This is a genomic window from Neorhizobium sp. SHOUNA12A, from assembly GCF_023006505.1.
GTDB lineage: Bacteria > Pseudomonadota > Alphaproteobacteria > Rhizobiales > Rhizobiaceae > Neorhizobium.
Genome location: NZ_JALBGV010000030.1, coordinates 1 through 54,396 on the forward strand (window position 1 = coordinate 1; position 54,396 = coordinate 54,396).

A 54,396-nucleotide genomic window follows, 5' to 3' on the forward strand; every position below is an offset into this window, starting at 1 on the left:
AACGAGGCCGTCGCGCTGGTCGAGACGACCGACGAGCTGTTCGACGTCACCGCGATCCTGGCGCGCTACCCGTCGCCGCCACCGGGCGAGGCCGGCATCGTTACCAATTCCGGCGCCATCCGCGGCCTCTGCTTCGATTTCTGCGAACGCGTCGGCCTGCCGATCGCGACGCTGTCGGACGAGGTGCACGCCGAGCTTGCAACGCAAGTGCCGCCTTACGTCCATGTCGACAACCCGTTCGACATCGGCACGACCGGCTTCTCCAATCCCGGTATTTTCGGCACGTCCACGGCATCCATGCTGAAGGATCCGAATGTGGGCATCGTCTTCCTGTCGCATGCAGGCGGCTCGCCGCCGATGCAGATCAAGAAGTCGGACGCCATCATCCCGGTCGCCGCAACCGCGACAAAGCCGGTCATCCTCAACATCGTCGGCGACGACTATCCGCTCGACCCGACCTTCATGAAGGCGGTGCGCGACAGCGGCATTCCGTTCTTCCGCTCGCCGGAACGCGCCATGCGCGCCATGGCAGTGGTGATGAACTACGCGGCCGCCCTCGCCGCCACCCAGGACCGGGCGCCGGAAGGCGAACGGATCGCCAAACTGCCACCCTCCGGCCTCGTGGTCGAGTATGAAGGCAAGCGGATCCTTACCGATCTCGGCATCCACATCCCGAAGGGCGCTTTGGCGAAGTCCGCCGACGAAGCCGCGACGATCGCGGCCGATGTCGGTTATCCGGTCGTCATGAAGGCGCAGGCGGCCGAACTCGCCCACAAGAGCGATGTCGGCGGCGTCATCGTCAATATCGCCGACGAGCCGGCGCTGCGGGCGGCACACGAAAAGATGTATGCCAGCATTGCCAGCCACAAGCCGGGCCTCAAGCTCGACGGCGTGCTGATCGAGGGCATGGCGCGCCAGGGCCTCGAAATGGTGGTCGGCGCCAAGCGCGATCTGCAATGGGGTCCGGTCGTGCTCGTCGGCCTCGGCGGCGTCTGGATCGAGGCTCTCGCCGATGCGCGCCTGCTGCCGGCCGATATCAGCCGTGAGCGGGCGATCACCGAAATCCGCAAGCTGAAGGCATCGAAGCTGCTCGGAGCCTTCCGCGGCCAGGCGGCGCGCGACGTCGAGGCGATTGCCGACGTGGTCGTCAAGCTCGGCGCGCTGATGCGCTCGGAGCCTCAGATCGTCGAGGTCGATATCAATCCGCTCGTTGTCTATGGCGAGGGGGACGGGGCTTTGGCTCTCGACGCGCTATTCGTGGTGCAGTGAGGGTAGGGGGAATTTCCCCCTCATCCGCCTGAATTGCCGCAATGTCTCAGATCCTCCTCTCCCCAGCGGGGAGAGGGTGGCCGAGCGAAGCGGAGGCCGGGTGAGGGGGGCTGCGCCCGCTATTTTATTTTGGCAGTCACGAGGGAGGAAACCGTGATGCAGACCCAATCCTATGGTGAATTGAAGCTGTTTGTGGATGGCGAGTGGCTCGGCGCCGAAGGCCGGGTGACGGAAGACGTCATCAATCCGGCAACCGGCGAGCCGATCGGCGCCCTGCCGCATGCAACCGCGGCGGATCTTGAGCGAGCCGTGGCAGCCGCCACCCGTGAATTCAAGGCATGGAAGGCCACGACCGCCTTCGATCGCGCCAAGATCATCCGCAAGGCAGCCGATATCCTGCGCGAGCGGGCGAACGAAATCGGCCGGCGCATGGTGCTCGACCAGGGCAAGCCGCTCGCCGAGGCGATACCGGAAGTCCATATCTCGGCCGACATTCTCGACTGGACCGCCGACGAGGGCCGCCGTTCCTATGGCCGCATCGTGCCGGCCCGCGTGCCCGGCGTTAAGTGGATGGTCACCAGGGAACCCGTCGGCCCCGTCGCCGGCTTCACGCCCTGGAATTTCCCCGGTGTCATCCCGGCCCGCAAGATCTCGGCCGCGCTTGCGACTGGCTGCACCATGGTCATCAAACCCTCAGAAGAGACGCCGGCGACCGTGCTCGAGATCGCCCGTGCGCTGCAGGATGCGGGCCTGCCGAACGGCGTGCTGAACGTCGTGCACGGCAAGCCGGCGGACGTTTCCGAACACCTGATCGCCGCAGACGGCATCCGCAAGATCACCTTCACCGGCTCGACCGCCGTCGGCCAGCATCTCGCCGTCCTCGCCGCGAAAGCCGGCGTCAAGCGCGCCACGATGGAACTCGGCGGCCATGCCCCCGTGCTGATCTTCGAGGACGCCGATATCGACCACGCCATCGGCGTCATGGTGCACGCGAAATACCGCAATGCCGGCCAGGTCTGCATCTCGCCGACCCGGTTCTACGTCCATGACAGCGTCCACGACAAGTTCGTCGACGGCTTTGCCAAGGCGGCTTCGGCCCTGAAGGTCGGCGACGGCCTCGACCCGTCGAGCCAGATGGGACCGCTCGCCAACAGCCGCCGTGTGCCGGCGATGGAGCGCATGGTCGCCGATGCCGTGCAGCGTGGCGCCACGGTGAAGGCCGGCGGCGAGCGCGGCAGCAATCGCGGCTACTTTTTCCAGCCGACGGTTCTCGCCGACGTGCCTCAGGACGCGATCATCATGAACGACGAGCCTTTCGGCCCGGTCGCCGTCACTGCCCGCTTCACCTCCTTCGACGAGGTGATCGAACAGGCCAACCGGCTGCCCTACGGCCTTGCCTCCTACGCCTTCACCCGGTCCAGCCAGACCGCGGCGATGGTCAGCGACGCACTCGAGGCCGGCATGGTCGGCATCAACAACAACTTCATCTCGATGGCCGAAACGCCGTTCGGCGGCGTCAAGCAGAGCGGTTACGGCTCCGAAGGCGGCACCGAGGGCATGGACGCCTATCTCGTCACCAAAATGACCAGCCTGTCATAAGGTCCCGGACCTTTTAGGAGAACATGATGACCATTGAAGCAAGCGATCTGGGCGGAGAGAACGTCAAGGTCGAATTCGAAGACGGCATTGCCTGGGTGAAACTGAACCGCCCGGACAAGCGCAACGCCATGAGCGTCGGCCTTGCCGAAGACATGATCCGGGTGCTCGACGCGCTTGAAATCGACGACCGCGCCGGCGTGATCATCCTCACCGGCGAGGGCGACGCCTTCTCAGCCGGCATGGACCTCAAGGACTTCTTCCGCGCCACCGACGGTGTGTCGGACGTCAAGCGGATGCGCGCCTATCGCTCCACCCGCGCCTGGCAATGGCGCCTGCTGATGCACTACGCCAAGCCGACCATCGCCATGGTCAACGGCTGGTGTTTTGGCGGGGCCTTCACGCCGCTGATCTGCTGCGATCTGGCGCTCGCCTCCGAAGATGCGGTGTTCGGCCTTTCGGAAATCAACTGGGGCGTCATCCCCGGCGGCGTCGTCTCCAAGGCGATCTCGACGCTGATGAACGACCGCAAGGCGATGTATTACGTCATGACCGGCGAAAAATTCGGCGGCAAGATGGCCGAACAGCTCGGCCTGGTGAACGAGGCGGTGCCGGCTGACAAGCTCCGCGAGCGCACCGTCGAGATCGCCCGCGTGCTCCTCGAAAAGAACCCGACCGTGCTCCGCCAGGCCCGCATGGCCTACAAGTATGTGCGCGAGATGACTTGGGAGGAGTCGGCCGAATACCTGACCGCCAAGGCCGACCAGACGACGTTCGTCGATCCTGAAAAGGGCCGCGAAAAGGGGCTGTCGCAGTTTCTCGATACGAAGACCTATCGCCCGGGGCATGGGGCGTATACGCGCGAGGAGTAGTCTACGCCTCTTTTGAGGGAAGCCCCCTCATCCGCCTGCCGGCACCTTCTCCCCGAGGGGAGAAGAGGGATTGCCGCAACGCCTCCGCTCTTCCTCTCCCCTTGGGGAGAGGGTGGCCGAGCGAAGCAGAGGCCGGGTGAGGGGACGGCACCCGCTGCCTCCAAGACTAAAACGCGAGACCCAGTCATGGACCTGAACTATTCGGACGAGCAGCTTCTGTTGAAGGAAAGCGCCGAGCGGTTCCTGAAGGATCGCTACGACTTCGAGAAGCGCAACAAGATCATCGCGTCGAAGACCGGCTTCGATGCCGGCTTCTGGTCCGAGATGGCCGATCTCGGCTGGCTGGCGCTGCCGTTTGCCGAAGAGAACGGCGGTCTCGGCGGCAGCGCGGTGGAAATCTCGCTGATCATGGAAGCGATCGGCCGCGCGCTGATGGTGGAGCCCTATCTTACATCCATCATTCTCGCCGGCGGGCTGGTCGAAAAGCTTGGCTCCGAAGAGCAAAAAGCCGAGATCCTCGGCGGCCTGATCGATGGCACATCGCGCCCGGCGCTGGCGCATATGGAGCGCCAGACCGGTTTCGACCTCGGCAATATTACCGCAACCGCCACGAAGAGTGCGGATGGCTACGCCATCTCCGGTGAGAAGCCGCTGGTTCCCGGCGGCCCTTTCGCGGATATCTTTCTGGTTTCGGCCAAGCTCGACGGGTCAGTAAAATTGTTCGTCGTACCTGCGGATGCCGCCGGCTTGACGCGGACCGAGGTGAGACTGGTCGATGACAGCCGCGCCAGCGATCTTGTCCTCGACAACGTCTCCGTGCCCGCTTCGGCGCTGCTCGATGCCGCAGCCGATACACTCTTCGAAATCGAGGCGGCCTATGACCGCGCCAATGCGGCACTCGCCTCGGAAGCGGTCGGCATCATGGATGCGCTGATGGATGCGACCGTTGCCTATACCAAGGAGCGCGTGCAGTTCGGCAAGCCGCTCGCCGCCTTCCAGGCCCTGCAGCACCGCATGGCTGAGATGGCGGTGAAATGCCAGGAGGCCCGCGGTTCCGCATTGCTCGCCACGCTTTCCGTCGACGCGCCGCGCGCGATGCGCATCCGCGGCGTTTCCGGCGCCCGTGCGAAAATCGGCAAGGTCTCCCGCTCCGTCGCGCAGGAGGCGATCCAGCTGCATGGCGCCATGGGCTTTTCGGAAGAGATGCCGATCGGCGCCTGGTTCCGCCGGCTCTACGCGATCGAAAACACGTTCGGCACCACCGCGGACCACCTGAAGCGCTACGGCGAGATCATCCGCGATCCCGCCATGCTCTCCGGCAGCCTGCTACGCGAACCCGTCTGAGGAGATGTCCATGGATCTGTTGATGACGGAAGAAGAGGTCAGGTTCCGCAACGAGGTTCGGACATTCCTCGACGCCCATCTGGACGAGGAACTCAAGCGCGCCGAGCGGCTAAACCCCAGCTTCCTCGCCGACCCCGCCGTCGGTCTCAAATGGCAGGCGAAGCTCAACGACAAGGGCTGGGTCGCCCCGTCCTGGCCGAAACAATATGGCGGCACCGGCTGGACGCTCGCCGAGCGCTACATTTTCGACCAGGAATGTGAACGCGCCGGCGAGCCACATTTCCGCGGCGCCTCGATCAAGATGATAGCCCCGGTGATCATGCGCTACGGCAACGAGGCGCAGAAGAGCTTCTATCTGCCGCGCATCCTGAACGGCAAGGATGTCTGGGCGCAGGGTTATTCCGAACCAGGCTCCGGCTCCGACCTCGCCTCGCTGAAGACCAGGGCGGTGCTCGAAGGCGACCACTATGTCGTCAACGGTTCGAAGATCTGGTCGACGCTGGCGCATCACGCCACGCGGATGTTCGCGCTGGTACGCACCGCCGACACGGGCAAGAAACAGGAAGGCATCACCTTCATCCTGATCGACCTCAAATCGCCCGGTGTCACCATCCGGCCGATCCGCTCGATCTGCGGCACGCATGAGTTCAATCAAGTCTTCTTCGATGACGTGAAAGTGCCGGTCTCCGACCGCATCGGCGACGAGGGCGAAGGCTGGGACATCGCAAAGTACCTGCTTGAATTCGAGCGGGGCGGCGCCTTTGCCGGCGGCGTGCTGCGCGCCATGCTGGCGCGCCTGCACCGGCTTGCCTCGGAACAACTGCCCGACGGGCGAAAGATGATCGACGATCCGCTGTTCATGGCGCGCTTTGCCGAGATTGCCACGGGTGTCGATGCCAACGACATGCTGGAGCTTTCGGCCATGTCCAAGGTCCAGGCGGGCGGCAATCCGGGGTCGGTGCCGTCCTCGACAATGAAGATCGAGCGCAGCCGCATCCGCCAGTCGATCGCCGAACTGGCCGCCTCGATCCTCGGTCCGGATGCGCTGCGCTTCGAAGAACACCGGCCGCTGCACGAACTGCCGGAAGAGGCGGAAATCGATGAAGAGCGCAAGGTCGCGTCCGCCGTCTATTTCAATTCCCGCTCCCAGAGCATTTTCGGCGGCAGCAACGAGATTCAGCTGGAGATCATCGCAAAGACGCTGCTGAGATGAGCGGCTTCTGAAACCATATCCCATTCAGCGCGTTACCGGCCGAACCCATCAACCCGGAGAACGCCCGTTGGATATCATCCGCATTCTGCTCGCCTTCATCCTGCCGCCGCTCGGCGTGTTCCTCCAGGTGGGCCTCGGCCTGCATTTCTGGCTGAACATCCTGCTCACCCTCTGCGGCTGGCTGCCCGGCATCGCGCATGCGTTGTGGGTGATCCTCCGCAAATAGCCGGATCGAGCGTGTATCGACGAGGATGAGGGCTAAAGCCTCTAAGCGGCGATATCGGCGATTTCGCCTGTCTGCCAGAGGATACGCGGATCGGACATGTCGCCGCTTTCCATATCGACCTGAACGGAATACGCCGCGACGCCGACGAAGCGGTCAGCCATGGCGCGGGCGATCTTCTCGGCCGAAGCAGCATTCGAAGCCACGCGCATCTCGCCAGGCGTCACGTTGCCCCGCACTTTCTTGAACGGCAGCACGATGAATTTTTCTGACCTGGACATGGCGGTTCCTTCTTCGGCGCCACTCTGTCGATATGCGCGCCGCGAAGTCAACAGCGGCTGCCGGAAATAGCCAGCAGCCCAAGTTGACACAGGTTTGCGGCGCCGGAATAGTGGCTCGGTTTCAACGGGTCCAGTTTATGAATATTCGCTTTTTCCAACCCGCCGACGCGGACGAGCTGGCCTGCCTCTTTGAGGAGATGCAGGCCTATTACGGTGTCTTCTGCCCGCCGCGCCAGGCGGTCGCGACCGGGATTCTCAACCGTCCTCCGCAGACCGAAATCCTGGTTGCCGAGACTGACCGCATCATCGCCGCGGCGGCCTTCGCCGCGATCTATCCCGGGCCTGGCCTGCAGCCCGGGTTTTTCCTCAAGGAGCTTTATGTCGCCGGGTCCGAGCGCGGCCGCGATATCGGCACCGCGCTGATGAAGCGGCTGGCAGGGCTGGCAGTCGAGCGCGGTTTCGGCCGCATCGACTGGACGGCGGCTCGGGCCAATGAGCGGCTGTTGAAATTCTATGACGAACTTGGCGGCGACCGGAAGGAGGACCGGATTTTCTACCGGCTCGAAGGCGAGAAGCTGAAGGCGCTGGCCGGCCTGGAATAGCTATCCCTTATGGCCCTGATATTGCGGCAGATCGTCGGTGATCTCGTACCAGGGCGCTTTCGAACCGACGAAGATATGGTGCGTCGGCCGGATTGTCGGGGCATCGACCAGCGTGCCCATCGCCACATGCACCCAGGCCGCCTCCCGCACCCGCGAATAGAGAAGCGAACCGCAGGTCTTGCAATGGGCGTCATGAGTGTCGGCATCCCCGAAGATCAGCAAACCATCTTCGCCCTTTACCACCGCAAACTTCTGCCGTTCGATGCCGGCGAAGGGCTTGAAGGCAGAGCCGGTGGTGCGGCGGCAATCCGAACAATGGCAATTGGCCGCATAAACGAAGGCGTCGTCCACCTCGTAGGCGACTGCGCCGCAAAAACATTTGCCGTTTAACCTCGTCATCACATGATCCCGCCCAGATACCCGTTGATAGGCGCACTCCCGGCGCCGTCGATGCAGCCGCGGCCGCCATGGCAGATTACGTGGAGTGGCTGCGGAATAAAGGCTTATCACCGAAAGTTGAAGGGAGGCACGCGGAGCGGAGTCGCCCTGCATCGGCGCTGTGTTACAGTTTTAACCAATCGATAACGCAGTGATTGGATTGCCAATGCTTACAACACTCGCGATGCTCATCAGCCTTTCCGCCGCTGCAACCGCTCCGATGGTCGCGCAGCAAAAGGGAGGCGAAGTCGATGTGGAGCTGGTTCTCGCGGTCGATACGTCCCGCTCCATGGATTACGAGGAAGTCAGCGTCCAGCGCGAGGGTTATGTCGAGGCGCTCAAGCACAAGGAATTCATCGAGGCGGTAAAGACCGGACTGAACGGCCGCATCGCTGTGAGCTATTTCGAATGGGCCGGCGATGTCGTACCGGAATCGGTCATCGACTGGACGATCATCGAAAACGAGCAGGACGCGATCAATTTCGCCGCCAAGCTCGAAGCCCGGCCGATCGTTACCCAGCGCCGCACCTCGATCTCTGCTGCGATCGCCCAAGGGGCAACGATGATCGTCGCCAATTCCTATCGCGGTGCTCGACAAGTGATCGACATTTCCGGCGACGGGCCGAACAATTCTGGCAATCCCGTCGTCCCGGCCCGCAACAAGGCCATGGAAGCCGGCATCATCATCAACGGACTGGCGATCATGCTGCGGCCCTCGGGCGCGCCTGGCGGGCTCGACAAATATTACGGCGACTGCGTCGTCGGCGGACCCGGCTCCTTCGTGCTGCCGGTTCACAAGATCGAGGATTTTGCCGTCGCGGTGCGCCGCAAGCTGGTCCTGGAAATCAGCGGGCTCATGCCGCCCGCAATCGTGCAGAAGGCCGCCAGCAGCCAACCTTCCAGCGACTGTCTGGTCGGCGAAAAACAGTGGCAGGACCTGTTCGACCGCTGAGCGCATTTATTGCGCCTCGATACCATCCCGTGTCGCGGGGGCGCATAGACAGCCAAAGGTGTCCAATTCGCCGGACTACTCCGGTACCGCCGAAATGTAGCGTCGCGCGATCATCCAGCACGCCAGCGCCCAGGTCGCGCCGGCGCACCAGCCGCCGAGGACGTCGGTCGGGTAATGGACGCCGAGATAGACCCGGCTGAAACCGATGATGAACGTCAGGAAGATCGCCGCACTGATCAGGAAGATGCGCGTCGAGCGGTAAGGCTGGGCGCGCGACAGCAGCGCTCCGAGCGTCAGGTAGGTGACGGCAGACAGCATTGCATGGCCGCTCGGAAAACTGAGGTCGCTGACTTCGACCAGATGCGGCACGATATCCGGCCGCGGACGCGCCACGCCGAGCTTCAGCAAGGAACTCAAAAGCCAGCCGCCGGCGATCGACAGGAACATGAAAAGAGCGATCGCCCTTTGCCGCGACAGGATGAGGAAGACGGTTCCCATCACCGTCATCAGGGTCAGCACCGTGACGCCGCCGAGCGCGGTGATATCCCCCATCGCGTGATTGAGCCAATAGGGGCCGAGTGGCGTCGCAAGATCAGTGGCGTCGCGCAAGGCGAGCAGGATCTTTTCGTCGAAGGCATGCGTTTCGCCCTCCAGCACCTCGTCGGTCAACCTGAAGAAGACGAAAAGCCCGCCTGCCAGAAAGGCGACCATCATCAGGCCGATCGGCTCGAAAGTCATGACCCTTTCGACCACTTTTCGTGTCACGCGCTGATGGAATGCCATCCAAGCTCCTTGTTCAATTTCAGTTCACGGCCGACTATACGATCCGATACCGGGCCTCGATCGATCCGTAGAGACGGAAGGCGAAAAGTCCGATTGCCGCCAGCCTGGTTCGTATCGACAGCGAAGGCGGGCATAGATGAAGAACCCGCCGACAATGAGGAAAATAGCACCCCGCGCCAGCAGTCCAGCGTGCAGATGCCATTGAGGACGTCCGGCGCAGGAATCCGCCTTCGAGATAGCGAAGTTATCAGCCGTTGATGCCCTTCACCGCCTGGGCGCAACCGGCGCAAGTCGCGGTTCCGGAAATGCCGGTGCGCAAGGTCGTCTCACGCGTCATCTCACGCTTGGAACAATTCGGTGACAAATCGTGTGCGGCCGCGTTGGATCATTCTTCCGCCACATGCGTTCTCCAACGCTGCCTGACCCGTTTGCATGAGTCTCAACAAGGGCGGCTGAAGAATTACAAGGAGTACAGGGATGAAGAAGATTGTTGCCGTGGCGCTCGCCGCTCTGCCGGTCGTAACCAGCGCCGGAGCCGCCTTTTCCGCCGATTTGATCACCCGCCGGGACCGCGTTCCGGTTTATGAAGAGCCGGATCAGCGCGGCGGGGTCCGCATCGGCTATCTCGATTGCTCGATCGGCGGCGGCGTCGGTTACGTGCTCGGCTCCGCCAAGGAAGCCGACTGCGTCTTTACAACGGCAATCGGCAGCGAACCCCTCGACCGCTATACCGGCACAGTGCGCAAGATGGGAGTCGATCTCGGCTTCACCACACGCTCGCGGCTGATCTGGGCGGTCTTTGCCCCGACCGCCGGTTATCACCACGGTTCGCTCGGTGGCCTCTACCAGGGCGCCACCGCCGAGGCCACCGTCGGTGCCGGCATCGGCGCCAACCTCCTCGTTGGCGGCACCGCCGGCTCCATCCATCTGCAGACGGTGAGCGTCACGGGCCAGCTCGGCCTCAACGTCGCCGCCACCGGCACCTCGGTGACGCTGACGCCGGCGGGCTGAGGTTTTAAAAGCGCATTCCCTTCCCCGGAAACGGGGGAGGGGCTAAAATGAGGTAGAGCATTTCGCGAGCATGAGTTCTCTCCGGCCTCTTGCTCCACGCCGTTCACATTCATACGTTAAAGAAACGGTATGGTTAGCCTTTGCAGACCCTTGCGGGGTTCCGGACCGCGTATTGCCTCATCAGGATTGGCATCATGGATCTCGAGAAAAGTTTACGGTCGGTCGTGGCCGTGCGTGCTTCAATCCCTGACAACGCCTTTACGGCCAACACTCTCGGCACCCGCCGGGAAGGTAGCGGCGTGGTGATCCGCGAAAACGGGCTGGTCCTGACGATCGGTTACCTGATCACCGAAGCCGAAGACGTCTGGCTGACGCGCCAGGACGGCCGCGTCGTGCCGGCCCACGCGCTTGCCTATGATCAGGAAAGCGGCTTTGGCCTGGTGCAGGCCATGGCGCCGCTCGATCTGCCGGCGCTCCAGATCGGCGATTCCGCCACCGCAACGCTCGGCGATCCCGTTGTCTTCGCCGATGGGGAGGGAGAATATGTGCGCGGCAATATCGTCGCCAAGCAGGAATTCGCCGGATATTGGGAATATCTTCTGGACGAGGCTATCTTCATCGCGCCCGCCCATCCGTCCTGGGGCGGCGCGGCGCTGATCGATACGGAAGGCAAGCTGCTCGGCGTCGGATCGCTGCGCCTGCAGATGAGCAAGGGCGGAGAGATCGCCGACATCAACATGGTCGTCCCGATCAACCTCCTGAAGCCGATCCTCGACGATCTCCTCAATCGGGGCGAGTTCAACCGCCCGCCACGCCCCTGGCTCGGCGCCATGTCGGCGGAAAGCAACGGCGAAGTGGTGGTCATGAGCGTCACCGAAAACGGACCGGCAGCCCAGGCGGGCCTGAAGCGGGGCGACGTGATTTCGGAGATTCGCGACGGTGAGGTCGACGGGCTTGCGGATTTCTACCGCAAGATCTGGGACAGCGGGCCTCCGGGTGCCGAAATCCCGATGCGCATCCTGCGCGATGGACGGGAGGCCTGGCTCAGGGTGAAGTCGGCGGACCGGAACGATTTTTTGCGGAAGCCGCAACTGCAGTGACCTCTCCTTCCCAGCTTGAGAGAGAAAAGATTGGTGCCGCTACCATACCAGGATCGCCCGGAAATCATTGACATTGGTTCCGGTCGGCCCGGTATTGAACACGTCGCCAATCGCCGAAAACCCTGAAAAACTGTCGTTCCGGTCGAGCAATTTGCGGCCATCCAGGCCGCTTGCCCGCAATCGCCTCGCCGTCGTGCCGTCGACAAAAGCGCCGGCATTGGTTTCCGATCCGTCGATGCCGTCCGTGTCGGCGGCAAGCGCGGTGATCTCATGCCCGTCGATCGCCAGCGCCAAGGCGAGCGCGAATTCGCCGTTGCGGCCGCCCCGACCACCCTTGGCGCGCAGCGTCACCGTCGTCTCCCCACCGGACAGCAGAACCGCCGGTTTTGCGAACGGCCGGTCGCGGAGTGACACCTCGCGGGCAAGCGCCGCATGCACCAGCGCCACATCACGCGCTTCGCCTTCGACGGAATCGGAGAGGATGTAAGGCGTTACGCCATGGACGCGTGCGACCGCCGCTGCTGCCTCCAGCGACACGCCGGCTGAGGCAATGACGAAATGCCTGTGGCGGGCAAAGATGGGATCGTCCGGTTCCGGCGCGTCGGCGGCCGGCGAATTCAGATGCGCGGTCATCGCAGCCGGCAGTTCCAGCTTGTATTGCTCGACGATCGCAAGTGCATCCTGGCGCGTCGTGGCATCCGGAATGGTCGGGCCTGAGGCGACGAAGGCCGGGTTGTCGCCGGGAATGTCCGAGACGATCAGGCTGACGACGCGGGCCTTGGTCGCCGCCGCAAGCCGGCCGCCCTTGATGGTGGAGAGATGTTTGCGAACGACATTCATGGCCGAGATCGGCGCGCCCGAGGCAAGCAGCGTCTCGTTCAGGGCGATCTCGTCTTCCAGCGTCAGCCCTTCGGGTGGGGCAGGCAGCAGCGCGGAACCGCCGCCGCAGACGAGCGCGATGACGAGGTCGTTTTCGGAGAGGCCTGAAATCGTCTCGACCAGCCGTTTTGCGCCGGCGAGGCCCGCCGCATCCGGCACCGGATGCGAGGCCTCGAGTATCTCGATCGACGTCGTTTCACAACCATAACCGTAGCGGGTGACGACCACGCCGGTCAGCGGCCCGGTCCACACGCTTTCCAGTGCCGCCGCCATCTGGGCCGCACCCTTGCCGGCGCCGACGACCACGGTTCGGCCGTTCGGGGGCGGGGCGGGCAGGTGCTTCACGATGCCGGTCAGCGGATCGGCGGCCTTTACGGCAGCCTTGAACAGCGCCTCCAGCAGTTCCCGGTCCGTCATCGCTTCTCCTCCGCTTCTCCATCACTCGCGCTCTTTCGATCACGCTCGTCAACAACCGTCAACCGGGCTTGATCGCGCCGCCGCCTTTGGTGCGGAACAAAGCGAGCGAGTGTCGGTTGTCCTATGGGCTCACCAAAACGAAGGAGCGAAAAGCATGCCTGAACATCTGAAAGAAGCCGGTTACCCGGGCCAGATCGACATCGGCGGCGACAGGTCACCCGTGACTTACAAATTGAAGGCCAGAAAAGAGGATGACGGCGCGTTTCATGTGGCGGTGAGCCTTAGCGCCCCGCGTGACTGGCTGTTGAAGCATGGCTTTCGCAGGGAGGCCACGCTGGTGCGCCAGGGCGGTGTTGAAATGCCGATCCATTTCGAGGAAACGCTTAACGTCGCCGACAATATCTCGGTGACGTTGCGCGCAGACGACGCGGTGATGGCCTCGATGGACGAGTTGCGGCGCGCGTTTCCCGAGCTTCGACCGACCTAAGGTCGCGACCACTGTTTGCATGGAAGAACCGCAGCGTATAATCGCTGGCCCGGCCGTTTTGTTCGGCCGGGCTTTTTTTTGCGGTTAGGGCAGCGAGATCTTGGACACGTTTGAACAAGGGAATGCAGGGCGGTCCTGCGGCACCTGCACGCTCTGCTGCCGGCTCCCCGAAATAGCTGCACTGGACAAGTCGGCAGATGAATGGTGCCGATACTGTTCCGAGGGGCAGGGCTGCGCGATCTATACCGATCGGCCTCAGCTCTGCCGCGATTTCCTCTGTCGGTGGATGACGGATGCGAATGTCTCCGACACCTGGCAACCGTTGCGCTCGAAAATGCTGGTCTATGAACAAGGACCGCAGCTGACGGTTCTGGTCGATCCGGATCATCCGGATATGTGGCAGCAAGAGCCGTATTGTTCCGACTTGCAGGCCTGGGCCAACGCGGGCAACAGGATCGGAAAATACGTCATCCTGTTTTGCGGCGACGAGGTGAGGAAAATCGAACCGGTCTGATTGAGCGCCGGGCCCACATCCCGTCACCGCGCCGGCATGATTTCTGCCGCCGCCTGGCGGATAGTCTGCATCAGGATCGACAGCGGCGTGGATGGATTTGCATCGGCACGAATGGTGAGGCCGACTGGGCCGCGGGTCTCGCTCGTATCGATCGGCAGCGTCGCCAGAACTCCGTCCTCGATGTCGGCGGCGACCACTCCGGCGGAGATGATCCAGATCGCGTCGCTCGACCGCACGAAGGCACGGCCGAAAGCGTCGGAGACGGTCTCCACTTGGGTCGGCAGGCTGGCCACGCCATTGGCGATCAGGAACTGTTCGACCGACGGCCGGATGATCGAGCCGCGCGTCGGCATCAGAACCGGATAATCGGCAAAGCCTTCGAAGATCGATCGCTTGCCGTCGAGGAGCGGGTGCCCGGTGCGGACGGCGAACACCACCTGTTCCGAGTAAAGATGTTCGAAGGACAGGCCGGTCATCTTTTCCGGCAAGGCGAGCCGGCCGACCACCAGATCGAGATCTCCGACCCGAAGCTGTTCCATCAAAACGGCATTATCTCCCGTCACGATCTTAACCCGGCTGCCGGTCTTTTCGGCGAGGAAGAGCGTCATGGCGAGCGGCATCACCCGTGTGGAGACGGTTGGGAGTGCGCCGATCCGGACCGGGGGTGCGGAATCGAACAATTCCTGCGAGACGGAATCGATGCCCTGGCGGAGTGCCGTCAGCGCCGCGCCCGCATGGCGCAGAAAAACCTCGCCGTAGCGGGTGATGCGGATGCCGCGGCCTTCGCGCTCGAACACGGCGACGCCGAGCGCCTCCTCGAGCTCGCGGATGGTCTTGGTGACGGCCGGCTGGCTGACATGCAGAATCTCGGCTGCCTTGACCACGCTTTTTTGGCGCGCGACCTCGACGAATGTATGCAAGTGCCGAAACTTGACTCGGGAGTTGATCAAGATCAAATAACCCTGCGGTTAGGGGATGATGCTGAAATATCATTTTACCTAACCGGAAACTAGTGCAATCTATCAAAGCGAGAGGAGGCGCTGATGCAGTTTGTACACATCAACGACATTGTGATCCATTACGACATCCAGCGCGCGGGCGACGGAAAGCCCGTCGTCGTGTTCATCAATTCGCTCGGAACCGACAGTCGCATCTGGCATCACGAACTGCCGAAGCTTGCCGAAGATTATACGATCCTCACCTATGACAAGCGCGGCCACGGGCTGTCCGGCCTCGGCAATCCGCCCTATTCGATCGCCGACCACGCGGCCGATCTCTCCGGCCTGCTCGACCACCTGCAGCTCAGCCAGGTCATCGTCTGCGGCCTTTCGGTCGGCGGGCTGATTGCCCAAAGCCTGTATGCCACCCGGCCGGACCTCATGAAGGCGCTGATCTTCTCCAACACCGCCCACAAGATCGGTACGGCCGAAAGTTGGGCGGCGCGCATTGCCGCCGTCGAGCAGAACGGCATCGGCAGCATTCTCGACGCGATCATGGAGCGCTGGTTCACTGCGCCGTTCCGCAAGCCGGACAATGCCGCCTACCAGGCCTATTGCAACATGCTCGTGCGCCAGCCGACCTCCGGTTACAGCGGCACCTGCGCCGCGATCCGCGATGCGGATTTCACCGAGGCCGCCAAAAAGATCGCCGTGCCGACGCTTTGCATCGCCGGCCGCGACGATGGCTCGACCCCGCCCGAACTCGTCAAGTCGTTTGCCGGCCTGATCCCCGGCGCGCGGTATGAAATCATCGAGGGCGCCGCGCATATCCCCTGCGTCGAGGCCCCCGCCGCCCATGCCGCGCTGATCCGCGGCTTCATCGAACAACTCGAGGACTAGACATGGCCGATCCTGCCGCGCCATCGCAACGTTACGCGCAAGGCATGAAGACCCGCCGTTCGGTACTGGGCGATGCCCATGTGGACCGCGCCCTGGCAAACCAGACGCCGTTCGACGGACCGTTCCAGGAAATGATCACCGAAGGCGCCTGGGGCACGGTCTGGTCGCGCCCGAACTGGTCCAAGCGCGAGCGCTCGATGGTGACGATCGCGCTTCTTGCGGCACTCGGCCATCACGACGAAGTCGCCATGCATATCCGCGCAACCGCCAATACGGGTGCGACAAAGGACGATATCTGCGAAGCCCTGATGCATGTGGCAATCTATGCCGGCGTTCCGGCCGCCAACCATGCCTTCAAGATCGCCAAAGCCACTTATGCCGAAATGGACGCGGACAAGGCCGCGGGAGAGCAAAAATGAAGAACACACCCCCAGAAACCACACCCTTTTTCGCCCGTGACCGGGAATGGCATCCGCCGGCATTCACGCCTGGCTACAAGACCTCTGTCCTGCGGTCGCCGCAGCGCGCGCTGATTTCGCTCGAAGGCACCAGGAGCGAGATCACTGGCCCGGTCTTCGGCCACAACATCCTCGGCGAGTTCGACAACGACCTGATCGTCAACTATGCCAAGCCGGGCGAGATGGCGCTCGGCGAACGCATCCTCGTCTACGGCCGCGTCCTCGACGAGCGTGGCCGCGGCGTTCCGGGCGCGCTGGTGGAATTCTGGCAGGCCAATGCCGGCGGCCGTTACCGCCACAAGAAGGAAACTTATCTCGCCCCTCTCGACCCGAATTTCGGCGGCTTCGGCCGCACGATCACCGACGAGGACGGCGGCTACGCCTTCAAGACGATCAAGCCCGGCCCCTATCCGTGGCCGAACGGCGTCAACGACTGGCGTCCGGCCCATATCCACTTCTCGGTTTTCGGCCATGGTTTTGCCCAGCGCCTGATCACCCAGATGTATTTCGAGGGCGATCCGATGATCTGGATTTGTCCCATCGTGAAGACCATTCCGGACGAAAACGCGATCAAGGGCCTGATCGCCGCGCTCGACATGCAGAACACCATCCCGCACGACATGCGGGCCTACAAATTCGATATCGTCCTGCGCGGCCGTCGCTCGACATTCTTCGAGAACCGTAAAGAGGGCAACTGAGATGGTCCAGCCGCTCACCTACTTCAAGGAATCCGCTTCGCAGACCGCGGGTCCGTATGTCCATATCGGTTGCACGCCGAACTTTTCCGGCATTACCGGCGTCTACGACACCGATCTCGGCTCCGGCCCGATGGTCAACGACCAGACGCGCGGCGAACGCATCACCATTCGCGGTTTCATCTATGACGGCGCGATGACCCCGCTCAAGGATGCGATGATCGAGATCTGGCAGGCGGATGCCGACGGCTATTACAACAGTCCCTCGGAAACCCGTGGCAAGGCCGATCCGAACTTCTTCGGCTGGGCCCGTCAGCCAGGCGACATGGCGACCGGCGAGTTTGCTTTCGAAACGATCAAGCCGGGCAGCGTGCCGTTCCGCGACGGCCGCCCGATGGCTCCGCACGTCACCTTCTGGGTCGTCGCCCGCGGCATCAATCTCGGCCTCAACACCCGCATGTACTTCTCCGACGAGGAAGAGGCCAATGCGGCGGATCCGATCCTGTCGCGCATCGAGCACCGGGTTCGCGTTCCAACCCTGATCGGCAAGCGTGACGGTAATACCGTCACCTTCAACATCTATCTTCAGGGCGAAAACGAAACCATATTCTTCGATATCTGAGATCGAAGAATCAGGGTTCGCCCCGGGAGTAGATATGAGCGTCTCGGCTTTCGAGCATCCATTTTTGTCCAGTCTCGTCGGTGACGACGAGGCCGGACAGCTGTTTTCGGTGAAAGCCGAGATCGACGCCATGCTGGCCTTCGAGACGGGCCTTGCCAGGGCCGAGGCGTCCTGCGGCATCATCCCGGCCGAGGCTGGGGAGCGCATTGCCGCAGCCTTGCAGACATTTGAACCGGACATGGCCGGCCTGCGAAACGGGACCGCGCGCGACGGCGTCGTTGTCGCTGAACTCGTCAAGCAGCTTCGCGATGCCGTCAATCAGCAGGCAGGCGGCGGCGAGGCCGCCAAGCACGTACATTTCGGCGCGACCAGCCAGGATGTCATCGACACGGCGCTCATGATCCGCCTGAAGCAGGCCTGTTCTCTGTTCATCGAACGGCTCGCTGCCCTCGAGAAGGTTTTCGATGACATCGACAAGGCATTCGGCAGCCGGAGGCTGATGGGCCATACCCGCATGCAGGCGGCGATCCCGATCACCGTTTCGGCCCGTATCCGCGCCTGGAAAGAACCGTTGACCCGGCATCACCAGCGGCTGGACAGGTTTTCCGAGGCCGGTTTTGCCGTGCAGTTCGGCGGCGCTGCGGGCTGCCTCGAAAAGCTCGGCGACAAGGCTGCCGACGTGCGCAAGGCGCTGGCCTGGGAACTGTTTCTGACCGACGCACCGCAATGGCAGAGCCAGCGCGACCGGCTGGCGGAATTCGCGAACATCCTCACAATGATTTCCGGCTCACTCGGCAAGTTCGGCCAGGACGTGGCGCTGCTCGCGCTGATGGGCGGGGAGATGGAACTCGCCGGCGGCGGCGGCTCCTCCGCGATGGCTCACAAACAGAACCCGGTGGCTGCCGAAGTGCTGGTATCGCTCGCACGTTTCAACGCGGTGCAGCTTTCCGGCATGCAGCAATCGATGGTGCACGAGCAGGAACGCTCAGGTGCAGCCTGGACGCTCGAATGGTTGATCCTGCCATCCATGGTGATGGCCACCGGCGCGGCTCTAAGGCTAGCAACGGAACTTGCCGGCAATGTCAGGTCGCTGGGCAAGGGCTGACGGCATCTGCATTGAAGGACGGGCAATTCTAGTATATTTTCGAAGAAAGATACTAGAGATGCTCCGGAGGTCGTAATGACCCTTTCCTACATGACCAGCGCCTCCTTCAACCAGAACCCGAGCAAGGCCCGCCAGGCGGCAAACGAAAATCCGTTGGTCATCACCGATCACGGCAAGCCGACGCATGTGCTTGTCAGCTACGAGGAATTCGAGGCCAACTGGAAGAAGCCGAAGAGTCTTGCCGAGGCACTGTATGATCCTAACGGCTCGGACCAGGATTTTGACCCTCCGCGGCTCAGTTTCGAGAATCGCGAGATCGAATTCTGATGCCATTCCTGCTGGATACCAATGTCGTCTCGGCAGCACGACGTTTGAAGAAGCAGGCGGCCGAGTTTCAGAACTTCATGGAAACATTTCCCATGAACGACGCCTTTATCTCCGCAGTCACCATCATGGAGGTGCAGTTCGGGATTCAGCAGGAAAGCAAAAAGGATCCTGAATTCGCGGCCAACCTAGCGCGATGGCTCCAATCACATCTGCTTGTCGATTTCAGCGACCGCATTCTTCCCTTCGACACGGCGATCGCTCTTCGCACCGGCACCCTCCCCACGCCGGACAAGCGGCCGTCACCAGATGCAATGATCGCCGCGACAGCGCTGCATCACGGGCTGACCGTCGTCACCCGCAACATCTCGGATTTCGAGCCGCTTGGCGTGCCCTGCCTCAATCCCTGGACTTTTCAAGGCTGAACCGGCCAGGCTTGCGCGCCCTACTCCGTGATCTCGACCGGATTGCCGTCGGGGTCCGATATCACCGCCTCGTAGAACCCATCTCCGGTCATGCGGGCCGGGGAGACGAGGATGCCCATCACTGCCGCCCTGGCGGCCATCTCGTCGACCGCCTTTCGGCTGCCGAGCGAAATTGCCATATGTGCGTAACCGGCGCGCTCCCGCGGCGCTTCCGGCGCAATCCACGGGCCGCTCATGATCTCGATCGTAGCGCCTTCGGAAAGGGTGAGGAATTTCGAGGAGAAGCCGGGGCGCCGACGGCTCTCATAGAGCGGGCTGGCGGTGGCGCCGAACATGTCTTCGAAGAACGCGACGAGCCTGTCGAGTTCCGTTGTCCAAAGCGCGACATGCGCAAGTTTCATAACTCATCTCCCTCATGCCGGCTCCCGAACCGTCGCCGCCTATCTTTCGTCAAACGCGGCCTCGGTCCCGAGCGAAAAGACGCAACGATGCCATCTCTGGTAGTGCTGTTAAACATATCCTCAGCATTTTCCGCAATCCTTAACCATAGCGGGCCAACAGGATTTGGCCATGACCTCAAATGCAGCAATGGATCTTTCCAATGACCATTAAATTCAAGCTTGTCGCCAGCGTCGTCGGCCTTGCGCTTGCACTGGCTGCGACGACGACAGCCGCATTCATCGGAATGGACACGCTTTCGGCCCGTACCCGCGTGATCGTAGAAGATCGAATCGAGCCCATGGCGCAGATCAAGATGGTCTCCGACGCCTATGCGGTCACCATCGTGGATACCGCCCACAAGACGCGCAGCGGCGCATTCAGCTGGGAACTGGGCGAACAGACCGTCCGGGCAGCGCTTGTCACCGCCGACCGCGAATGGGCGGCCTACCAGGCAACCTACCTGACCGATCAGGAAAAAAGTCTTGTTCAGCGTTACCTCGGCGCTCATACCGAAACCACCAAGGCGGTCGGCGAGCTTCTGACGATCATGGGCAAGCGTGATCAGACGGCCCTGGATATCTATGTGACGAAGCGGCTCTACCCGGCGATCGAGCCGCTTGCCGAACCGCTGAACGCCTTGACCAAGCTGCAGCTCGACGTCGCGCATAAGAGCTTCGAGGACGCGCTGAAGGACAAGGTCAGCCTCTTCGTCTGGATGACCGTGATCGGCGTCATCTCGCTGATCGTGGTCGGCTTCTCGATCCGGGTCGTGCTGTCGGGCGTCGTCGGGCCGCTGCAGCGTCTGCAGGATTGCATGCGGCGCCTCGCCGGCGGCGAACTGACGCTGACCATTTTCGGCATGGACCGCAGGGACGAGATCGGCGGGATGGCGGCGGCAGTCGAGATCTTCCGTCGGGCGGCGCTCGACAACAAACGGCTGGAAGACGAGGCCATCGAAGCCCGCAACCGGTCGGAAGCCGAGCGCATCGCCGCGCAGGAGCAAGCCGAGGCCGACGCATCCCAGAGGCTCCGCGTTGCGACATCCGGCCTTGGCGGCGGTCTGCGCCGGCTCGCCGCGGGCGATCTTTCCTTCCAGCTCGACGAAGCTTTCTCGGCGGATTTCGAGGCTCTGCGCCACGATTTCAATACCTCGATCGCCCAGCTCGCCAGCACGCTGGCGCAGATTGCCGGCAGCGCCGAGGCGATCGACGGGGGAACCCAGGAAATCAGCCAGTCCGCATCCGACCTGTCGCGCCGCTCGGAGCAGCAGGCCGCTTCGCTCGAAGAGACGGCCGCCGCACTTGATCAGATTACCGCGAATGTCAGTTCCGCGTCCAAAAAAGTCGACGAGACGCGCCAGATCGCTGCGGAAGCCAATTCGTCCGCCGCCCGTTCCGGCGAAGTTGTGGCCAATGCCGTCGAGGCGATGCGCCGCATCGAGGAGAGTTCCAGCCAGATCTCCAACATTATCGGGGTTATCGACGAGATCGCCTTCCAGACCAACCTTTTGGCGCTGAATGCCGGCGTCGAGGCAGCGCGCGCCGGTGAGGCTGGCAAGGGCTTTGCGGTCGTCGCACAGGAAGTCCGCGAACTCGCGCAGAGGTCGGCGAACGCTGCCAAGGAGATCAAGGCGCTGATCCAGAACTCGACAGTCGAAGTCGGCCATGGCGTGAAATATGTCCGCGATGCGGGTGAATCGCTGAAGTCGATCGAGGGCTATATCGTCACCATCAACGGCCATGTGGACGATATCGCCCGCTCGGCCCGTGAGCAGTCGACCGGGCTTTCGGAGATCAATTCGGCCGTCAACCAGATGGACCAGATGACCCAGCAGAACGCTGCCATGGTCGAGGAAACGACGGCAGCGAGCTCCGGTCTTGCCGAAGAGGCTTCGAAACTGCGCCAGATGGTCAGCCAGTTCCAGCTCGGCGCCGGCTCGCCCCAGGCCGGGCGGCGTCGCCGCGCCGCCTGAGGCGAAGCTTGCCTGGTTCGCAGTCAAACTGGTAAGCCGTGCCAAGGCGATCGAGAGGCTGCATGGCTGCGGATATCGGGCAGGGACTTTGGGATTTCGCATTGCGGCTTTATGGTACGCCCGGTGTCGGCGAAGCCTGCCTGCTGCTTCAGGACGAAAGCGGCGTCGACGTGCCGGTGCTGTTGTTCTCCGCCTGGCTCACGATGAATTCCGTGGCGCTTTCGGCCACAGAGATTGTCCGTATCGACGGCCTCGTCGCCGACTGGCGCAATGAGGTGGTGAAGCCGCTCCGCGCTGTGCGCCGGCGGTTGAAGAGCGGGCCGCATCCGGCCCCCACCAAAGAAACGGAAACCCTGCGCAACGGCGTGAAGGGTGTCGAACTCAGTTCGGAAAAGATCGAGCTGGCGATGCTGGAGGCCGAAGGGCAGGCGCTGATGGCAGCCGATGGTTCAACGGGCGATGCAGCTGGCAATCTCAGAAACGTCGTGAGGTTTTTCCGGGGAACGGAGCCGGATGAGACGACCGCCACGGCGCTTGCGGTCATCGAAAATGCGCTCGCTGCTCTTTAGAGTCGACATCCGGAGCACAAAATCAGTGCTGGCCGAGTGAACCCGGGCCGTCCTTCCAGCGCTTGACCATCGGCAGGTGGATATCGAGGAGATCGAGCGCGCGGCCGACCGTCTGGGTCACCATTTCATCCAATGAGTTGGGCTTCGAATAGAAGGCGGGCACCGGCGGCATGACGATTGCGCCGTTGCGGGTTGCCTGGTCCATCAGCGCGATGTGGCCGGCATGCAGCGGCGTCTCGCGAAACAACAGCACGACGCGCCGGCGTTCCTTCAGACAGACGTCGGCCGCGCGCACGATCAGCTCGTCATTGTAGCAGTTGGCGATGCCGCTTAGCGTCTTCACCGAACAGGGTGCGACAAGCATTCCGGCAGTACGGAACGAGCCGGAGGAAAGCGCCGCGCCGATATCCTTGTGATTATAGAGCACGTCGGCCAGGCTCTTGATCTCTTCGGCACTCATGTCGATCTCGTCGACCGCCGTGCGAAAAGCGGAAGGCGAGATCACCGCATGGGTCTCGACATCCTCGACCTCCCTCAAAAGCTGCAGGGCGCGAACGCCATAAACGACACCGGAAGCTCCGGTGATGGCGATGATGATGCGGCGCATGGGACTTTTCCCTGAACAATCTATTGCGACGCCTTAACGCCACTTTCCGACGGGCGCAATGCGGCGATCGTCGATTGCTCGCACGTGTTCGGCCACGGCCTCGCTGCTGACTGATTCCACGCAAAAAACTCGCCGACGCGTTCTTCGAAAAGCTTGCGATGCGTGCCGTGATGGTTGATCATGTGGCCGATGCCGGATTAGCGGAGGCTATTGCGACGGCGGCTGTTGCCGCGCCAGTCATGTCAGCTGCACCATCGGCACCTATTTCCCCTGCGGCTCCCGAAGCTGCCGGACCGTCTGTCGCGTTTGCGGCAACGGCCGCGCGGCCTCTCAGCCGTATGCCCCATATCGCGGCGGCATCGTCGTCGTTATTGCCATCGCGGCTCTCGCCGCCCGATTTTTAACAGGAGGGGCTGATGTCCCGCATCACCATCACCGTCAATGGTACGCCGCAGACGCGCGAGGTCGAAGACCGGACGCTGCTCGTGCAGTTCATCCGCGAACATCTCGGTCTCACCGGTACCCATGTCGGCTGCGACACCACCCAGTGCGGCGCCTGTACCATCCATCTCGATGGCGTGGCCGTGAAGAGCTGTACGGTGCTTGCCGTCGCTGCCGACGGTTCGAAGGTGACGACGATCGAGGGGCTGGCCGAAGGCGGCAAGCTGCATGACGTGCAGCAGGCTTTCCGCGAACATCACGGCCTGCAATGCGGTTATTGCACGCCAGGCATGATCATGGCCTCGGTGGACATGATCCGCCGCCATGACGGCATGCTCGACGAGCATACCGTGCGCCACGAACTCGAAGGCAATATCTGTCGCTGCACCGGCTACCACAACATCGTCAAGGCAGTGCTGGATGCCGCCGAGAAGCATCGCGCGGCACATGCCGTCGCGGCCGAATAAGCGGGGAGGATCACGCCATGTACGCAACGACTTATCACAAGCCGAAGACGCTGGCCGAGGCCGTCGATCTCTACACGAATTCCGACGAGCCCTCCTATCTCTCCGGCGGGCACACGCTGATCCCGACGCTGAAGAGCCGGCTTGCCGCACCCGCGCACCTGATCGACGTGCGCAACATTCCGGAGCTTTCGGGCATCGAAGTCACCGCTGACAAGGTGATAATCGGCTCGGCGACCAAGCATGCCGTCGTCGCCGCGTCCAAGGAAATCAAGGCTGTCATCCCGGCGCTTGCAGGCCTTGCGGGTTCGATCGGCGACGTTCAGGTGCGCCACATGGGCACGATCGGCGGCTCGACCGCCAATAACGACCCGGCCGCCGACTATCCGGCCGCCGTGCTGTCGCTCGATGCGATCGTCCATACCGACCGCCGCAAAATTCCCGCCAAGGACTATTTCCAGGGTCTCTACACGACCGCATTGGAACCGGGTGAAATCCTCGTCCGCGTCGAGTTCAGTATCCCGGAAATCGCCGGCTACGCAAAATTCCGCAACCCGGCCTCGCGTTATTCGATGGCTGCTTCCTTCGTCAGTAAACACCGCGACGGCCATATCCGCGTCGCGATCACCGGTGCGGGCAACGAGGGCGTGTTCCGCTGGACCGAGGCCGAGGAGTTGCTGACCGAGAACTTTTCGGCCGAAGCGCTGGAAAGCCTCACCATCGACCCGTCGCGGATGATGGGCGACATGCACGCGCCGGCCGACTATCGCGCCCACCTCGTGGCGGTGATGACCCGCCGCGCGGTGCAGAACCTTGGCGGCACGCATATCCTCTAAGCACAGAGGCTTTGACACCGAAATGGCCGCCGGAGCGGCACGCCGGTCAGAAACCATCGCGGCAGGCCACGCACCCGCGAGACGGTACCCTCAAGAATGCTGGGGTGTGCCGAAGGTCGCGGCGATCCGGCCGAGCACTGCGATCAGCACCGCCTTGTCCTTGCCGGCGATCTCGTCAAGACGCCGATTGTAGACGACTGCGATCGCGTGCAGCTGCTCCTGCATGCGGCGGCCATTTTCGGTGAGCCTGACGCTATAGCTGCGTTGGTCGTCGGGGTTCGACTGCCGTTCGATCAGTCCGCGATGGGACAATGCCTTGAGGCTGGAGGTGAGCGTCGAGCGGTCGCGGCCGCAGATGCGGCTGAGCTCCGACGGGGTCATGCTTTCCCGTTCGGCAAGCACTGTCAGAAGCGCATACCACCCGGGCTTCAGATCCGCCTTGCCGGCCGCCCTGGCAAAGGCCTGGAAGGACGTCTCCTGCGCCACCCTCAGATGATAGCCGATCAGGTTCCGGAACATGGCCGGGACAGGCATCTCGCCGTCCGCGGATTCCGTATGCGTGTCCTGCCGCGTCGATGCTTCCACCGCCATTTTCGCACTCCTCCCAATATGGACCCTAGTAGGAATAGGGGAGTGCAGCAAGATAGTTTGACATCAAATTACCTTGCTTTGACCGATTGTCCGACAAAGCCGGGCGGACTGCAAGCAAGCAATGGACATACGGCTGTCGCGGGAACGATCTGCGGCCGGGTCGAGGCTAAGCGGAACCCGCGCCGGATGACGGCGCGGGTGAGAGCAGATCTACTCGGCGGCCTGGTATCGATCGGCAGCGGGAGAAGGTTTGGGGCCGAGCGCCGCGATCAGGGTGATCAGCACGGCGAGCGTCGCGACGAAGGCGACAGCGGCGGAGTAGGGCTCCCAGCCGAAGGTCGGAGCGCCGCTGAACACGGCAGACGTTGCCGCCAGCACCACCCCGCCACCGATCTGGAAAGCGGCGAAGAACATGCCGGAGGCAAGCCCCGACTTGTCCTCCTCGATATCGGCCAGCGCCGCGACCTGAATGGACGGGAAGGTCATGGCATAACCGAGGCCGAGCGGGATCTGCGACAGTATGACGAGCAGGATCGGGTCGATATGGCCGACCGACAGGACCCAGAAGATGTAGCTGATCGCCTGCAGTCCGACGCCCGCCGTCATGAAACCGGTTGTGCCGCGGTTCTGAGCAAGGGTCGCGAAACGAGGCGCCAGGAACATCACGAAGGCGCCGGCGCCGGCAAAGCAGAAGCCTGTCGCAAAGGCCGACCAGCCATAAACGTCCTGATAATAGAGCGTCGCGGTGAACTGGAAGCCGATATAGGCGCCCTGATAGAGAAAGCCGACGATATTGGCATGGGTAAGCCTGGCGCGGCGGAACATCGCCAGCGGCACCATCGGGTCTTTATGGCGGGCTTCGATGGCGAGGAAGCCGAGGATCAGCACGATTGCTGCCACGAGCGAGCCCCAGGTGAAGATATCAGCCCAACCGGCCGAGGCCGCATTGGTGATGCCGAACACGAAAAGCAGCAGACCGGGGGTGATGGTGATTGCGCCGGCCCAGTCGAAGCCGGGACGCGGCCCGGTGCGGCGCGCGTCGAGCGGCAAGGCTATCGGTGCCAGAAGCAGGGTCAGGATCGCGACCGGCGCGCCCATCACCAGCGTTGCCCGCCAGCTGATCAACGTCGCAGCGCCGCCGAGCACCATGCCGAGCACAAAGCCGGCGGCCCCGGTGGAGGCGAAGAGGCCAAGCGCCTTGGCGCGCTGTGGGCCTTCGCCGAAGACCGCCAGCAGAAGTGCCAGCGCGGCCGGTGCCGTGAAGGCTGCGGCGATGCCCTTGACAAGCCGGGCCGCGATCAGCGTCGGGCCGCTGTCGACGAACCCACCGGCGATGCTGGCCGCCGCAAAGACCGCCAGCGACCAGAGGAAGACGCGGCGATGGCCGAAAATGTCGGCCACCCGGCCGCCGAGCAGCAGGAAGCCGCCGTAACCGAGCACATAGGCGCTGACCGCCCATTGCAGGGAGGTGGCTTGCATGCCGAGCTCGGCCTGGATAGCGGGCAGTGCGACGCCGATTGTGGAGACATCCATCGCGTCGAGAAAATTGGCGGTGCAGAGCAGCAGCAATGCAAGCCCCGCAGCCCCTCGGAATTGAGGATTGCTCATGGGATTGTAATCCTTGTTCATGCTGCCCCCGGAGCGGGGAGGTCGAACCGGGCCGGCAGAGGAACGAGAAATTGCCCATCTTCGTGACCTATTGCAAATTGATAATTGCCATGGCACATATTACTGACGATGATGAATGATGCGACCCTTCGAAAGTTCGACCTCAACCTGCTTCTGGCCTTTGCGGTGCTGATGCAGGAACGCAACGTCAGTCGCGCCGCCGAGCGGTTGCTACTCGGACAACCAGGCCTGTCGGCGGCCTTGAAGCGGTTGCGCGAGGCGCTGGACGACGACCTGTTCGTACGTGTCGGACGTGGTTTGCAGCCGACGCCCCGGGCGCTGGCGATTGCGCCTGTGATCGAGGACGCGCTTTCGAACATCGAACGGGCGATCCGGCCGCCGGCCGCGTTCGACCCGAAAAGCTGGGAAGGCGAGTTCCGCGTCGGTATGTGCGACAATCTCGAATCGGCTTTCTTCGGCCCGCTCGCCGCCCGTCTGCGGCAGCTCTCGCCCGGATCGCGGCTGATCGGCGTCGCCTCGGAACGGCGTGACGTTTCGCGCATGCTGGATGACGGCGCCTTCGATTTCAGCGTCGCGGTGCACGGTGAGCCGCCCTCCTGGCATGTCCGCGCGCCGCTCTTCACCCAGTCGTCCGTCTGCATCTACGACCCCGCACAGATCAAGCTCAAGGCGCCGCTCGGCCTTGACGCCTATGCCGATGCGCCACATGTCGCCGTCTCCTTCGAGGGCAATTCTTCGACCAGCATCGACGTAGCACTCGCCGGTCACGGTAAAACCCGCAGTGTCGTGGCGACGGTGCCGCGGTTCTCGGCACTGCCGACGGCGCTACGGGCCATGCCGGCCATCGCCACCATTCCGGAATCGATCGCCCGCTGCATGGCCCAGCTTCACAATCTGGCGATCGACCTGCCGCCGATCGACCTGCCGGCCGAGCCGGTGAGCATGCTCTACCGACGCGTCGACCATGCGGACAGCCGTTCCTCATGGTTTCGCACCCTCTTCGTGGAGGTCGCCGGCGCGGCGCTTGAAGCCTCCGGCTGCAAGATGGGAATTTCGCAGATCGCAGCTTGAGCCCGGCAAGCGGCCGGTTTTCGGAAATCAACACATGACGGCTTGATGCCGCTTGCCCGGCATGGTCTGTTGAGGATGAATATTGAGCCGCCACAGGGTCTTGAGCCCATTTTCCAGTGATGAGAGTGACATGAGAGACTTCGAACTACCCGGCCGTTCGCTCGCAGTCGGCCGCACTGCGATGGCCGCCACCTCACAGCCGCTGGCGACGCTCACCGCCATCGACATGCTGCGCAATGGCGGCAATGCCGTGGATGCGGCGGTTGCCGCCTGCGCCGTGCAGTGCGTCGTCGAAGCCGGCTCGACCGGCATCGGCGGCGATTGTTTCGCTCTCCTCTCGCTCAGCGGCACGGACGAAGTTCTGGCCTATAACGGGTCAGGCCGGGCCCCGGCTGCCGCTACCGTCGAACATCTCCGTTCGCTCGGCGTCACCAGCCTCACCCGCACCTCGCCGCACACGATCACCGTGCCGGGGGCGGTGGATGCCTGGACGCGGCTGGTAACCGATCACGGCCGCATGAAAATGGCCGATATTCTCGCCCCGGCCGTCAAGCTGGCGCGCGACGGCTATGTTCTGCCTCCGCGCACCGCGCACGATCTTGCCGCACAAGCGGAGATCCTGAAGGACGACCCGGCTGCAAGCCGCGTCTTCCTCGTCGACGGCAAGGCGCCGCCGGCAGGTTCGATCCAGTATCAGAAGCAACTTGCCGATACGCTGGAAGCTATCGGCCGGGAAGGCAGGGACGCTTTTTATCGGGGCCCGATCGCGGAAGGCATGGTGAGCTACCTGAACGGCATCGGCGCGCTGCATACGCTGGAGGATTTCGCCAATGCCAAGGGCGAATATGTAACGCCGATCAAGACGACATTCCGTGGCCACGAAATCCACGAATGCCCGCCCAACGGCCAGGGCATCATCGCGCTGATGATCCTCAACATCCTGTCGCATTTTCCGGGCGAGGGCGATCCGCTGGCGCCCGAGCGGCTGCATATCGAGGTGGAGGCAACGCGGTTGGCTTACGCGGCGCGAAACCGTTTCCTCGCCGATCCGGCCAAGGTCGAGGTGCCGGTCGACTACCTGCTTTCGGACGAACTCGCCAGGCAGTTGGCCGGCATGATCGATCCCGACAAGGCGATCGCGGACCTGCCGCCGTTCGACGAGGTGCCGCACAAGGACACCATATATCTCTCCGTCGTCGACAGCGATCGCAATGCCATCAGCTTCATCAACTCGATCTTCTTCGTTTACGGCAGCGGCCACATGGATCCCAAGAGCGGGGTGATGTTCCACAACCGCGGCTTCAGCTTCTCGCTCGATCCGGACCATCCGAACGCAATTGCGCCGGGCAAGCGGCCGATGCACACGATCATTCCCGGCATGGTGACGAAGGGCGGCCGTGCCGTCATGCCCTTCGGCGTCATGGGCGGCCAGTACCAGGCCATGGGCCACGCCCATTTCCTCTCAAAAGTCTTCGACTACGGCATGGACCTGCAGAGCGCCATCGACCTGCCGCGCCTCTTCCCGCTGCCCGGCACCAATCAGGTCGAGATGGAAGCCCGGCTGCGCAACACGGTTGGCCCGGAATTCATCAAGCGCGGTTTCGAGGTGAAGGCGCCGGAATCGGCGATGGGCGGCGCCCAGGCGATCTGGATCGACTGGGAAACCGGGGTGTTGAGGGGCGGCTCCGATCCGCGCAAGGACGGCATGGCTCTCGGCATCTGAGCCTGCCTGCCAACCGCATCAAGATATTTGGCCGAATATAACGCTGGCCAAAACCTCCTCTCCGAGATATCCAAGGGAATATCTCGCTTAGGGATTAGAGAGGAAATCATGAACATTGATCGTCATTCCTGGATCAGGCTCGCGGTGACATCGGCGGCAGCCGCCTTCGTAATGCTTGCCTCCTTCGCCGCTCCCGCCGCCGCGCAGGAAAAAGTCACCGTTTTTGCGGCAGCCAGCATGAAGAACGCGCTCGACAACGCCAACAAAGCGTGGGGCGCCCAGGGAGGCAGGCAAGTCACGGTTTCCTACGCGGCAAGCTCGACGCTCGCCAAGCAGATCGAAAACGGCGCGCCGGCCGATATCTTCATTTCGGCCGACCTCGACTGGATGAAGTACGTCTCCGACAAGAAACTCGTCAAGGACGATACCCGGTTCAACTGGCTGGGCAACCGCATCGTGCTGGTCGCCGCCAAGGATACCGCCAATCCGGTGGACATCAGGCCGGGATTCGATCTCGCGGGATTGCTTAGAGGCGGACGGCTCGCGATGGGTGAGCCGAATGCGGTTCCGGCCGGCAAATATGGCAAGGCCGCGCTTGAAAAGCTCGGCGTCTGGTCGTCGGTCGAAAAGAGCGTCGCAAGTGCGGAAAGTGTACGCGCGGCACTCGCGCTTGTCTCGCGTGGCGAAGCGCCTTACGGCATCGTCTATCAGACGGACGCAGCGGCCGATCCGGGTGTTGCCATCGTCGGCGTCTTCCCGGCCGACACCCATCCGCCGATCGTCTATCCAATCGCCATTCTGTCGGAATCGAAGTCCAAGGATGCGCCTGCCTATCTCGACTACCTGAAGTCGGCCAGGGCCGCGCCGTTTTTCGAAAAGGAAGGTTTCATCGTTCTGAAGTAATCCGTAAGAGCTCCAGCGAACTCATCGAAACGGCCCATTTCAGGGCCGTTTTTCGTTTCCGACGAAGCCATTCTGGAGAGCGAGCTGGTGCGGCTCAGCCCGGCCGGATTCCGATTTCAACAGACTTCACGCAGTTGTTTGTTCTCGAATCCCGAACATTCCGTTTGGAAATCATGCCCTAGCGACCTTGGACCCGCTCCCCCATCTCAAGGCCCGGAAGCAAACAACGTGCTTCCGTGTACCGTTCGACGGAACCCGAATCCCAAGCGGCTCCGTTTCAGTCAAGGAATACGATAATGAAGACAGTACTTTCCACGCTTGCCGCAGCCATGATCGCTTCGGCTTCTTTCGCCGGTGTCGCTCTTGCAGAAGGCGATTATTATCAGGGTGCTTCCAAGGGACAGGCAGCCGTCCAGACCAATGATAAGGTCGACAATGTCAGGACCGGCAGCATCGATCGGGTCCGCACCTACGACAATCGCGGCGATCAGCCGATCTTCAAGCATGAAAGCCGCGACAATCGCTGACCGCAGCTCATCCAAGATACCGAATGTCGTCCGCCAGGCAGGTCGCAAACTTCAGCCCCGGACGAACTCTGAAAGGACTAGGACAATGAAGACTTCCATCTCCGCTATCGCCGCCATGATCGCCGCCGCTTCCTTCGCAGGCTCGGCTCTCGCCGAAGGCGACTATTATGAAGGCACCTCGAAGACGCATGCTTCCGCCCGGATCGACGGCGGCAATGTGGACCGCGTCCGCACCGGCAGCATTCAGATCCGCGACAACGATCGCCAGGAAAACCCCTCGATCTTCGGCGATACGAGCCGCGACAACCGCTAACCAATCGCGCAAAGAGACAAAGGCTTAACGGCCTTCGTCCGAGGCAATCCATCTTGTGAATGCGATGGTGCAGGGAGAGCAGCGGTCAATCCGGCGCTCTCCCACCGCTTTTTCAGAACGCTCCCGATAACTTTCCCGCGAAGACCTAGCCATCCAGTCCGTCTCGATATATCCAAGGTGATATATTGCATCGCGGCTGCGGGTGGGACAGGCGTTTGGACTGGCTGGTGCTGAGTGACGAGGAATGGACCGCAATCAGGCTCAGCCTGAAGGTTTCCTCCGTCGCGATGATCGTCAGCCTGCCGTTCGGCCTTCTTGTCGCCTATCTGCTCGCCCGCGGAAAATTCTGGGGCAAGTCGATCCTGAACGGCGTCGTCCACCTGCCGCTCATCCTGCCACCGGTCGTCACCGGTTTCCTGCTGCTCGTCCTGTTCGGGCGACGCGGCGTCATCGGCGCCTTTCTCAACGAATATCTCGGTATCGTCCTCTCCTTCCGCTGGACCGGCGCGGCACTCGCCTGCGGCGTCATGGGCTTCCCGCTGATGGTGCGCTCCATCCGGCTCTCCATCGAGGCGGTCGACCGCAAGCTCGAAGAGGCGGCGGGTACGCTCGGCGCCGGTCCCGCCTGGGTTTTCGTGACCGTGACCCTGCCGCTCATCCTGCCGGGCGTGATCGCCGGCATGATCCTCGCCTTCGCCAAGTCAATGGGCGAATTCGGCGCGACGATCACCTTCGTCTCCAATATTCCCGGTGAAACCCAGACCCTTTCGTCGGCGATCTACACGTTCACGCAGGTGCCAGGCGGCGATGCCGGCGCGATGCGGCTGACGCTGGTCGCGATCGTCATTTCCTTCGCCGCCCTGCTTGCCTCCGAATTCATGGCCTATCTGGTCGGCAGGAGGGTCGACATCGAATGACCCTTATCGTCGAGGCACAGCAGACGCTGGGAGAATTCGTGCTCGATGCGAGCTTTACGTCGGAAGGCGGCGTCACCGCTCTGTTCGGGCGTTCAGGCTCGGGCAAGACCTCGCTGGTGCGGGTGATCGCCGGGCTCTCGAAGCCTGACCGTGGTCGGCTGATGGTCGATGGCGAAGTGCTGCTCGACACCGAGAACCGCGTCTTCGTGCCAAAGCACAGACGCCGCTTCGGCTACGTCTTTCAGGAGGGCCGGCTTTTTCCGCACCTCTCGGTGCGCCAGAACCTTGGCTACGGCCGCTGGTTCGCGCCGAAGACGACGCCGCCCGAGAATTTCGACCACATCGTCGAACTGCTCGGGATCGGCGCGCTGCTCGACCGGCGGCCGGGAAAGCTATCGGGCGGCGAAAAACAGCGCGTCGCGATCGGCCGGGCGCTGCTGTCTGCGCCGCGCCTGTTGTTGATGGACGAGCCGCTTGCCGCGCTCGACGACCATCGCAAGGCCGAAATTCTGCCCTATCTCGAACGCCTGCGCGACGAAACCTCGACGCCGATCGTTTATGTCAGCCATTCGGTCTCGGAAGTGGCGCGGCTCGCCGACAAGGTGGTGATAATGAAGGACGGCCGGGTAGAGGCCGTCGGTACGCCGTCCGAAGTCCTGTCGCTGCCGTCGGCGGACCGCCGCGATGCCGGTGCGGTGCTGACCGGCGTCGTCGAGGCAATCGACATCCCGCACCGGCTGGCGACGATCCGGCTGGCGCAAGCGCAGATCGTCGTGCCGAATGCGCATGCCGAAGAAGGCCGGAGCGTCCGCGTGCACATCCCCGAACGGGACGTGATGGTCGCGACCCAGCGGCCGGAGGGCTTGAGCGCGCTTAATATCCTTGACGGCATAATCGCCGCGATCGAACCGGACGGCGACGGCATGGCCCGCATCCGCATCCGCTGCGGCGGAGATATCGTGCTCGCCCGCATCACCGCGTTTTCCGTCGAACGGCTCGACCTGAAGCTGGAAAAGCCGGTTTTTGCGGTAATCAAGACGGTAGCGCTGGAACGGTAGCGTGGATTGATCTTCAGCAGACTGTTAACTATAGATTACACATGATCGAAGTCCGCAAAACGGCAGCTTTCTCAAAGTGGTTCGGCGAACTTCGCGACCATAACGCCCGAATGCGGATAGTTACGCGGATTCGCCGTATGGAGATCGGCAATCTGGGGGATGTGAAACCTGTCGGCGAAGGCATCAGCGAAGCCCGCATCGCCTACGGCCCCGGCTACCGGCTCTATTTCGTACAGCAGGGCCAGGAGATCATCATCCTGCTTTGCGGCGGCGATAAGAGCACCCAGGGCAAGGACATCGCTTCGGCAAAACAGATGGCGAAGGAGATATGACAGTGCCTATAGAAACGACGAAATGGGATGTTCAGGACTACCTGAAGACGCCCGAAGAGCGCGTTGCCTATCTCGAAGCGGCTTTCGAAGATGGCGATCCAAAGCTTATCTCGATCGCCCTTGGCGATGTTGCCCGTTCCATGGGCATGACCAAGGTCGCCAAGGAAGCGGGCATTACCCGCGAGGCGCTCTACAAGGCGCTGAGCGATAAGGGAGATCCGAAGCTCTCCACACTGCTCGGCGTCTTGAAGGCCCTCGGGCTCCGGGTCACGGTCACTTCCGCCAACGAAGCGGCATAGGGTTCGGTCCAGCGGGCGACAGAACTGTCCTTCGAAGAAATTTTGCACACGCGTACATTTTGTCATCCCGGTGTTAAGGAGCGCCGCTAGACCACTTCCTGTTGATGATCTTCAGCGCTTCCGCAAGCCCCGGCCGACAGGTCTTTCAGGGTTCGGAAGAAGCCATTTCGCTCTTCGGGGAGTAAACCATGACTGTTCTTCCGATACTCAAATCCGCCACGCTCGCGGCCGTTCTCTTCGCCTCGACCGCGGTCTTCGCATCCGCCAAGGATGTCACCATCTCCGTCTGGTCCGGCGGTTCCGGGCCGAACGACAACTACCGCACCGATGCGTTCGACATCGCTGCCGATATTCTCGAGCGCGAAGCGGCCATCCGCGGCGAACAGCTCAACATCATCGTCCAGAAGACGCCCTATTCCGGCTGGGAAGACTTCAAGCAGGCCCTGACGCTGGCCGCGGAAGCCAAAAAGGCTCCGAACATCGTCGCCACCGGCCATGAAGACATCGGCCCCTGGGCACAGGCCGGCCTCATCGTTCCAGTCGAGAAGTTCATCGACCTCGACAGCTGGCCGATCAGCGACATCTATCCGAACCTGATGGAGATCACCTCCTTCAACGGCACCGTTTACGGCATTCCGCAGGACGCCGAATCCCGCCCGTTCTTCTTCTGGAAGCCCTACATGAAGGCGATCGGTTATTCGGACGCCGATATCGAGGCTCTGCCGGCCAAGGTCGAAAAGGGCGAATATACGCTGAAGAACGTGCTCGAAGACGCCAAGAAGATGCAGGACAAGGGCCTCGTCCAGGCGGGCTACGGCTTTTATCCGCGCACCAATAACGGTCCGGACTACTGGCAGTTCTACACGTCCTTTGGCGGCGTGATGGAAGAGCAAGGCAAGCTCGTCTTCGACAAGGCCGCGATGAAGCGCACCTACCAGTATTTCGCCGATCTCGTGAAGGCCGGCGTCACCAAGAAGAACCATATCGGCATGCCGGGCGACCAGTGGTGGAAGGAAGTCGCCACCGGCAAGGCCGGCATCTGGCACGGCGGCACCTGGCATTATGCCCGCCTCGTCAACCAGGAAGGCCTGAAGGACTTTTTCGGCAACGTTCAGTTCACCCTGACGCCGGCCGGCGAAGGCGGCAAGGCCAACACGCTGACCCACCCGCTCGCCTACCTGCTGATGGCCGGCCATACCGAAGAAGAGACACAGATCGCGGCCGACCTGATCAAGATCGCCTCCGAGCCGCGCATCAACGCGCTGCATGCGATCAAGTCCGCCCATCTCGGCATCTCGCCTTCCGAAACCAAGGTCGACCTCTACACCGCCAACCGTTGGGCTTCGGAAGCCACCGAGCGCCTGCTGCCGCATGCCAACGCCATGCCGAACAATGCTGATTTCGGCAAATACTGGACGATCATGTGGAAGAACCTCGAAGCATCCTGGACCGGCGCCAAGACCGCCGATGCCGCGGTCAACGATGCCGAAACCGAGCTGAAGTCGACGCTCGGCGCAGCGATCATCATCCGCTGAAGCAAGTGCCCTGTGCCTCCACCGGTTGACACAGGGCACCAACCGATCCGGGCGAAACTCCTCGCCCCGAACTGCGGGCGGCGCTCGCTCCGCCGCCCGCATCCCATCCGTTTCCCAAGGCTTCACCCATGCGAACGTCACGAACGCTCGGACTGGTGATGATCGCGCCCGCTGCGGTCATGATCCTCCTGTTTTTCCTGGTGCCGGTCGTGTTGACCGCCATCTTCGCCATGACCAACATGACCACCGCGACCGGCATTTCCGGCGGGGCCTGGCAGGTCACGCAAGGTGCTGTCAACCGTCTGAAGGCCGACATGCCGGACCTTGCGGGTGGCATTGCCGAGCCGCGCTTCGTCATCGACGAGGAGGGCCTTGTCGCCCTCGATGCCCTGAAGCTCAAGGCCGGATTCACTGCCGAACTGCGATCCAGCCACATGGGCGAGGTCTTTCCCTCGCGGCGCGAGGCGGAGCGGGTGATCAAGGCGCTGAAGGACAGGCCTTCGACCCGCGAGGTCAAGCAGATTTCCGACCTCTTCAACCGCTCGGTTCTCAATACCCGCTTCGAGACCCGCGACGAGCTGATGGCGAACCTCAAGAAGCTCGGCTTCACGCTGACGCCAGCCGAACAGCAGACGGTCGCCAAGGCCACCTATACCGGCTGGGTGTGGACGACGGAAAACTTCCGGATCATCGGCAATTCGCCGGACATGGCGTCGATCTTCCTCAACACCGCCTTTTACGTCGCCACCACGCTGCTCGTCTTCAACGTCAGCTATGCACTTTTCCTCGCCATCACCACCCATTATATGCCGGCTTCGACCGCATCCATCTTCCGCGCCATCTGGCTGCTGCCGCGCATCACGCCTGTGGTCATCTACGTGTTGATGTGGAAATGGCTGACCTGGGACAGCGGCTTCATCTCGATGTTCATGGGCCAGTTCGGTTATCCGCCGAAGAACTACCTGCTCGACAGCGCCCATAATGCCTGGTTCTTCGTGATCCTGATCAACGGCTTCATCGGGGCCTCGATGGGCATGCTGGTCTTCTCTTCCGCGATCAAGGCGATCCCGCAGACGCAGTTCCATGCAAGCGAGGTCGATGGCGCCAGCCGCTGGCAGCAGGTCCGCCACATCATCCTGCCGCAGCTTCGCTGGCCGATCCTGTTCGTCACCTGCTACCAGACCCTGTCGCTGCTCGCCTCCTTCAACGAAATCCTCCTCTCGACCCGCGGCGGGCCGGGGCGGGCGACCGAAGTCTGGTCGCTCGCCGCCTACCACACCGCTCTCAACAACTATACCGGCAACCTGGAATACGGGCTGGGCGCTGCCATGGCGCTGGTGCTGGTGGTGGTCGGGATCGTGCTGTCGCTCATCTACCTGCGTATCTTCCGCTACGACACGCTGATCTCCAAGCCGCTGATCGAGGATTGAGCATGGCCGAAAAACCGCAAATTTCGTCAAACACGACCTCGGCGAATTTCTCGAGCCTGCCCGTGATCCTGCTGCTCGGCCTTTTCAGCCTGCCGCTGCTGGTGATGTATGCCTATCTCTTCATCGACACGATCAGCGACACGGAAGTCGGTTCGCTGATCCCGAACGAGTTCACGCTGCGCCACTGGAGTTTCCTCTGGGAGACCAAGACCGGCAAGCCGAATATCTGGCTCGTCACGCTCAACACCTTCATCTTCGCAAGCTGCATCACCGGCGTCATCCTCACGGTCTCGTCGATGGCGGGTTACGTGCTGTCGCGCCTCAACGTGCCGGCACGCGGCTTTTTCCTCGCCGGCGTCATGGTGCTGCACGCCTTCCCGTCGGTGACACTGATCATCGCCATCTTCATCGTGCTGCAGTGGATCGGCCTCTACAATTCGCTGATCGGGGTGATCCTCGTGAAGGCGGCGATCGACCTGCCGCTCGGCATCTGGCTGATGAAGGGTTTCTACGATACCGTGCCCTGGGAGATCGAGATGGCCGGCACCGTCGACGGCGCCTCGCGCTTCACGGTCTGGCGCCGGCTGGTGCTGCCGCAGATCAAACCGGCGGTGATGGCGCTCGGGCTGTTTTCATTCCTCACCGGCTGGAGCGAATTCATCCTGCCGCAGGTGCTGGCGCCGGGCGCCAAGGTGCAGGTCCTGTCGGTTTATCTGGCGGGTCTAATCATCGACGACAACAATTTCGATTTCGGCACCTTCAAGGCCGTCGGCGTCTTCTACGTCGTGCCGGTGCTGATCCTCTATGTCTTCTTCCAGAAGCATCTCATGAACATCTATGGCGGAGGCACCAAGGGCTGATGCGTATACTGCTCGACAAGTTTTCCAAGAGTTTCGGCTCTACCAGGATCATCGAGGACATGGATCTCGAAGTGGGCTCCGGCGAAATGCTGGCACTGCTCGGACCTTCAGGCTGCGGCAAGTCGACGACGCTGTTTGCCGTCTGCGGCATCCACCGGCCGACCTCGGGCCGCATCCTGTTCGGCGACCGGGACGTCACCCATCTGCCCAGCCAGGAGCGCAATGTCGGCGTCGTCTTCCAATCCTATGCGCTTTATCCGCATATGACGGTGGAGGAGAATATCGGCTTCCCGCTGATGGTGAAGCGGGTTCCCTCCGCTGACATCAAGAAGCAGGTCGCTGGCATCGCAGCCCTTGTCCATATCGAAGATCTCCTCGGGCGGCGCCCGGCGCAGCTTTCGGGCGGCCAGCAGCAGCGGGTGGCGCTCGCCCGCGCCCTGATCCGCCGCCCGGACGTGCTGCTCCTCGACGAACCACTCGCCAATCTCGACGCCAAACTCCGCCTCGAAATGCGCTCGGAAATCCGAAGGCTGCAGAAGGAAACCGGCATCACCGCCATCCTCGTCACCCATGACCAGGTCGAGGCGATGTCGATGTGCGACCGCATCGCCATCATGAAATCGGGCGAGATCGTCCAGATCGCTACGCCGTCGCAGATGTATAACGATCCGCGCACATCCTTCGTCGCCAGCTTCCTCGGCAATCCGCCGATCTCCTTCCTCAAGGGCCGGGCTCAGCAGGGAGCATTCGTGCTGGGTGAAAACGGCCTGCGCCTGCAGCTCGCCGCGGTTTCGGGCATTCCCGACGGCACCGCGCTCAGCCTTGGCGTCCGCCCGGAACATTTCGGCACGGCGGGCGGTGTGCCCGTCGAAGGCAAGGTCGTGTTTGCGGAAACTCAAGGCCGCGAAAATCTATACGATGTCGTTCTGCCGGACGGTTCCGTGCTGCGCTCAATCCAGCCGGTGCGCGACGATGTGAAGCCGGGCGACTGCGTGCGCTGGAACCTGGACAGCGCCTCGACCTTTGTCTTTGCAGAAGACGGCCGGAGATTGTGATGGAGACTCTGATGCGCGACTTCTCCGCCTTCTTCCAGAAATACGGCTGGCCCGAGAACAAAGGCCGGCTGCCGTTCTGCATTGGCCATCGCGGTGCGAGCGGCCACGAGCGGGAGAATACGCTCACCGCCTTTCGCCGCGCAGCCGAGCTCGGCGCCGAAATGTGGGAACTCGACACCCAGATGACCTCGGACGGCGTGGTCGTCGTCTCCCATGACGATCATCTTCAACGGGTCTTCCAGCAGGACCTATTTATCTCGCAGATGACTTTTGCGGAGCTGCGCGAGGCGGTGCCGGATGTGCCGAGTTTCGCGGAAGTCGCCGCGCTCGGGCGGGAGACCGGTTGCGGCCTCTATGTCGAACTGAAACGGCCGGGCACCGGTCCGCTCTGCTGGCAGCACCTGAAGGATATGGATCAGCGTTTCGCCTGTCTCGGTTCCTTCGATACCGCGCAGGTGCGCGAGCTGCGCGAGATGGGCTGCGATTATCCGCTCTCCGTGCTGATCCGCGTCGGTCATGATCCGCATGCGGCAGGCGAGATGGCCGGCGCCGACATCCTGCATCTGTGCTGGGAAAAGGCGAGCGATACGCCGCAGGAATTCGTCACAGAGGACCTGATCGACAGGGCTTTTGCCGAGGGCAAGGAAATCGTGCTCTGGCACGAGGAGCGGCCGGATGTCCTGAAGGATATCATGGTCCTGCCGGTGCTCGGCATATGCACCGACCTGCCGGACCTGATGCGGCCCAAGGAGACGAGCGGCATTTCCCTTTCCCGGGAACCACGCCGCGTCACCTCCTTCGATGTCGCCCGTGCGGCCGGCGTCTCGCGCGCCGCCGTGTCACGCGCCTTCACGCCGGATGCCAGCGTTTCGGAAAAGACCCGGCAAAAAGTGTATCAGGCAGCCAAGGAACTCGGCTACCGGGTCAACTATCTCGCCCGCAGCCTCACCAACAAGCGGTCCGATTTCGTCGGCCTGGTGGCGGCCGGCCTCGATAATCCGTTCCGTACCCAGCAGCTCGAAAATCTGGCCCGCGCGCTGATCGCCCGCAATTACCGGCCGATCCTGCTGCCGACATCCAAGGAAGCGGACAGCGCCACCGTTATCGGCCAGCTGCTGCATTACGCCGTTTCCGGCGTCATCATCACCTCGGACGCGCCGCCCTCGCACATCTTCGAGGAATGCGCGGTCGAGGGCGTGCCGATCGTCTTGGTCAACAAGGGCGAGGATTTTCCCTTCGTCGACCGGGTCGTCTCCGACGACCGAATGTCCGGTTACACGGCCGTCGACCACCTCGTCGAATCGGGCGCCAAGAAGCTTGCCGTCATCGCCGGCACCGCCGTCTCCTATTCCTCGCGCCGTCGCGCCGAGGCGTTTCAGAGCCGCTGCCAGATGCTCGGGCTCGATGCGCCGCTCATCCCGGTCGCCATTAATGACTACGCCCATGGGCACGAGGCGGCGCAGGCTCTGATCGACCTCGGCATAGACGGGGTGTTTTCGGTCAATGACTACATGGCGTGCGGCGTGCTCGACGGGCTCGCCAAGGCCGGCCGGAGCTACGGTTCGGTCAAGGTGATCGGCCATGACGACATCCCTCAGGCAAGCTGGTCGGCCTATGACCTCACCACCTTCGTACAGCCCTGCGACGTTCAGGCGGAACAGGTGATCGATCTCCTGACCAGCCGCATGTCCGAACCGGACGCCGTGGCTAGGGTGGAATTCACGCCGGTGACGCTGATCAAAAGAAGAAGTGCATAAATGGCATCTGCATTCGATCTAACCTCCCTGCAATCTCGCGAAAGGGCCGCAATCGCGGTCGCCCGCCGGGTCGGCATGGAGGCTGCCGCCTTCCGCGCCGAAGCGCTTCCCGAAACACTCGGCGTCGAGAACAAGGGCCTGCAGGATTTCGTCACCGTCGCCGACAAACGGGCGGAGGAAGCAATCCGCGCCTCCCTGCTCGGCGAATTTCCCGGCGACTCCTTCATGGGCGAGGAGGGTGGTGGGCGCTCGGGAGAACGCGGCACCTGGGTGGTCGACCCAATCGACGGCACCACCAATTTCATCCGCGGTTTTCGGCACTGGGGCGTCTCGATTGCCTTCGTTTCCGGTGGCGAGATCCTGGTGGGCGTGATCTACGACGCCGCGCAGGACCGGGTTTTCCACGCGATCCAGGGTGAGGGGGCCTTCAAGGAAGGCAAGCCGATCGCAGCCGCCAAGACCAGCGATCCCAACCACGCGATCGCCATTCTCGGCCATTCCCGCCGCACCGATTTCGAGGACTATCTCGCCATCTCGCGCAAACTCTACGAGCGCGGAATCGACTACCGCCGCATGGGAGCCGCAGCGATCGGCCTCGTCCGCGTCGCCGAAGGTGTTTCCGACCTCTATTACGAACGGCACCTTTCCTCCTGGGACATGCTCGCCGGCGTACTGATCGCGTCGGAAGCGGGTGCGACGATCGCCGTGCCGCCGCTTCAGGAACTGCTTTCGCGGGGCGGGCCGGTGGTTGCCTGTTCGCCGGGGCTTGCGGGGGAGTTTGCCTTCCTGATGGAAATGGAAGGCTTGGCTGCCCCCCGGCAGTAGGGCAGGCAGATAGCGGCAGGGGCATCGACGCGACATAGACGATCCTCCCCTTCGCCAATCCAAACGGGGCCGGGCCGCTCCCGCCGATGAGCGCTCAACCGCTTGGCTTCACCAGCCTATATCGGTCAAGGCGAAGTCGTTGCCCTTATAGGCAACCTTGGTCCTGTAAGCCTTTGCGCAGGCATAGGAGAAGCAATCTCCCATATTGAGCTTTGCAGGGTGGTTGACGATCTTGCCGAAGTCCTGGGCGGCGTCCAGGGCCTTTGTCCCCACGTCTCCGCTGATCATGATGTCCCGAGCCTCCAGATCGGCAATGAACTGGTCCACCAGACGGCGAGACTCCGCCAGCATTTCGGGGGTGGCGGGCTTGTCGCGGCCACTTACCCCAGCCTTGCGGCGTGTTAGCGAAAGCGAGGCCTCCATCCTCACCACGGATGACACATAGAATGGGCCAGGATCCTGGCCGATACGGTCCAGCAACTCATCACGGTCCTGCTCTTCCGCAAGGATAGCCACGATCACGGATGCGTCGATGAACAGCATCAGTCTTCGTCCCACATTTCATCGGTCTCGCGCTTGTGGTCGCCGGGTGCGAATGGTCCCGCAGCACGGGCCATCGCCAGAGATTTTGCCAACCGGTCGCGAATGGGCAAGCTGGCTTTGCGGCTGGCGATCTCGTGCTTCAACGCCGTCTTCACGGCGTCTACTTTGGACGTCTTGATGAGGCCCACAAGCTCCTCCGTGAGCTTGTCGACTTCTGGGTCCTTGATGTAGAGAGGCATCTGAGCATATCCTTTGGAGGATATTATAATATCCTCGTTTTTATATCCCTGCAAGTTGGTTGCTTTTCGGCGTTATCCGAAATGGCTAACCTATTGTTTTTATTGTTTATGTGGTTCGCTGGTATTCGGATTTCACCTCTGCTAAATGACATCATGCCATTCGAAGACAAAAAGAAAAGTCGGGTGACGCTTGTCGACGTAGCGCGGCGCGCCAATGTGTCCCGCGCCACCGCCTCGCTCGTCATCCGCAAGAGCCCGCTGGTCGGTGCCGATACGCGGGCGCGCGTCGAGGAAGCGATGCGCGAGCTCGGCTATGTCTACAACATGGGGGCCGCCCGGCTGAGGGCCGAGCGCAGCCACACCGTCGGCGTCATCGTACCTAATCTGACAAACCCGTTCTTCGCCGAACTGCTCTCCGGCATAGAGGCGGTCATCGATTCGGCCGGCATGGTGGTGATCCTTGCCAATAGCGGCGATCTCGTCGAACGGCAGGACATGGTGATGCGGCGGATGCGCGAGCACGGCGTCGATGGCGTCATCGTCTGCCCGGCGGCCGGCACCGAACCTGCGTTCCTTCACCAGCTCGCCGACTGGGATCTGCCCCTGGTGCAGGTGCTCCGCCAGATCTCCGAGGAAGTCGATTATGCCGGTTCCGACTATGCGGCTGGCATGCGCCAGGCGGTGGATTATCTGGCATCGCTCGGCCACCGGACGATCGCTTTTGCCGTCCACGGGCCGATCCATTCCGCCTATCGCGAGCGCGTCGAGGGGTTTTGCGATGCCATGCAATCGCGCGGGCTCGATCCGAACATGATCGTCGGTCTGCCGATCCAGATCGGCGAGATCGCCGATGCCGCGCATCTCCTCTTCGGCGAGGGCGAGCAGCCGACGGCGGTGATCTGCTTCAACGACGTGATCGCGCTCGGCCTTTCCGCCGGTCTCTACGACCGTGGCCTGAAGGTCGGCGAGAATTTTTCGCTGATCGGTTTCGACGACGTGACCGACGCGGAGGCGATGCGGCCGAGGCTTACATCCGTTTCCACCGGACCGGTGACGATCGGCGGGAATGCGGCCCGGCTTCTCCTCGACCGGTTGGCCGATCCCATCCGCCCACCTCGCAGGGTTGTGAACGAAACGGTTTTGCATATCCGTCAATCCTGCGGGCCGGTCGCCATTTCGGCTTTGCAACAATCCCGTTAGCTTTCGGTTGACGTCCGGACCGAAAGCTTTTAGATCGATCTAAATGAACAGACGCCGCAGAGGAGTGGCGTTCTTTCGACATCATTGGGGAGGTCCCAAGTTGTACAATTTCAATTTCGAGCCCGTATTTGCGGGTTTCGACCAGCTTCTGCTCGGCGCCTGGCTGACGATCCAGCTTTCGGTGGCGGCGATGATCATCGGCCTGATCGTCTCGATCGCCTGCGCCGCCGGCAAGACCTCGGGCATTGCGCCGCTGCGCTGGGTCATCGACGCCTATATCGAGATCATCCGCAACACGCCGTTCCTAGTGCAGATCTTCTTCATCTTCTTCGGCCTGCCGTCGCTCGGGATCTTTCTGACGCCGAACAGCGCGGCGTTGGTGGCGCTGGTCGTCAATTTCGGCGCCTACGGCACGGAGATCATCCGCGCCGGCATCGAGTCGATCCAGAAGGGGCAGATCGAGGCCGGCACCGCGCTCGGCCTCTCGAAGCTGCAGATCTTCCGCTACATCATCATGAAACCGGCGCTGCGCACCGTCTATCCGTCGCTGACCAGCCAGCTCATCTATTTGATGCTGACCTCCAGCGTCGTCTCGGCAATCTCGGCCGACGACCTTGCCGCCGCCGGCAACAATCTGCAGTCGCAGACCTTCGCGAGCTTCGAAGTCTATATCGTCATCACGATCATGTATCTCGTCATGTCGGTCGGTTTCTCGACGATCTTCTCGGCGATCGAGAAGGCCGCCTTCAAATATCCGTTGAGCCGATAGGAGCCTGGCCATGCCATTGATCAGACCTTTCGGCATCAACGAATTCTGGATCATCGTGCTTGCGGCGCAGTGGACCATCGCGCTGTCGGCGATCGCCTTTGCCGGCGGCGGCATCGGTGGCTTGCTGATCGCGCTCATGCGCGTCTCGGATGCGAAATGGCCCCGGCTGATCGCCACCGGTTTCATCCGTGTCTTCCAGGGAACGCCGCTCTTGATGCAGCTCTTCCTGGTGTTCTTCGGCATGAACATCCTCGGTTTTGCCATCAATCCGTGGCTTGCCGCAACCGTCGCACTCACCCTGCATGCGAGCGCCTTCCTCGGCGAAATCTGGCGCGGCTGCATCGAGGCGGTGCCGCCGGGTCAGCGGGAAGCCGCGACCGCGCTCGGCCTGCGCTACTATAACCGGATGCGCTATATCGTCTTGCCGCAGGCCTCCAAGATCGCGGTGGCGCCGACGGTCGGCTTCCTCGTGCAGCTGATCAAGGGCACATCGCTTGCGGCGATCATCGGTTTTACCGAGCTCACCCGCCAGGGCCAGATCATCAACAACGCCACGTTCAGCCCGTTCATGGTGTTCGGCACGGTAGCCGCGGTCTACTTCGTCCTCTGCTGGCCGCTTTCGGTGCTGGCGCGACGGATGGAACTCAGATTTTCCCGCGCAACGGCACGTTGACGGGACCCGAGCCGGAGGGAGGAAACCGGTGCAACAGAAAAGGGTAGGAAAATGAACATTTCTAGACGCATGGTTATGGCCGTCATCGGCGCAGGCCTAATGATGGGCGCAGGCGCCTCCACCGCATCGGCGCAGACCGTCGAAAGCATCAAATCCGCAGGCACCGTCAAGATCGGCATGCTGGTCGACTTCCCGCCGTTCGGGATCATGAACACCTCGAACGAGCCGGACGGTTATGATGCCGACGTGGCAAAGCTGCTCGCCAAGGAATTCGGCGTGAAGGTGCAGATCGTTCCGGTCACCGGCCCGAACCGCATTCCCTACCTGCAGAGCAACCAGGTCGACCTGCTTGTCGCCTCGCTCGGCATCACCGAAGAGCGCGCCAAGAGCGTCGATTTCTCGCAGCCCTATGCCGGCATCTCGATCGGCGTGTTCGGCGCCAAGGCGACCGAGGTCTCCAAGCCGGAAGACCTGTCCGGTAAGACGATCGGCGTCGCCCGCGCCTCGACGCAGGATACCGGCGTCACCAAGATCGCCCCGAAGGATGCCAAGATCCAGCGTTTCGATGACGATGCCAGCGCCGTGCAGGCCCTGCTGTCCGGCCAGGTTCAGCTGATCGGCGTCTCGAACGTTGTCGCCGCCCAGATCGAAAAGGCAGCTCCCGGCCGGTTCACCCAGAAGCTGCAGCTTAGCCAGCAGGTTCAGGGCATCGCTGTCCGCAAGGGTTCGAGCGAGTTGTTGACGGCTGTCAACGCCTTCATCGCCAAGGTCAAGGCCAACGGCGAACTCGGCAAGATCCATGAAAAGTGGCTCGGCGCTCCGCTGCCGGACTTCGTCGCCAACGCCAAGTAAGACCAGAACCACGCCCAGAACTGAGATCGAAAGGGAGTTCCTCGCAATGACTGAGGTGAACGCAAACGCATCGGCCGCGGCCACGCGAGGAACTTCCGAACTCGCCGTCAGGATGGAAGGCGTCAACAAGTGGTATGGCGGCTTTCGCGCGCTGAAGGACGTCGAACTGTCGGTCAACCGAGGGGAGCGGATCGTCATCTGCGGCCCTTCCGGCTCCGGCAAGTCGACGCTGATCCGCTGCATCAACCAGCTGGAGACGATCCAGAAGGGCAAAATCGTCGTTGACGGCCATGACCTGACCGCCGGCGGCAAGAACGTCGATATCGTCCGCCAGGAGACCGGCATGGTCTTCCAGCAGTTCAACCTCTTCCCGCACATGACGGTCCTGGAAAACTGCACGCTGGCGCCGATGAAGGTGCGTGGCATTTCGAAGGTCGAGGCGGAAAAGACCGCTCGCAAATACCTGGAGCGGGTGCGCATTCCCGAACAGGCCGAAAAGTATCCCGCCCAGCTTTCCGGCGGCCAGCAGCAGCGCGTGGCGATTGCCCGGGCACTGTGCATGAACCCGAAGATCATGCTGTTCGACGAGCCGACCTCGGCGCTCGACCCGGAAATGGTCAAGGAAGTGCTCGACACCATGATCGACCTTGCGAAGGAGGGCATGACCATGCTCTGCGTCACCCATGAAATGGGTTTTGCCCGGCAGGTCGCCGACCGGGTGATCTTCATGGACCGCGGCGAGATCCTCGAAACCGCAGCGCCGGAAGAATTCTTCGGCAATCCCAAGAACGAGCGCCTGAAGATCTTCCTCGGACAGATCTCCTGAGACCGCTGCCATCCATTGAAATGAAGGAGTTCCGGACGTGAAACCAGACATCCTGCTTGTGGAACCGATGATGCAGTTCATCGAGGACCAGCTCGACGCAGCCTATACCGTGCATCGGCTGTATGACTCGGCGCAGAAGGCAACGCTGGAAGCAGCGTTGCCGAACATCCGCGCCGTCGCGACCGGCGGCGGCACCGGTCTTTCCAACGAATGGATCGAGAAGCTGCCCTCGCTCGGCGTCATCGCCATCAACGGCGTCGGCACCGACAAGGTCGACCTCAAATTCACACGGAGCCGCAATATCGACGTCACCACCACGCCCGGCGTTTTGACTGATGATGTCGCCGACATGGGCATTGCACTGATGCTCGGCGTGCTGCGCCATATCGCCAAGGGCGACGCATTCGTGCGGGCCGGCAAATGGGGCAGCCAAGGCTTTCCACTCGGCAACAGCCCGAAGGGCAAGCGCGTCGGCATCCTCGGCCTCGGCCAGATCGGCAAGGCCTTCGGCCGCCGCGCCGAAGCCTTCGGCATGGACGTGCGCTTCTGGAACCGCTCGCCGGTCAAGGACACGACCTGGAAGTCCTGTGCCTCGCCGGTGGCATTGGCGCAAGACAGCGACGTGCTGTGCGTCATCGTCGCCGCGAATGCGCAGACGAAAGACATCGTCAATGCCGAGGTTCTGAAGGCGCTGGGACCGAAAGGCATCCTGATCAATATTGCCCGCGGCAGCGTCGTCGACGAAAACGCGCTGCTCGCCGCCCTCAACGACGGCACGATCGGCGCAGCCGGTCTCGATGTCTATCTCGACGAGCCGCGCATCCGCGAAGATTTCTTCACCGCGCCGAACACGGTGCTGATGCCACACCAGGGCAGCGCCACGGTCGAGACCCGCATCGCCATGGGGGAGCTGGTGCTTGCCAATATCGCCGCACATTTCGCTGGCGAAAAGCCGCCGACCACCGTCAATTGAGCAATTCCAGGAAAAGTGTGAAGCGGTTTTCCGTTCGGAATTGCGCTGCGCAAAAGTGAGCCGGAGAAACGAGATGATCATCCGTCAGGCCTTTTTCGAAGGCAGGATCCATGCCGGCCAGGAAGAGGCGTTCAAGACCTATGTGGCCGAGAAGCTGATGCCGATGTGGCTGGCTTTTCCGGGCATCAGGGAAGTACACGTGCTCTACAATATCGAGCGCGATGACGGTGCGCCGTCCTACCCGATGGTGCTGTCGACCATGTACGAAAGCCGCGAGGCACTGGCCGCGGCCTTGGAATCGCCGGTGCGCTACGAAAGCCGGGACATGACCAAGGGGCTACTGGACATGTTCGACGGCCGCATCCATCACCACGTCTTCGATCTGGCGCTGTCCTGAGTTCATCGGCCGCCGGTCAACCGCCGGCGGTCTTCGTGCCTGAGCCGGGCGCGCGATAAGCGGGCGTGTTCGGCTCGAACAGTTCGATCAGGTTTCCGGACGGATCCTCCAGTAAAATCTGCTTGCCGCCCGTCCCCTGGATGATCTCGTTGCGGAAGCCGCAGCCGGCCAGTTTCAGCCGCTCAACCATCCCATCCAGGTCGTCGACGGTCATATGGATGCGGTTCCACCCGCCGGGTGCCTGCTGCTCTCCGGATGGCATCGGCGCACCGCCGCCACCCCGCGGGTTCGGCTGGGAGAGATAGAGATGCATGTCGCCACGCGAGATTTCCGCGAAAGACGGGGCAGGGTGCATCTCGAGCTTGAAGCCAAGGTGTGCAGTGTAGAAATCGATCGCTGACTTTACATCGTTGACGATGTATCTGAAGCATGCGGCCATTGTCTGAGCCCTCCCGGTGTCAGATGGATATCCGAAGGCAAAGCCTAACATTCCCGCAATGGAGAGCAAGCGTCATCCGCTTGTCCTCCGCGAAAGCTGCCGTACGTCGGCGATCAACGCACCGCAACTGCGTAGAGGCGTGGGGAAATCCCGAAACTGCGGGTGAAGATGCGGGTCATGTGGCTCTGATCCGCAAAGCCGCTGCCCAGCGCCGCCTCCGCAAGTCCCGTCCCGCCGGCGATCAGTTTTCGCGCCAGCCGGATGCGCTGCTGGATCAGGTAGGCATGCGGGGTGAGCCCCATCACCCTGTCGAAAGCCCGCAGGAGCTGGAATTGGCTAAGGCCGGCAAGGTCCGCCAGATCGGCAAGGCTGACCGCTTTGGCCGGATCGTCGTCGATCCGCTCGCGCGCTGCCCGGATCGCTTGCGGTACCGGTTTAGGCTCCGGCGCGTCCCGCATCACCTCGGCCAGCAGCGTCAGCAGCAATTCCTGGCGGCGGAGTTCCGCGCCGGCTTGCTCGGCGATCATCGCCGTGAACAGCTGCCGTATCGTCATGGCCTGCGGCGGGTGCCGCAGCACCGGATCGGCAAATTCGAAATCGCCGGGCCTGCCCTGGCGGATATCCGCGACTGCGCCGGCCATCACATCCGGATCGAAATAGAGCATCTGCCAGAAACGCCCTTCATCGCCGATCGGCGCGCCGTCATGCACTTCGCCGGGGTTGACGGTGATGACGTCGCCCGGTCCGGCCTCCACCGGACCGCGTCCACTTGCGGACTTCTGGGCGCCGCTCTCGATCACGCCGATGCCGTACTGGTCATGGGTGTGACGGGCAAAATGGTGGTCGGAGCGGGCCACGACCGCCTGCACGCCAGCCATGCCGCATCGAAACATCCGAAATCCGTTTCGTCCCTTCGCGCGCATCGGCTCCTCGCGTTTGAGCCAACATAGCCCGGCTCGAGAAGATCACCAACCGGCAGCTTCCAGCTTCACTCGGCTTACAGAACGGTACGCACCCGCCAGAGTTCGGGAAACAGTTCGACCTCCAGCATCTTCTTCAGATACGAGGTGCCGGACGTGCCGCCGGTGCCACGCTTGAAGCCGATCACCCGTTCCACCGTGGTGACATGGTTGAATCGCCAGCGGCGGAAATAATCCTCGAAATCGACCAGCTTTTCTGCGAGTTCGTAAAGCTCCCAATAGGTGCCTGGCGCGCTATAGACCTGTTTCCAGGCCTCCAGCACCTGCTCGTTCTCAGGGCGTTTTGTGCGCCAGTCGGTTCTTGCTGCGTCTTCGCCGATATCGAAGCCGCGCCGGGAAAGCAGCATCAGCGCCTCGTCGTAAAGGCTAGGGTGGGCAAGGATGCCTTCCAGCTTTTCGATGATATCGGGCCGATGCGCATGCGGCCCGAGCATCGCCACGTTGCGGTTGCCTGCGAGGAACTCGATCGCCCGATACTGATAGGACTGGAAACCGGAAGACTGGCCGAGCGAGGCGCGGAATTCCGTATATTCGCTGGGCGTCATGGTGCGCAGCACGTCCCAGGCATTGTTGAGTTGCTCGAAAATCCGGGCGACGCGGGTGAGCATCTTGAAGGCCGGCTGCGGATCATCGTTGCGGATGGCATTGATTGCCGAGGTGATCTCGTGGATCGCAAGCTTCATCCACAATTCGGACGTCTGGTGCTGGATGATGAACAGCAGTTCGTCATGCGCCGCCGAGATCGGCTCTTGCGCGTCGAGCACCTTTTCGAGATGCAGGTAATCGGAATAGGACATCTTCTCGCGAAAAGACATTTCCGCGCCGTCTTCGCCGGGATCGTAAGGTTTCGAGCTCATAATGTCCGATATGTCTTTCGCGGTCTAGAATTCCACTTCCAACTCGACGATTTCGTCCGGTTCCGCAAGCGCCCCTTCGGTCCATTCGAGCATCAGCGGCCAGGCGAGGACAGTGTCGGCGTAGGCCGCAAGCTTCGGTTCAAGCTCGACCGCATAGGTGCGGAAGCGACTGCAGACGGGCGCATACATGGCATCCGCCACCGTCGGCTTTTCGCCGAAAAGCCACGGGCCACCGCTCGCTTCCAGGCACTCGGCCCAGATCGTCTTGACCCGTTCCACATCCGGCCGGGCGCCGGAAAAGATTTTGAAGCGTTCGTGCCGGGCCTTGAGGTTCATCGGCAGGGCCGAGCGAAGATTGTGAAAGCCGGAATGCATTTCCCCGGAGACCGCACGACAACGGGCGCGGTCGGCGATGTCGGCCGGCCAGAGACCGGCATCCGGCGTGATTTCGTTCAGATATTCGGCAATCGCCAGCGTATCCCAGACGTTGACGCCATCATGGGTCAGCCGCGGCACCAGCACGGAGGGCGACAACAGCAGCAGTTCCTGGCGCGCATCGTCGTTCATCTCGACCAGCATTTCCTCGAAATCGAGGCCCGCCATGCGGCAGAGGAGCCATCCGCGCAGCGACCAGGAGGAATAGTTTTTCGAGGAGATCGTGAGTGCCGCCTGCGTCATCAGTTTCAATCCTTGTCGGACAATCATGCGTCCGGTGACAATCTTCTCGCATCGCGAGACATATTGCACTAGCATTTTTGCACTGCCGCATTTTTGCGGTGAGCGGGGACATGTTCATGCTCTATCAGGCCTATCAATTCCAGGACGACCTCCTCGCGCCGATGCGGGATATGGCCCGACGCCTGCAACTGATGTCTTCGGCCCTGTTCTTCGGCGCCGGCACCGAAATGGGCCGGCATGCTGCCGCAGCACTGGAATTGATGTCCCGCTTCAAGATCACCCACGAGCGGCCGGAGTTCGAGATTACCTCGGTCACGATCGGCAACCGCGACGTGCCGATATCAGTCGAGACGGCGCTCGACCTGCCTTTCGGGCGGCTCCTGCATTTCGTCGCCGACGTCGATACGCCCCGTCCGCGAGTGCTGGTGGTCGCGCCACTCTCCGGCCATTTCGCGACGCTGCTGCGCGGCACGGTCCAGACCTTACTAAAGGATCACGACGTCTACGTCACCGACTGGGCCAATGCGCGGGACGTGTCCACGTCCGCCGGTCGCTTCGGAATGGACGATTATGTCGATTACATCATCCGCTTCCTGGAAGAGATTGGTCCGCGCGGACATATCCTCGCCGTCTGCCAGCCCTGCGTCCAGGCGCTCGTCGCCGTTGCCGTGATGTCAGAGGCGAAAAACCCGGCGACCCCGCGCACCATGACGCTGATGGCCGGGCCGGTCGATACCCGCGAGAGCCCGACCAAGGTCAACGAACTTGCGGTCTCGAAGCCGCTGTCGTGGTTCAAGAGCGAACTGATAACCGGGGTACCCATGGGTTTTCCGGGCAGCGGCCGGCGCGTTTATCCCGGTTTCCTGCAGCTCGTCGCCTTCATGAGCATGAACATGGAGCGCCATGTCGAGGCACATCGCAAGCTCTACCGCCACCTAGCCAAGGGTGAGACCGCCGAGGCGGATAAGATCAAGCATTTCTACGACGAATATTTCGCCGTACTCGACATGACCGAGGAATTTTATATCGAGACCATCGATCGGGTGTTCCAGAGGGCGGAGCTGGCGAGCGGCAACTACACCCACCATGGCCGCAAGGTAGACCCGAACCATATTCGCGCCACCGCGCTTCTGACCGTCGAAGGCGGCCGCGATGATATCTGCGGGCTCGGCCAGACTTCTGCAGCCCATGACCTCTGTCATTCGCTACGCCCGCACCTGCGCCGCCATCATCTGCAGGCCAATGTCGGGCACTATGGCGTCTTCAGCGGCCGCCGCTGGGAGAAGGAAATCTATCCCGTCGTCCGCAACATGATCCTCGCGATGGAATAGCGCGACAGGCGCCAGCCTTGCACCTTCGCTTGCATACGATCACCCATCTGTTGTATGCAATGAAGGGGTAGGAGAAAAAAGATGAGCAGCAGGGATCCGGTTTTCGGCTGGTGGGATGCTCCTCCGTTTATCGGCGAGCTGATCCAGTCATTGTCCGGCCGCGGCCGGGCCTTGTTCGGCCTTTCATCGCCGCCGGTGCAGAACCGCGACCTCGCCGGCCTTGCCGAGATGATCCTGTCGCGCCGCGGCGAAGTCTCCGGCGCCATTCTTGCCGAAGCCTTCCTCGAAGCCTATCGCCAGGCAAGCGTCCCGGACCGCGACGCCTTCATGCGGGCACTGCTCGACCGTTTCGGCCCGGATCGCCCGGTCCTGGACGCCGCGGCGGCGGCCTATAACGCCGAGCCAAGCGCAGAGAATATCGCGAGGCTGCACGAGGCGGCGGAGCCGCGGCGGCAGGAGTTGTTTCGCCGCATCAATTTCGCCAAGCGCGGCACCGCAACGCTGGTCGAGATGCGCGAACACCTGATGGACATGTTGGCCAAAGAACCGGCGCTGCAGCCGGTCGACCTCGATTTCTGCCATCTCTTCTCCTCATGGTTCAACCGGGGTTTCCTGATGTTGCGATCGATCGACTGGACCACGCCCGCCAATATCCTGGAGGCGCTGATCCGCTACGAGGCCGTGCACGATATCGACGGCTGGGACGATCTGCGCCGACGGCTGGCGCCGGCCGACCGCCGTTGCTTCGGCTTCTTTCACCCGCAATTGGAAGACGAGCCGCTGATCTTCGTCGAGGTGGCGCTGACCGACCATCTGCCGGCCTCGGTCGACGCGCTTCTGGCACGCGACCGCCAGCCGCTGGAAGTGCAGCAGGCGACGACGGCCGTATTCTATTCGATTTCCAACTGCCAGCGCGGCTTGGCTGGCATTTCGCTCGGCAATTTCCTGATCAAGCAGGTGGTGAACGACCTGAAGCGCGACCTGCCGCGGCTCGAAAATTTCGTGACGTTATCGCCCATACCGGGCTTCGGCGCCTGGCTGCGCGGCGAGAGCCGCGCCACCGACAGCGCGGAGATCGTAGAGGAAAAGCAGCGGCTTATGGCTCGGCTGGAAGGCGATTGGGCGTCGGCCGGTGAGCGCGAACTCGACCAGATCCAGCGCGCCATGCTGCCGCTCGGCGCACATTACCTGCTCAACGTCCGGCGCGGCAACGGTCGGCCGGTCGATCCGGTCGCGCGATTCCACCTCGGCAACGGCGCACAGGCCGAGCGGCTCAACTTCCTCGGCGACCGTTCGCCGAAGGGCATGCGCCAGTCCTACGGCCTGATGGTCAACTATCGCTACCGGCTCGGCGAGATCGAGAAAAATCACGAGGCTTATGCCGAAAACGGCCATATCGCAGCGACGCCGGCGCTGCGCAAACTGGCCCAACCGGTTTCCCAGGAGGTGTTTTGATGGCTGGTAATCTCTATGACGCGCTGCTCGGCGGGCTCGACCGGGAGGACCGGCTGCTCCTGACCGACGAGACGGTTGGCACGATGAGCTACCGCACCTTCGCCGATCAATGCGCGCGGCTTGCCGGAGCGCTTCTTGAAGCCGGCCTGCAGCCGGGCGACCGGGTGGCCGTCCAGGCGGAAAAGTCGGTCGCAGCATTGGCGCTTTATCTGGCGACAGTCAGGGCAGGGGGCATCTACCTGCCGCTCAACATCGCCTATACGCCGGCGGAAATCGAATATTTCCTCACCGACGCCGAGCCCTCGATCTTCGTCTGCGATCCCTCGAAATTCGAGGCGCTGCAGCCGATCGCCAACGCGGCCGGCGCGAAGATCCTGACGCTCGACCCAACGGGCAAGGGGACGCTGACCTATGCCGCCGCCATCGCCACGCCGATAACCGAAACCTCAGAGCGGGGCGGAGCGGATATCGCCGCGATCCTCTATACGTCCGGCACGACGGGGCGTTCCAAGGGCGCCATGCTCAGCCATGACAATCTCCTGTCAAACGCGACGTCGCTGGTCGAAAGCTGGCGGTTCACG

The 54,396-nt window shown here is 62.4% G+C and carries 63 protein-coding genes and 1 pseudogene (1 of these 64 only partly in view); 49 read left to right on the forward strand and 15 right to left on the reverse strand.

The genetic code is table 11. The features are described from left to right. The 6 genes from MOV63_RS15185 to MOV63_RS15210 all read left to right on the forward strand — a co-directional run. Positions 1-1,269 (forward strand): acetate--CoA ligase family protein (locus MOV63_RS15185; RefSeq protein ID WP_247034577.1); only part of this gene is annotated, 1,269 nt, incomplete at its 5' end. Between the two features lie 156 nt (positions 1,270-1,425). Further along, positions 1,426-2,868: an NAD-dependent succinate-semialdehyde dehydrogenase gene (locus tag MOV63_RS15190; RefSeq protein WP_247034709.1), complete on the forward strand. Its 1,443-nt coding sequence runs from the start codon at positions 1,426-1,428 to the stop codon at positions 2,866-2,868. 26 nt (positions 2,869-2,894) lie between these two features. Further along, positions 2,895-3,737 carry a p-hydroxycinnamoyl CoA hydratase/lyase gene (locus MOV63_RS15195; protein ID WP_247034578.1) on the forward strand — a complete coding sequence of 281 codons (843 nt, stop codon included), beginning with the start codon at positions 2,895-2,897 and terminating at the stop codon, positions 3,735-3,737. 186 nt (positions 3,738-3,923) lie between these two features. After that, positions 3,924-5,081, forward strand: coding sequence for an acyl-CoA dehydrogenase family protein (locus MOV63_RS15200; protein WP_247034580.1), 1,158 nt, complete (start codon positions 3,924-3,926; stop codon positions 5,079-5,081). A gap of 10 nt (positions 5,082-5,091) precedes the next feature. Continuing rightward, a complete protein-coding gene (locus tag MOV63_RS15205; RefSeq protein ID WP_247034581.1) occupies positions 5,092-6,294 on the forward strand; it encodes an acyl-CoA dehydrogenase family protein in 1,203 nt (400 codons plus the stop codon). Positions 6,295-6,361: 67 nt separating this feature from the next. Further along, a complete protein-coding gene (locus tag MOV63_RS15210) occupies positions 6,362-6,520 on the forward strand; it encodes a YqaE/Pmp3 family membrane protein (protein ID WP_247034582.1) in 159 nt (52 codons plus the stop codon). Positions 6,521-6,561: 41 nt separating this feature from the next. Here MOV63_RS15210 and MOV63_RS15215 read toward each other — a convergent pair whose 3' ends face one another. After that, positions 6,562-6,798: a hypothetical protein gene (locus MOV63_RS15215; RefSeq protein ID WP_040123933.1), complete on the reverse strand. Its 237-nt coding sequence runs from the start codon at positions 6,796-6,798 to the stop codon at positions 6,562-6,564. A 137-nt stretch (positions 6,799-6,935) separates the two neighbouring features. Here MOV63_RS15215 and MOV63_RS15220 point away from each other — a divergent pair, with 137 nt between their 5' ends. Further along, positions 6,936-7,400, forward strand: coding sequence for a GNAT family N-acetyltransferase (locus MOV63_RS15220; protein WP_247034588.1), 465 nt, complete (start codon positions 6,936-6,938; stop codon positions 7,398-7,400). On the opposite strand, the gene MOV63_RS15225 is transcribed toward MOV63_RS15220, so the two are convergent. Beyond that, positions 7,401-7,799, reverse strand: coding sequence for a GFA family protein (locus MOV63_RS15225; protein ID WP_247034590.1), 399 nt, complete (start codon positions 7,797-7,799; stop codon positions 7,401-7,403). Positions 7,800-8,004: 205 nt separating this feature from the next. Here MOV63_RS15225 and MOV63_RS15230 point away from each other — a divergent pair, with 205 nt between their 5' ends. After that, entirely contained in the window at positions 8,005-8,790 is a 786-nt protein-coding gene (locus MOV63_RS15230; RefSeq protein WP_040123930.1) for a DUF1194 domain-containing protein, read from the forward strand. A gap of 75 nt (positions 8,791-8,865) precedes the next feature. On the opposite strand, the gene MOV63_RS15235 is transcribed toward MOV63_RS15230, so the two are convergent. After that, entirely contained in the window at positions 8,866-9,573 is a 708-nt protein-coding gene (locus tag MOV63_RS15235; protein WP_247034592.1) for a phosphatase PAP2 family protein, read from the reverse strand. A 477-nt stretch (positions 9,574-10,050) separates the two neighbouring features. On the opposite strand from MOV63_RS15235, the gene MOV63_RS15240 reads away from it, so the two are divergent. Then, positions 10,051-10,584, forward strand: coding sequence for a DUF992 domain-containing protein (locus tag MOV63_RS15240; protein ID WP_040123928.1), 534 nt, complete (start codon positions 10,051-10,053; stop codon positions 10,582-10,584). Positions 10,585-10,778: 194 nt separating this feature from the next. Then, on the forward strand, positions 10,779-11,684 hold the full coding sequence (locus MOV63_RS15245) for a S1C family serine protease (protein WP_040123927.1): 906 nt from the start codon (positions 10,779-10,781) through the stop codon (positions 11,682-11,684). Between the two features lie 39 nt (positions 11,685-11,723). On the opposite strand, the gene MOV63_RS15250 is transcribed toward MOV63_RS15245, so the two are convergent. Next, a complete protein-coding gene (locus tag MOV63_RS15250) occupies positions 11,724-12,980 on the reverse strand; it encodes a glycerate kinase (RefSeq protein ID WP_247034595.1) in 1,257 nt (418 codons plus the stop codon). Between the two features lie 154 nt (positions 12,981-13,134). Here MOV63_RS15250 and MOV63_RS15255 point away from each other — a divergent pair, with 154 nt between their 5' ends. Continuing rightward, positions 13,135-13,467, forward strand: coding sequence for a hypothetical protein (locus tag MOV63_RS15255; protein ID WP_247034597.1), 333 nt, complete (start codon positions 13,135-13,137; stop codon positions 13,465-13,467). Positions 13,468-13,567: 100 nt separating this feature from the next. Beyond that, positions 13,568-13,981, forward strand: coding sequence for a hypothetical protein (locus MOV63_RS15260; protein ID WP_247034598.1), 414 nt, complete (start codon positions 13,568-13,570; stop codon positions 13,979-13,981). A gap of 23 nt (positions 13,982-14,004) precedes the next feature. On the opposite strand, the gene pcaQ is transcribed toward MOV63_RS15260, so the two are convergent. Further along, complete coding sequence (gene pcaQ, locus MOV63_RS15265) at positions 14,005-14,931, reverse strand: pca operon transcription factor PcaQ (protein ID WP_247034601.1); 927 nt, start codon at positions 14,929-14,931, stop codon at positions 14,005-14,007. Positions 14,932-15,024: 93 nt separating this feature from the next. On the opposite strand from pcaQ, the gene pcaD reads away from it, so the two are divergent. From pcaD to MOV63_RS15300, 7 genes are all read left to right on the forward strand, one after another. After that, positions 15,025-15,819, forward strand: coding sequence for a 3-oxoadipate enol-lactonase (pcaD, locus tag MOV63_RS15270; RefSeq protein WP_247034604.1), 795 nt, complete (start codon positions 15,025-15,027; stop codon positions 15,817-15,819). Between the two features lie 2 nt (positions 15,820-15,821). Further along, the gene (gene pcaC / locus MOV63_RS15275) at positions 15,822-16,238 is read left to right on the forward strand and encodes a 4-carboxymuconolactone decarboxylase (protein ID WP_247034612.1); all 417 of its coding nucleotides are present in this window, start codon (positions 15,822-15,824) and stop codon (positions 16,236-16,238) included. Then, entirely contained in the window at positions 16,235-16,975 is a 741-nt protein-coding gene (gene pcaH / locus MOV63_RS15280) for a protocatechuate 3,4-dioxygenase subunit beta (RefSeq protein ID WP_247034614.1), read from the forward strand. The genes pcaC and pcaH overlap by 4 nt, the downstream gene beginning before the upstream one ends. Before the next feature lies 1 nt (position 16,976). After that, positions 16,977-17,594: a protocatechuate 3,4-dioxygenase subunit alpha gene (pcaG, locus tag MOV63_RS15285; RefSeq protein ID WP_247034616.1), complete on the forward strand. Its 618-nt coding sequence runs from the start codon at positions 16,977-16,979 to the stop codon at positions 17,592-17,594. 34 nt (positions 17,595-17,628) lie between these two features. Continuing rightward, on the forward strand, positions 17,629-18,699 hold the full coding sequence (locus MOV63_RS15290; protein ID WP_247034618.1) for a 3-carboxy-cis,cis-muconate cycloisomerase: 1,071 nt from the start codon (positions 17,629-17,631) through the stop codon (positions 18,697-18,699). A 75-nt stretch (positions 18,700-18,774) separates the two neighbouring features. Further along, positions 18,775-19,026 (forward strand): type II toxin-antitoxin system Phd/YefM family antitoxin, encoded by a 252-nt coding sequence (locus MOV63_RS15295; RefSeq protein WP_040123919.1) that lies wholly within the window; start codon positions 18,775-18,777, stop codon positions 19,024-19,026. Next, positions 19,026-19,448: a type II toxin-antitoxin system VapC family toxin gene (locus MOV63_RS15300; protein WP_247034620.1), complete on the forward strand. Its 423-nt coding sequence runs from the start codon at positions 19,026-19,028 to the stop codon at positions 19,446-19,448. The genes MOV63_RS15295 and MOV63_RS15300 overlap by 1 nt, the downstream gene beginning before the upstream one ends. A 20-nt stretch (positions 19,449-19,468) precedes the next feature. Here the strand turns inward: MOV63_RS15300 and MOV63_RS15305 are convergent, their stop codons facing one another. Beyond that, positions 19,469-19,849, reverse strand: coding sequence for a VOC family protein (locus MOV63_RS15305; protein WP_040123917.1), 381 nt, complete (start codon positions 19,847-19,849; stop codon positions 19,469-19,471). A gap of 200 nt (positions 19,850-20,049) precedes the next feature. On the opposite strand from MOV63_RS15305, the gene MOV63_RS15310 reads away from it, so the two are divergent. Further along, positions 20,050-21,861 (forward strand): methyl-accepting chemotaxis protein, encoded by a 1,812-nt coding sequence (locus MOV63_RS15310; protein ID WP_247034622.1) that lies wholly within the window; start codon positions 20,050-20,052, stop codon positions 21,859-21,861. A gap of 62 nt (positions 21,862-21,923) precedes the next feature. Further along, complete coding sequence (locus tag MOV63_RS15315) at positions 21,924-22,430, forward strand: TIGR02444 family protein (RefSeq protein ID WP_247034624.1); 507 nt, start codon at positions 21,924-21,926, stop codon at positions 22,428-22,430. A 22-nt stretch (positions 22,431-22,452) separates the two neighbouring features. On the opposite strand, the gene MOV63_RS15320 is transcribed toward MOV63_RS15315, so the two are convergent. Further along, positions 22,453-23,037, reverse strand: coding sequence for a UbiX family flavin prenyltransferase (locus MOV63_RS15320; protein WP_247034631.1), 585 nt, complete (start codon positions 23,035-23,037; stop codon positions 22,453-22,455). A gap of 416 nt (positions 23,038-23,453) precedes the next feature. Here MOV63_RS15320 and MOV63_RS15325 point away from each other — a divergent pair, with 416 nt between their 5' ends. Together MOV63_RS15325 and MOV63_RS15330 are read left to right on the forward strand one after the other, a co-directional pair. After that, positions 23,454-23,945, forward strand: a complete 492-nt coding sequence (locus tag MOV63_RS15325; RefSeq protein WP_041363791.1) for a (2Fe-2S)-binding protein — start codon at positions 23,454-23,456, stop codon at positions 23,943-23,945. A 17-nt stretch (positions 23,946-23,962) separates the two neighbouring features. Beyond that, the gene (locus tag MOV63_RS15330; protein WP_247034632.1) at positions 23,963-24,778 is read left to right on the forward strand and encodes a xanthine dehydrogenase family protein subunit M; all 816 of its coding nucleotides are present in this window, start codon (positions 23,963-23,965) and stop codon (positions 24,776-24,778) included. 90 nt (positions 24,779-24,868) lie between these two features. Here the strand turns inward: MOV63_RS15330 and MOV63_RS15335 are convergent, their stop codons facing one another. Together MOV63_RS15335 and MOV63_RS15340 are read right to left on the reverse strand one after the other, a co-directional pair. Next, complete coding sequence (locus MOV63_RS15335; RefSeq protein WP_247034635.1) at positions 24,869-25,369, reverse strand: MarR family winged helix-turn-helix transcriptional regulator; 501 nt, start codon at positions 25,367-25,369, stop codon at positions 24,869-24,871. 210 nt (positions 25,370-25,579) lie between these two features. Continuing rightward, positions 25,580-26,977, reverse strand: a complete 1,398-nt coding sequence (locus MOV63_RS15340) for an MFS transporter (RefSeq protein WP_247034637.1) — start codon at positions 26,975-26,977, stop codon at positions 25,580-25,582. A 129-nt stretch (positions 26,978-27,106) separates the two neighbouring features. Between MOV63_RS15340 and MOV63_RS15345 the strand changes: the two genes are divergently transcribed. The 16 genes and pseudogenes from MOV63_RS15345 to MOV63_RS15420 all read left to right on the forward strand — a co-directional run bounded on the left by MOV63_RS15345 (position 27,107) and on the right by MOV63_RS15420 (position 41,603). Continuing rightward, positions 27,107-28,069, forward strand: a complete 963-nt coding sequence (locus tag MOV63_RS15345; protein ID WP_247034639.1) for a LysR family transcriptional regulator — start codon at positions 27,107-27,109, stop codon at positions 28,067-28,069. A 130-nt stretch (positions 28,070-28,199) separates the two neighbouring features. Beyond that, positions 28,200-29,792: a gamma-glutamyltransferase gene (ggt, locus tag MOV63_RS15350; RefSeq protein WP_247034641.1), complete on the forward strand. Its 1,593-nt coding sequence runs from the start codon at positions 28,200-28,202 to the stop codon at positions 29,790-29,792. A 108-nt stretch (positions 29,793-29,900) separates the two neighbouring features. Then, positions 29,901-30,695 carry a molybdate ABC transporter substrate-binding protein gene (gene modA / locus MOV63_RS15355; RefSeq protein WP_247034643.1) on the forward strand — a complete coding sequence of 265 codons (795 nt, stop codon included), beginning with the start codon at positions 29,901-29,903 and terminating at the stop codon, positions 30,693-30,695. Positions 30,696-30,991: 296 nt separating this feature from the next. Then, positions 30,992-31,222, forward strand: a complete 231-nt coding sequence (locus MOV63_RS15360) for a hypothetical protein (RefSeq protein ID WP_247034644.1) — start codon at positions 30,992-30,994, stop codon at positions 31,220-31,222. Between the two features lie 85 nt (positions 31,223-31,307). Continuing rightward, positions 31,308-31,535, forward strand: coding sequence for a hypothetical protein (locus MOV63_RS15365; RefSeq protein ID WP_247034646.1), 228 nt, complete (start codon positions 31,308-31,310; stop codon positions 31,533-31,535). Positions 31,536-31,750: 215 nt separating this feature from the next. Next, positions 31,751-32,452: a molybdate ABC transporter permease subunit gene (modB, locus tag MOV63_RS15370; RefSeq protein ID WP_247034648.1), complete on the forward strand. Its 702-nt coding sequence runs from the start codon at positions 31,751-31,753 to the stop codon at positions 32,450-32,452. Then, entirely contained in the window at positions 32,449-33,510 is a 1,062-nt protein-coding gene (modC, locus tag MOV63_RS15375; protein ID WP_247034658.1) for a molybdenum ABC transporter ATP-binding protein, read from the forward strand. Before modB ends, modC begins: the two co-directional genes overlap by 4 nt. A gap of 41 nt (positions 33,511-33,551) precedes the next feature. Further along, complete coding sequence (locus tag MOV63_RS15380; protein WP_247034659.1) at positions 33,552-33,842, forward strand: type II toxin-antitoxin system RelE/ParE family toxin; 291 nt, start codon at positions 33,552-33,554, stop codon at positions 33,840-33,842. 2 nt (positions 33,843-33,844) lie between these two features. Next, positions 33,845-34,141 carry an addiction module antidote protein gene (locus tag MOV63_RS15385; protein ID WP_247034660.1) on the forward strand — a complete coding sequence of 99 codons (297 nt, stop codon included), beginning with the start codon at positions 33,845-33,847 and terminating at the stop codon, positions 34,139-34,141. Positions 34,142-34,329: 188 nt separating this feature from the next. Then, positions 34,330-35,676: an extracellular solute-binding protein gene (locus MOV63_RS15390; protein ID WP_247034661.1), complete on the forward strand. Its 1,347-nt coding sequence runs from the start codon at positions 34,330-34,332 to the stop codon at positions 35,674-35,676. Between the two features lie 128 nt (positions 35,677-35,804). Further along, positions 35,805-37,106 (forward strand): carbohydrate ABC transporter permease, encoded by a 1,302-nt coding sequence (locus MOV63_RS15395; RefSeq protein WP_247034662.1) that lies wholly within the window; start codon positions 35,805-35,807, stop codon positions 37,104-37,106. Positions 37,107-37,108: 2 nt separating this feature from the next. Beyond that, the gene (locus tag MOV63_RS15400) at positions 37,109-37,966 is read left to right on the forward strand and encodes a carbohydrate ABC transporter permease (RefSeq protein WP_247034664.1); all 858 of its coding nucleotides are present in this window, start codon (positions 37,109-37,111) and stop codon (positions 37,964-37,966) included. After that, complete coding sequence (locus tag MOV63_RS15405; protein ID WP_247034666.1) at positions 37,966-39,021, forward strand: ABC transporter ATP-binding protein; 1,056 nt, start codon at positions 37,966-37,968, stop codon at positions 39,019-39,021. Before MOV63_RS15400 ends, MOV63_RS15405 begins: the two co-directional genes overlap by 1 nt. An 8-nt stretch (positions 39,022-39,029) precedes the next feature. Then, positions 39,030-39,767 (forward strand): annotated as a pseudogene (locus MOV63_RS15410) (glycerophosphodiester phosphodiesterase); the annotation flags it as partial. Further along, positions 39,759-40,778, forward strand: coding sequence for a LacI family DNA-binding transcriptional regulator (locus tag MOV63_RS15415; RefSeq protein WP_247034711.1), 1,020 nt, complete (start codon positions 39,759-39,761; stop codon positions 40,776-40,778). The pseudogene MOV63_RS15410 and the gene MOV63_RS15415, both read left to right, overlap by 9 nt. After that, positions 40,779-41,603 carry an inositol monophosphatase family protein gene (locus MOV63_RS15420; protein WP_247034668.1) on the forward strand — a complete coding sequence of 275 codons (825 nt, stop codon included), beginning with the start codon at positions 40,779-40,781 and terminating at the stop codon, positions 41,601-41,603. A gap of 108 nt (positions 41,604-41,711) precedes the next feature. Here the strand turns inward: MOV63_RS15420 and MOV63_RS15425 are convergent, their stop codons facing one another. Continuing rightward, on the reverse strand, positions 41,712-42,146 hold the full coding sequence (locus MOV63_RS15425; RefSeq protein WP_040123898.1) for a type II toxin-antitoxin system VapC family toxin: 435 nt from the start codon (positions 42,144-42,146) through the stop codon (positions 41,712-41,714). Further along, a complete protein-coding gene (locus MOV63_RS15430; RefSeq protein WP_247034670.1) occupies positions 42,146-42,385 on the reverse strand; it encodes a type II toxin-antitoxin system VapB family antitoxin in 240 nt (79 codons plus the stop codon). Before MOV63_RS15430 ends, MOV63_RS15425 begins: the two co-directional genes overlap by 1 nt. Before the next feature lie 153 nt (positions 42,386-42,538). On the opposite strand from MOV63_RS15430, the gene MOV63_RS15435 reads away from it, so the two are divergent. The 7 genes from MOV63_RS15435 (at position 42,539) to MOV63_RS15465 (ending at position 48,075) form a co-directional block, all read left to right on the forward strand. Then, the gene (locus MOV63_RS15435; protein WP_247034671.1) at positions 42,539-43,585 is read left to right on the forward strand and encodes a LacI family DNA-binding transcriptional regulator; all 1,047 of its coding nucleotides are present in this window, start codon (positions 42,539-42,541) and stop codon (positions 43,583-43,585) included. A 100-nt stretch (positions 43,586-43,685) separates the two neighbouring features. Beyond that, entirely contained in the window at positions 43,686-44,354 is a 669-nt protein-coding gene (locus MOV63_RS15440; protein WP_247034672.1) for an amino acid ABC transporter permease, read from the forward strand. 16 nt (positions 44,355-44,370) lie between these two features. Next, a complete protein-coding gene (locus tag MOV63_RS15445) occupies positions 44,371-45,027 on the forward strand; it encodes an amino acid ABC transporter permease (protein WP_080952390.1) in 657 nt (218 codons plus the stop codon). 51 nt (positions 45,028-45,078) lie between these two features. Then, the gene (locus MOV63_RS15450; protein WP_247034673.1) at positions 45,079-45,879 is read left to right on the forward strand and encodes a transporter substrate-binding domain-containing protein; all 801 of its coding nucleotides are present in this window, start codon (positions 45,079-45,081) and stop codon (positions 45,877-45,879) included. Between the two features lie 112 nt (positions 45,880-45,991). Next, positions 45,992-46,705 carry an amino acid ABC transporter ATP-binding protein gene (locus MOV63_RS15455; RefSeq protein ID WP_247034713.1) on the forward strand — a complete coding sequence of 238 codons (714 nt, stop codon included), beginning with the start codon at positions 45,992-45,994 and terminating at the stop codon, positions 46,703-46,705. A 67-nt stretch (positions 46,706-46,772) separates the two neighbouring features. Beyond that, entirely contained in the window at positions 46,773-47,678 is a 906-nt protein-coding gene (locus tag MOV63_RS15460; protein WP_247034714.1) for a 2-hydroxyacid dehydrogenase, read from the forward strand. Positions 47,679-47,751: 73 nt separating this feature from the next. Beyond that, positions 47,752-48,075, forward strand: coding sequence for an antibiotic biosynthesis monooxygenase (locus MOV63_RS15465; protein WP_247034674.1), 324 nt, complete (start codon positions 47,752-47,754; stop codon positions 48,073-48,075). Positions 48,076-48,091: 16 nt separating this feature from the next. Here MOV63_RS15465 and MOV63_RS15470 read toward each other — a convergent pair whose 3' ends face one another. The 4 genes from MOV63_RS15470 to MOV63_RS15485 all read right to left on the reverse strand — a co-directional run bounded on the left by MOV63_RS15470 (position 48,092) and on the right by MOV63_RS15485 (position 51,029). Beyond that, positions 48,092-48,514 (reverse strand): VOC family protein, encoded by a 423-nt coding sequence (locus MOV63_RS15470; protein WP_247034675.1) that lies wholly within the window; start codon positions 48,512-48,514, stop codon positions 48,092-48,094. A gap of 113 nt (positions 48,515-48,627) precedes the next feature. After that, positions 48,628-49,437: an AraC family transcriptional regulator gene (locus tag MOV63_RS15475; protein WP_247034676.1), complete on the reverse strand. Its 810-nt coding sequence runs from the start codon at positions 49,435-49,437 to the stop codon at positions 48,628-48,630. 74 nt (positions 49,438-49,511) lie between these two features. Then, on the reverse strand, positions 49,512-50,351 hold the full coding sequence (gene kynA, locus MOV63_RS15480) for a tryptophan 2,3-dioxygenase (protein ID WP_247034684.1): 840 nt from the start codon (positions 50,349-50,351) through the stop codon (positions 49,512-49,514). A 24-nt stretch (positions 50,352-50,375) separates the two neighbouring features. Beyond that, positions 50,376-51,029, reverse strand: coding sequence for a glutathione S-transferase (locus tag MOV63_RS15485; protein ID WP_247034686.1), 654 nt, complete (start codon positions 51,027-51,029; stop codon positions 50,376-50,378). A 116-nt stretch (positions 51,030-51,145) separates the two neighbouring features. On the opposite strand from MOV63_RS15485, the gene MOV63_RS15490 reads away from it, so the two are divergent. The 3 genes from MOV63_RS15490 to MOV63_RS15500 form a co-directional block, all read left to right on the forward strand. Beyond that, a complete protein-coding gene (locus tag MOV63_RS15490) occupies positions 51,146-52,360 on the forward strand; it encodes a polyhydroxyalkanoate depolymerase (protein WP_247034716.1) in 1,215 nt (404 codons plus the stop codon). A gap of 81 nt (positions 52,361-52,441) precedes the next feature. After that, on the forward strand, positions 52,442-53,815 hold the full coding sequence (locus MOV63_RS15495) for a malonyl-CoA decarboxylase (RefSeq protein ID WP_247034687.1): 1,374 nt from the start codon (positions 52,442-52,444) through the stop codon (positions 53,813-53,815). Then, a protein-coding gene (locus MOV63_RS15500) for a malonyl-CoA synthase (protein WP_040123887.1) crosses the window boundary here: on the forward strand, positions 53,815-54,396 show its beginning. Its footprint extends 951 nt past the window's final position; the window shows 582 of its 1,533 coding nt (coding positions 1-582); the start codon lies at positions 53,815-53,817; its stop codon lies beyond the right edge, outside the window. The genes MOV63_RS15495 and MOV63_RS15500 overlap by 1 nt, the downstream gene beginning before the upstream one ends.

What these genes read in the sequence shown, in the direction of transcription:
- MOV63_RS15190 (WP_247034709.1), top strand. Translation starts at nt 1,426, where the DNA reads ATGCAGACCCAATCCTATGGTGAATTGAAGCTGTTTGTGGATGGCGAG.
- MOV63_RS15195 (WP_247034578.1), top strand. Translation starts at nt 2,895, where the DNA reads ATGACCATTGAAGCAAGCGATCTGGGCGGAGAGAACGTCAAGGTCGAA.
- MOV63_RS15200 (WP_247034580.1), top strand. Translation starts at nt 3,924, where the DNA reads ATGGACCTGAACTATTCGGACGAGCAGCTTCTGTTGAAGGAAAGCGCC.
- MOV63_RS15205 (WP_247034581.1), top strand. Translation starts at nt 5,092, where the DNA reads ATGGATCTGTTGATGACGGAAGAAGAGGTCAGGTTCCGCAACGAGGTT.
- MOV63_RS15215 (WP_040123933.1), bottom strand. Translation starts at nt 6,798, where the DNA reads ATGTCCAGGTCAGAAAAATTCATCGTGCTGCCGTTCAAGAAAGTGCGG.
- MOV63_RS15220 (WP_247034588.1), top strand. Translation starts at nt 6,936, where the DNA reads ATGAATATTCGCTTTTTCCAACCCGCCGACGCGGACGAGCTGGCCTGC.
- MOV63_RS15225 (WP_247034590.1), bottom strand. Translation starts at nt 7,799, where the DNA reads ATGACGAGGTTAAACGGCAAATGTTTTTGCGGCGCAGTCGCCTACGAG.
- MOV63_RS15230 (WP_040123930.1), top strand. Translation starts at nt 8,005, where the DNA reads ATGCTTACAACACTCGCGATGCTCATCAGCCTTTCCGCCGCTGCAACC.
- MOV63_RS15235 (WP_247034592.1), bottom strand. Translation starts at nt 9,573, where the DNA reads ATGGCATTCCATCAGCGCGTGACACGAAAAGTGGTCGAAAGGGTCATG.
- MOV63_RS15240 (WP_040123928.1), top strand. Translation starts at nt 10,051, where the DNA reads ATGAAGAAGATTGTTGCCGTGGCGCTCGCCGCTCTGCCGGTCGTAACC.
- MOV63_RS15245 (WP_040123927.1), top strand. Translation starts at nt 10,779, where the DNA reads ATGGATCTCGAGAAAAGTTTACGGTCGGTCGTGGCCGTGCGTGCTTCA.
- MOV63_RS15250 (WP_247034595.1), bottom strand. Translation starts at nt 12,980, where the DNA reads ATGACGGACCGGGAACTGCTGGAGGCGCTGTTCAAGGCTGCCGTAAAG.
- MOV63_RS15255 (WP_247034597.1), top strand. Translation starts at nt 13,135, where the DNA reads ATGCCTGAACATCTGAAAGAAGCCGGTTACCCGGGCCAGATCGACATC.
- pcaD (WP_247034604.1), top strand. Translation starts at nt 15,025, where the DNA reads ATGCAGTTTGTACACATCAACGACATTGTGATCCATTACGACATCCAG.
- pcaC (WP_247034612.1), top strand. Translation starts at nt 15,822, where the DNA reads ATGGCCGATCCTGCCGCGCCATCGCAACGTTACGCGCAAGGCATGAAG.
- pcaH (WP_247034614.1), top strand. Translation starts at nt 16,235, where the DNA reads ATGAAGAACACACCCCCAGAAACCACACCCTTTTTCGCCCGTGACCGG.
- pcaG (WP_247034616.1), top strand. Translation starts at nt 16,977, where the DNA reads ATGGTCCAGCCGCTCACCTACTTCAAGGAATCCGCTTCGCAGACCGCG.
- MOV63_RS15290 (WP_247034618.1), top strand. Translation starts at nt 17,629, where the DNA reads ATGAGCGTCTCGGCTTTCGAGCATCCATTTTTGTCCAGTCTCGTCGGT.
- MOV63_RS15295 (WP_040123919.1), top strand. Translation starts at nt 18,775, where the DNA reads ATGACCCTTTCCTACATGACCAGCGCCTCCTTCAACCAGAACCCGAGC.
- MOV63_RS15300 (WP_247034620.1), top strand. Translation starts at nt 19,026, where the DNA reads ATGCCATTCCTGCTGGATACCAATGTCGTCTCGGCAGCACGACGTTTG.
- MOV63_RS15305 (WP_040123917.1), bottom strand. Translation starts at nt 19,849, where the DNA reads ATGAAACTTGCGCATGTCGCGCTTTGGACAACGGAACTCGACAGGCTC.
- MOV63_RS15310 (WP_247034622.1), top strand. Translation starts at nt 20,050, where the DNA reads ATGACCATTAAATTCAAGCTTGTCGCCAGCGTCGTCGGCCTTGCGCTT.
- MOV63_RS15315 (WP_247034624.1), top strand. Translation starts at nt 21,924, where the DNA reads ATGGCTGCGGATATCGGGCAGGGACTTTGGGATTTCGCATTGCGGCTT.
- MOV63_RS15320 (WP_247034631.1), bottom strand. Translation starts at nt 23,037, where the DNA reads ATGCGCCGCATCATCATCGCCATCACCGGAGCTTCCGGTGTCGTTTAT.
- MOV63_RS15325 (WP_041363791.1), top strand. Translation starts at nt 23,454, where the DNA reads ATGTCCCGCATCACCATCACCGTCAATGGTACGCCGCAGACGCGCGAG.
- MOV63_RS15330 (WP_247034632.1), top strand. Translation starts at nt 23,963, where the DNA reads ATGTACGCAACGACTTATCACAAGCCGAAGACGCTGGCCGAGGCCGTC.
- MOV63_RS15335 (WP_247034635.1), bottom strand. Translation starts at nt 25,369, where the DNA reads ATGGCGGTGGAAGCATCGACGCGGCAGGACACGCATACGGAATCCGCG.
- MOV63_RS15340 (WP_247034637.1), bottom strand. Translation starts at nt 26,977, where the DNA reads ATGAGCAATCCTCAATTCCGAGGGGCTGCGGGGCTTGCATTGCTGCTG.
- MOV63_RS15345 (WP_247034639.1), top strand. Translation starts at nt 27,107, where the DNA reads ATGATGAATGATGCGACCCTTCGAAAGTTCGACCTCAACCTGCTTCTG.
- ggt (WP_247034641.1), top strand. Translation starts at nt 28,200, where the DNA reads ATGAGAGACTTCGAACTACCCGGCCGTTCGCTCGCAGTCGGCCGCACT.
- modA (WP_247034643.1), top strand. Translation starts at nt 29,901, where the DNA reads ATGAACATTGATCGTCATTCCTGGATCAGGCTCGCGGTGACATCGGCG.
- MOV63_RS15360 (WP_247034644.1), top strand. Translation starts at nt 30,992, where the DNA reads ATGAAGACAGTACTTTCCACGCTTGCCGCAGCCATGATCGCTTCGGCT.
- MOV63_RS15365 (WP_247034646.1), top strand. Translation starts at nt 31,308, where the DNA reads ATGAAGACTTCCATCTCCGCTATCGCCGCCATGATCGCCGCCGCTTCC.
- modC (WP_247034658.1), top strand. Translation starts at nt 32,449, where the DNA reads ATGACCCTTATCGTCGAGGCACAGCAGACGCTGGGAGAATTCGTGCTC.
- MOV63_RS15380 (WP_247034659.1), top strand. Translation starts at nt 33,552, where the DNA reads ATGATCGAAGTCCGCAAAACGGCAGCTTTCTCAAAGTGGTTCGGCGAA.
- MOV63_RS15390 (WP_247034661.1), top strand. Translation starts at nt 34,330, where the DNA reads ATGACTGTTCTTCCGATACTCAAATCCGCCACGCTCGCGGCCGTTCTC.
- MOV63_RS15395 (WP_247034662.1), top strand. Translation starts at nt 35,805, where the DNA reads ATGCGAACGTCACGAACGCTCGGACTGGTGATGATCGCGCCCGCTGCG.
- MOV63_RS15400 (WP_247034664.1), top strand. Translation starts at nt 37,109, where the DNA reads ATGGCCGAAAAACCGCAAATTTCGTCAAACACGACCTCGGCGAATTTC.
- MOV63_RS15405 (WP_247034666.1), top strand. Translation starts at nt 37,966, where the DNA reads ATGCGTATACTGCTCGACAAGTTTTCCAAGAGTTTCGGCTCTACCAGG.
- MOV63_RS15415 (WP_247034711.1), top strand. Translation starts at nt 39,759, where the DNA reads ATGCGGCCCAAGGAGACGAGCGGCATTTCCCTTTCCCGGGAACCACGC.
- MOV63_RS15420 (WP_247034668.1), top strand. Translation starts at nt 40,779, where the DNA reads ATGGCATCTGCATTCGATCTAACCTCCCTGCAATCTCGCGAAAGGGCC.
- MOV63_RS15425 (WP_040123898.1), bottom strand. Translation starts at nt 42,146, where the DNA reads ATGCTGTTCATCGACGCATCCGTGATCGTGGCTATCCTTGCGGAAGAG.
- MOV63_RS15430 (WP_247034670.1), bottom strand. Translation starts at nt 42,385, where the DNA reads ATGCCTCTCTACATCAAGGACCCAGAAGTCGACAAGCTCACGGAGGAG.
- MOV63_RS15435 (WP_247034671.1), top strand. Translation starts at nt 42,539, where the DNA reads ATGCCATTCGAAGACAAAAAGAAAAGTCGGGTGACGCTTGTCGACGTA.
- MOV63_RS15450 (WP_247034673.1), top strand. Translation starts at nt 45,079, where the DNA reads ATGAACATTTCTAGACGCATGGTTATGGCCGTCATCGGCGCAGGCCTA.
- MOV63_RS15455 (WP_247034713.1), top strand. Translation starts at nt 45,992, where the DNA reads ATGGAAGGCGTCAACAAGTGGTATGGCGGCTTTCGCGCGCTGAAGGAC.
- MOV63_RS15460 (WP_247034714.1), top strand. Translation starts at nt 46,773, where the DNA reads ATGATGCAGTTCATCGAGGACCAGCTCGACGCAGCCTATACCGTGCAT.
- MOV63_RS15465 (WP_247034674.1), top strand. Translation starts at nt 47,752, where the DNA reads ATGATCATCCGTCAGGCCTTTTTCGAAGGCAGGATCCATGCCGGCCAG.
- MOV63_RS15470 (WP_247034675.1), bottom strand. Translation starts at nt 48,514, where the DNA reads ATGGCCGCATGCTTCAGATACATCGTCAACGATGTAAAGTCAGCGATC.
- MOV63_RS15475 (WP_247034676.1), bottom strand. Translation starts at nt 49,437, where the DNA reads ATGCGCGCGAAGGGACGAAACGGATTTCGGATGTTTCGATGCGGCATG.
- kynA (WP_247034684.1), bottom strand. Translation starts at nt 50,351, where the DNA reads ATGAGCTCGAAACCTTACGATCCCGGCGAAGACGGCGCGGAAATGTCT.
- MOV63_RS15485 (WP_247034686.1), bottom strand. Translation starts at nt 51,029, where the DNA reads ATGACGCAGGCGGCACTCACGATCTCCTCGAAAAACTATTCCTCCTGG.
- MOV63_RS15490 (WP_247034716.1), top strand. Translation starts at nt 51,146, where the DNA reads ATGCTCTATCAGGCCTATCAATTCCAGGACGACCTCCTCGCGCCGATG.
- MOV63_RS15495 (WP_247034687.1), top strand. Translation starts at nt 52,442, where the DNA reads ATGAGCAGCAGGGATCCGGTTTTCGGCTGGTGGGATGCTCCTCCGTTT.